This is a genomic window from Pseudoalteromonas sp. JC3, assembly GCF_030291895.1.
Taxonomy (GTDB): domain Bacteria; phylum Pseudomonadota; class Gammaproteobacteria; order Enterobacterales; family Alteromonadaceae; genus Pseudoalteromonas.
Map to the genome: position 1 here is coordinate 1965343 of NZ_CP127855.1, position 57671 is coordinate 2023013.

55 protein-coding genes and 1 pseudogene (2 of these 56 only partly in view) are annotated in these 57671 nt (G+C 42.8%); 42 read left to right on the forward strand and 14 right to left on the reverse strand.

What is annotated here, in order from left to right; all coding sequences use genetic code 11:
* A protein-coding gene (speA, locus tag QSH61_RS08125; protein ID WP_206472761.1) for a biosynthetic arginine decarboxylase crosses the window boundary here: on the reverse strand, nt 1-1438 show its 5' portion. Its footprint begins 476 nt before the window's first position; 1438 of the gene's 1914 nt are visible here — the first part of the coding sequence; it begins with the start codon at nt 1436-1438; its stop codon lies off the left edge, out of view.
* 493 nt (nt 1439-1931) lie between these two features.
* Between speA and QSH61_RS08130 the strand changes: the two genes are divergently transcribed.
* The 7 genes from QSH61_RS08130 to QSH61_RS08160 all read left to right on the forward strand — a co-directional run bounded on the left by QSH61_RS08130 (nt 1932) and on the right by QSH61_RS08160 (nt 8011).
* Nucleotides 1932-2774, forward strand: a complete 843-nt coding sequence (locus tag QSH61_RS08130; RefSeq protein ID WP_174169017.1) for an alpha/beta fold hydrolase — start codon at nt 1932-1934, stop codon at nt 2772-2774.
* Nucleotides 2775-2836: 62 nt separating this feature from the next.
* A complete protein-coding gene (locus QSH61_RS08135; protein WP_206472763.1) occupies nt 2837-3226 on the forward strand; it encodes a hypothetical protein in 390 nt (129 codons plus the stop codon).
* 3 nt (nt 3227-3229) lie between these two features.
* Nucleotides 3230-3874, forward strand: coding sequence for a DUF6058 family natural product biosynthesis protein (locus QSH61_RS08140; protein ID WP_174169015.1), 645 nt, complete (start codon nt 3230-3232; stop codon nt 3872-3874).
* A gap of 117 nt (nt 3875-3991) precedes the next feature.
* Nucleotides 3992-5122 (forward strand): type 1 glutamine amidotransferase domain-containing protein, encoded by a 1131-nt coding sequence (locus QSH61_RS08145; RefSeq protein WP_206472765.1) that lies wholly within the window; start codon nt 3992-3994, stop codon nt 5120-5122.
* Nucleotides 5123-5141: 19 nt separating this feature from the next.
* Nucleotides 5142-6026: a dienelactone hydrolase family protein gene (locus QSH61_RS08150; RefSeq protein ID WP_248298720.1), complete on the forward strand. Its 885-nt coding sequence runs from the start codon at nt 5142-5144 to the stop codon at nt 6024-6026.
* Nucleotides 6026-6727, forward strand: coding sequence for a response regulator transcription factor (locus tag QSH61_RS08155; protein WP_206472769.1), 702 nt, complete (start codon nt 6026-6028; stop codon nt 6725-6727). The genes QSH61_RS08150 and QSH61_RS08155 overlap by 1 nt, the downstream gene beginning before the upstream one ends.
* A gap of 21 nt (nt 6728-6748) precedes the next feature.
* A complete protein-coding gene (locus QSH61_RS08160; RefSeq protein WP_206472771.1) occupies nt 6749-8011 on the forward strand; it encodes a sensor histidine kinase in 1263 nt (420 codons plus the stop codon).
* An 81-nt stretch (nt 8012-8092) separates the two neighbouring features.
* Here the strand turns inward: QSH61_RS08160 and QSH61_RS08165 are convergent, their stop codons facing one another.
* On the reverse strand, nt 8093-8788 hold the full coding sequence (locus tag QSH61_RS08165) for a hypothetical protein (RefSeq protein WP_206472773.1): 696 nt from the start codon (nt 8786-8788) through the stop codon (nt 8093-8095).
* Between the two features lie 241 nt (nt 8789-9029).
* Between QSH61_RS08165 and QSH61_RS08170 the strand changes: the two genes are divergently transcribed.
* Nucleotides 9030-9881: a GNAT family N-acetyltransferase gene (locus tag QSH61_RS08170; RefSeq protein WP_206472775.1), complete on the forward strand. Its 852-nt coding sequence runs from the start codon at nt 9030-9032 to the stop codon at nt 9879-9881.
* Between the two features lie 6 nt (nt 9882-9887).
* Here QSH61_RS08170 and QSH61_RS08175 read toward each other — a convergent pair whose 3' ends face one another.
* Nucleotides 9888-10784, reverse strand: coding sequence for a LysR family transcriptional regulator (locus QSH61_RS08175; RefSeq protein WP_010604549.1), 897 nt, complete (start codon nt 10782-10784; stop codon nt 9888-9890).
* A 109-nt stretch (nt 10785-10893) separates the two neighbouring features.
* Here QSH61_RS08175 and QSH61_RS08180 point away from each other — a divergent pair, with 109 nt between their 5' ends.
* Nucleotides 10894-11649: an SDR family oxidoreductase gene (locus QSH61_RS08180; RefSeq protein WP_010604550.1), complete on the forward strand. Its 756-nt coding sequence runs from the start codon at nt 10894-10896 to the stop codon at nt 11647-11649.
* A gap of 24 nt (nt 11650-11673) precedes the next feature.
* Here QSH61_RS08180 and QSH61_RS08185 read toward each other — a convergent pair whose 3' ends face one another.
* Entirely contained in the window at nt 11674-13233 is a 1560-nt protein-coding gene (locus QSH61_RS08185) for a sensor histidine kinase (RefSeq protein WP_206472776.1), read from the reverse strand.
* Between the two features lie 158 nt (nt 13234-13391).
* Here QSH61_RS08185 and QSH61_RS08190 point away from each other — a divergent pair, with 158 nt between their 5' ends.
* The 9 genes from QSH61_RS08190 (at nt 13392) to QSH61_RS08230 (ending at nt 22138) form a co-directional block, all read left to right on the forward strand.
* Nucleotides 13392-13772, forward strand: coding sequence for a BlaI/MecI/CopY family transcriptional regulator (locus QSH61_RS08190; RefSeq protein WP_010604552.1), 381 nt, complete (start codon nt 13392-13394; stop codon nt 13770-13772).
* Between the two features lie 3 nt (nt 13773-13775).
* Nucleotides 13776-15104 (forward strand): M23/M56 family metallopeptidase, encoded by a 1329-nt coding sequence (locus QSH61_RS08195; protein ID WP_206472777.1) that lies wholly within the window; start codon nt 13776-13778, stop codon nt 15102-15104.
* A gap of 1 nt (nt 15105) precedes the next feature.
* The gene (locus QSH61_RS08200) at nt 15106-16449 is read left to right on the forward strand and encodes a M23 family metallopeptidase (RefSeq protein WP_206472778.1); all 1344 of its coding nucleotides are present in this window, start codon (nt 15106-15108) and stop codon (nt 16447-16449) included.
* Nucleotides 16442-17665 carry a DUF418 domain-containing protein gene (locus QSH61_RS08205; RefSeq protein ID WP_206472779.1) on the forward strand — a complete coding sequence of 408 codons (1224 nt, stop codon included), beginning with the start codon at nt 16442-16444 and terminating at the stop codon, nt 17663-17665. The genes QSH61_RS08200 and QSH61_RS08205 overlap by 8 nt, the downstream gene beginning before the upstream one ends.
* An 88-nt stretch (nt 17666-17753) precedes the next feature.
* Nucleotides 17754-18338: a GNAT family N-acetyltransferase gene (locus QSH61_RS08210; protein WP_010604556.1), complete on the forward strand. Its 585-nt coding sequence runs from the start codon at nt 17754-17756 to the stop codon at nt 18336-18338.
* A 116-nt stretch (nt 18339-18454) separates the two neighbouring features.
* A complete protein-coding gene (locus QSH61_RS08215) occupies nt 18455-19387 on the forward strand; it encodes a class I SAM-dependent methyltransferase (RefSeq protein ID WP_206472780.1) in 933 nt (310 codons plus the stop codon).
* A 151-nt stretch (nt 19388-19538) separates the two neighbouring features.
* A complete protein-coding gene (locus QSH61_RS08220) occupies nt 19539-20561 on the forward strand; it encodes a sensor histidine kinase (protein WP_174169003.1) in 1023 nt (340 codons plus the stop codon).
* A complete protein-coding gene (locus QSH61_RS08225; protein WP_010604559.1) occupies nt 20555-21265 on the forward strand; it encodes a LytR/AlgR family response regulator transcription factor in 711 nt (236 codons plus the stop codon). The genes QSH61_RS08220 and QSH61_RS08225 overlap by 7 nt, the downstream gene beginning before the upstream one ends.
* An 18-nt stretch (nt 21266-21283) precedes the next feature.
* Entirely contained in the window at nt 21284-22138 is an 855-nt protein-coding gene (locus tag QSH61_RS08230; protein ID WP_095727840.1) for an acyl-CoA thioester hydrolase/BAAT C-terminal domain-containing protein, read from the forward strand.
* A 43-nt stretch (nt 22139-22181) separates the two neighbouring features.
* Here QSH61_RS08230 and QSH61_RS08235 read toward each other — a convergent pair whose 3' ends face one another.
* On the reverse strand, nt 22182-22949 hold the full coding sequence (locus QSH61_RS08235) for an AraC family transcriptional regulator (RefSeq protein WP_174169002.1): 768 nt from the start codon (nt 22947-22949) through the stop codon (nt 22182-22184).
* Nucleotides 22927-23388, reverse strand: a complete 462-nt coding sequence (locus QSH61_RS08240) for a carboxymuconolactone decarboxylase family protein (protein ID WP_010604562.1) — start codon at nt 23386-23388, stop codon at nt 22927-22929. The genes QSH61_RS08235 and QSH61_RS08240 overlap by 23 nt, the downstream gene beginning before the upstream one ends.
* 133 nt (nt 23389-23521) lie before the next feature.
* On the opposite strand from QSH61_RS08240, the gene QSH61_RS08245 reads away from it, so the two are divergent.
* From QSH61_RS08245 to QSH61_RS08255, 3 genes are all read left to right on the forward strand, one after another.
* A complete protein-coding gene (locus QSH61_RS08245) occupies nt 23522-24529 on the forward strand; it encodes a phytanoyl-CoA dioxygenase family protein (RefSeq protein ID WP_206472781.1) in 1008 nt (335 codons plus the stop codon).
* A 115-nt stretch (nt 24530-24644) separates the two neighbouring features.
* Nucleotides 24645-25115: a DUF3291 domain-containing protein gene (locus tag QSH61_RS08250; RefSeq protein WP_206472782.1), complete on the forward strand. Its 471-nt coding sequence runs from the start codon at nt 24645-24647 to the stop codon at nt 25113-25115.
* A gap of 118 nt (nt 25116-25233) precedes the next feature.
* Nucleotides 25234-25452 carry a DUF6500 family protein gene (locus QSH61_RS08255; protein ID WP_010371761.1) on the forward strand — a complete coding sequence of 73 codons (219 nt, stop codon included), beginning with the start codon at nt 25234-25236 and terminating at the stop codon, nt 25450-25452.
* A gap of 51 nt (nt 25453-25503) precedes the next feature.
* Here QSH61_RS08255 and QSH61_RS08260 read toward each other — a convergent pair whose 3' ends face one another.
* Nucleotides 25504-25689, reverse strand: a complete 186-nt coding sequence (locus QSH61_RS08260; protein WP_010604566.1) for a hypothetical protein — start codon at nt 25687-25689, stop codon at nt 25504-25506.
* Nucleotides 25690-25835: 146 nt separating this feature from the next.
* On the opposite strand from QSH61_RS08260, the gene QSH61_RS08265 reads away from it, so the two are divergent.
* From QSH61_RS08265 to QSH61_RS08300, 8 genes are all read left to right on the forward strand, one after another.
* Nucleotides 25836-26633, forward strand: coding sequence for a PhzF family phenazine biosynthesis protein (locus QSH61_RS08265; protein WP_010604567.1), 798 nt, complete (start codon nt 25836-25838; stop codon nt 26631-26633).
* Entirely contained in the window at nt 26620-27060 is a 441-nt protein-coding gene (locus QSH61_RS08270; protein ID WP_206472784.1) for a GNAT family N-acetyltransferase, read from the forward strand. The genes QSH61_RS08265 and QSH61_RS08270 overlap by 14 nt, the downstream gene beginning before the upstream one ends.
* Before the next feature lie 41 nt (nt 27061-27101).
* Complete coding sequence (locus QSH61_RS08275; RefSeq protein WP_010371749.1) at nt 27102-27560, forward strand: YaiI/YqxD family protein; 459 nt, start codon at nt 27102-27104, stop codon at nt 27558-27560.
* 2 nt (nt 27561-27562) lie between these two features.
* Nucleotides 27563-28000: a GFA family protein gene (locus QSH61_RS08280; protein ID WP_174168998.1), complete on the forward strand. Its 438-nt coding sequence runs from the start codon at nt 27563-27565 to the stop codon at nt 27998-28000.
* Complete coding sequence (locus tag QSH61_RS08285) at nt 27997-28392, forward strand: ACT domain-containing protein (protein WP_010604570.1); 396 nt, start codon at nt 27997-27999, stop codon at nt 28390-28392. The genes QSH61_RS08280 and QSH61_RS08285 overlap by 4 nt, the downstream gene beginning before the upstream one ends.
* 31 nt (nt 28393-28423) lie before the next feature.
* Entirely contained in the window at nt 28424-28972 is a 549-nt protein-coding gene (locus tag QSH61_RS08290) for an HPP family protein (protein WP_010371740.1), read from the forward strand.
* Nucleotides 28973-29003: 31 nt separating this feature from the next.
* Nucleotides 29004-29537: a GrpB family protein gene (locus QSH61_RS08295; RefSeq protein ID WP_174168996.1), complete on the forward strand. Its 534-nt coding sequence runs from the start codon at nt 29004-29006 to the stop codon at nt 29535-29537.
* Nucleotides 29538-29903: 366 nt separating this feature from the next.
* A complete protein-coding gene (locus QSH61_RS08300; protein ID WP_174168995.1) occupies nt 29904-30878 on the forward strand; it encodes a transposase in 975 nt (324 codons plus the stop codon).
* Between the two features lie 166 nt (nt 30879-31044).
* Here QSH61_RS08300 and QSH61_RS08305 read toward each other — a convergent pair whose 3' ends face one another.
* Entirely contained in the window at nt 31045-33459 is a 2415-nt protein-coding gene (locus QSH61_RS08305) for a hypothetical protein (RefSeq protein WP_206472786.1), read from the reverse strand.
* A 74-nt stretch (nt 33460-33533) separates the two neighbouring features.
* Here QSH61_RS08305 and QSH61_RS08310 point away from each other — a divergent pair, with 74 nt between their 5' ends.
* Together QSH61_RS08310 and QSH61_RS08315 are read left to right on the forward strand one after the other, a co-directional pair.
* Nucleotides 33534-35279 (forward strand): MFS transporter, encoded by a 1746-nt coding sequence (locus tag QSH61_RS08310; RefSeq protein WP_206472985.1) that lies wholly within the window; start codon nt 33534-33536, stop codon nt 35277-35279.
* 90 nt (nt 35280-35369) lie between these two features.
* Nucleotides 35370-36635 carry a Xaa-Pro dipeptidase gene (locus QSH61_RS08315; protein WP_174168992.1) on the forward strand — a complete coding sequence of 422 codons (1266 nt, stop codon included), beginning with the start codon at nt 35370-35372 and terminating at the stop codon, nt 36633-36635.
* 189 nt (nt 36636-36824) lie between these two features.
* On the opposite strand, the gene QSH61_RS08320 is transcribed toward QSH61_RS08315, so the two are convergent.
* Nucleotides 36825-37088, reverse strand: a complete 264-nt coding sequence (locus tag QSH61_RS08320) for a RebB family R body protein (protein ID WP_010604577.1) — start codon at nt 37086-37088, stop codon at nt 36825-36827.
* 402 nt (nt 37089-37490) lie between these two features.
* Here QSH61_RS08320 and QSH61_RS08325 point away from each other — a divergent pair, with 402 nt between their 5' ends.
* Nucleotides 37491-38795 (forward strand): NAD(P)/FAD-dependent oxidoreductase, encoded by a 1305-nt coding sequence (locus QSH61_RS08325; RefSeq protein WP_206472986.1) that lies wholly within the window; start codon nt 37491-37493, stop codon nt 38793-38795.
* A 335-nt stretch (nt 38796-39130) separates the two neighbouring features.
* A pseudogene (locus QSH61_RS24415) lies at nt 39131-39347 on the forward strand (IS982 family transposase); the annotation flags it as partial.
* Between the two features lie 101 nt (nt 39348-39448).
* Here QSH61_RS24415 and QSH61_RS08330 read toward each other — a convergent pair.
* Nucleotides 39449-40753, reverse strand: a complete 1305-nt coding sequence (locus QSH61_RS08330; protein ID WP_206472788.1) for a hypothetical protein — start codon at nt 40751-40753, stop codon at nt 39449-39451.
* A 420-nt stretch (nt 40754-41173) separates the two neighbouring features.
* Here QSH61_RS08330 and QSH61_RS08335 point away from each other — a divergent pair, with 420 nt between their 5' ends.
* The 4 genes from QSH61_RS08335 to QSH61_RS08350 are packed head-to-tail and all read left to right on the forward strand — an operon-like array spanning nt 41174 to nt 44820.
* Nucleotides 41174-41821: a TetR/AcrR family transcriptional regulator gene (locus QSH61_RS08335; RefSeq protein ID WP_045988222.1), complete on the forward strand. Its 648-nt coding sequence runs from the start codon at nt 41174-41176 to the stop codon at nt 41819-41821.
* A complete protein-coding gene (locus QSH61_RS08340) occupies nt 41818-42759 on the forward strand; it encodes an HlyD family secretion protein (RefSeq protein ID WP_206472790.1) in 942 nt (313 codons plus the stop codon). Before QSH61_RS08335 ends, QSH61_RS08340 begins: the two co-directional genes overlap by 4 nt.
* 2 nt (nt 42760-42761) lie before the next feature.
* A complete protein-coding gene (locus QSH61_RS08345) occupies nt 42762-43694 on the forward strand; it encodes an ABC transporter ATP-binding protein (RefSeq protein ID WP_206472793.1) in 933 nt (310 codons plus the stop codon).
* Complete coding sequence (locus tag QSH61_RS08350) at nt 43678-44820, forward strand: ABC transporter permease (protein ID WP_206472795.1); 1143 nt, start codon at nt 43678-43680, stop codon at nt 44818-44820. Before QSH61_RS08345 ends, QSH61_RS08350 begins: the two co-directional genes overlap by 17 nt.
* Before the next feature lie 248 nt (nt 44821-45068).
* Here QSH61_RS08350 and metG read toward each other — a convergent pair whose 3' ends face one another.
* Nucleotides 45069-47105 carry a methionine--tRNA ligase gene (metG, locus tag QSH61_RS08355; RefSeq protein WP_206472804.1) on the reverse strand — a complete coding sequence of 679 codons (2037 nt, stop codon included), beginning with the start codon at nt 47103-47105 and terminating at the stop codon, nt 45069-45071.
* Between the two features lie 202 nt (nt 47106-47307).
* Here metG and apbC point away from each other — a divergent pair, with 202 nt between their 5' ends.
* From apbC to QSH61_RS08370, 3 genes are all read left to right on the forward strand, one after another.
* The gene (apbC, locus tag QSH61_RS08360; protein ID WP_174168984.1) at nt 47308-48411 is read left to right on the forward strand and encodes an iron-sulfur cluster carrier protein ApbC; all 1104 of its coding nucleotides are present in this window, start codon (nt 47308-47310) and stop codon (nt 48409-48411) included.
* Between the two features lie 2 nt (nt 48412-48413).
* Nucleotides 48414-48998 carry a dCTP deaminase gene (dcd, locus tag QSH61_RS08365; RefSeq protein ID WP_010371648.1) on the forward strand — a complete coding sequence of 195 codons (585 nt, stop codon included), beginning with the start codon at nt 48414-48416 and terminating at the stop codon, nt 48996-48998.
* A 460-nt stretch (nt 48999-49458) separates the two neighbouring features.
* Nucleotides 49459-51924 (forward strand): bifunctional diguanylate cyclase/phosphodiesterase, encoded by a 2466-nt coding sequence (locus tag QSH61_RS08370; protein WP_174168983.1) that lies wholly within the window; start codon nt 49459-49461, stop codon nt 51922-51924.
* Here QSH61_RS08370 and QSH61_RS08375 read toward each other — a convergent pair.
* Both QSH61_RS08375 and QSH61_RS08380 read right to left on the reverse strand, forming a co-directional pair.
* Nucleotides 51884-52672 (reverse strand): CLCA_X family protein, encoded by a 789-nt coding sequence (locus QSH61_RS08375; protein WP_206472806.1) that lies wholly within the window; start codon nt 52670-52672, stop codon nt 51884-51886. The genes QSH61_RS08370 and QSH61_RS08375 overlap by 41 nt on opposite strands.
* A 9-nt stretch (nt 52673-52681) precedes the next feature.
* On the reverse strand, nt 52682-53272 hold the full coding sequence (locus QSH61_RS08380; RefSeq protein ID WP_174168981.1) for a tRNA-uridine aminocarboxypropyltransferase: 591 nt from the start codon (nt 53270-53272) through the stop codon (nt 52682-52684).
* A 119-nt stretch (nt 53273-53391) separates the two neighbouring features.
* Between QSH61_RS08380 and QSH61_RS08385 the strand changes: the two genes are divergently transcribed.
* Together QSH61_RS08385 and QSH61_RS08390 are read left to right on the forward strand one after the other, a co-directional pair.
* A complete protein-coding gene (locus QSH61_RS08385) occupies nt 53392-53736 on the forward strand; it encodes an Hpt domain-containing protein (RefSeq protein ID WP_206472808.1) in 345 nt (114 codons plus the stop codon).
* Between the two features lie 188 nt (nt 53737-53924).
* Entirely contained in the window at nt 53925-55139 is a 1215-nt protein-coding gene (locus QSH61_RS08390) for a pyridoxal phosphate-dependent aminotransferase (RefSeq protein WP_039495683.1), read from the forward strand.
* A gap of 67 nt (nt 55140-55206) precedes the next feature.
* Here QSH61_RS08390 and QSH61_RS08395 read toward each other — a convergent pair whose 3' ends face one another.
* Nucleotides 55207-57671: the 3' portion of an efflux RND transporter permease subunit gene (locus tag QSH61_RS08395; protein ID WP_206472810.1), read on the reverse strand. 706 nt of this gene lie beyond the right edge of the window; 2465 of the gene's 3171 nt are visible here — the last part of the coding sequence; its start codon lies off the right edge, out of view; the stop codon is at nt 55207-55209.

The window sequence follows — 57671 nt, forward strand, 5'->3', positions numbered from 1 at the left end:
CCCAAGCGTCTGGCAAAGATTGAAATAGCGAGAAATTCACAAAGAATTTATCCGCAAGCTTAGCACTGAGTTCGTCAATAATTGGGCGATGGAAACGGTTTTTGTTATCCATACGCTTGTTTAGCTCATAACATACGCGCAGGTTTACTTGCTCCGCCCAAGCTCTTTGCTCAAGGCTTAATAGGCCCATCGCAAATTGGCTGTGTACTTCTGCCAAGTCGCCCTGCGTATCATGAAAAATTTCAATCAACGCGCGGTCGTCGCTCTGCTCGTTGAGCGCCTGCCAAGACGTCCACATATTGTGTAGCAGTCTTGGGGCGTCACTTACCGGTGCAGTTATCTCTTCTACTTGATAGCTTTCGGTGCCAATCACATCGGTGATTAATACCGCGTGATGCGCCGTTAACGCACGACCCGACTCAGAGATGATCTTTGGCATTGGCTGATTGTATTGCTTACAGGTATCGCCTACGGTGTAAACGATGTTGTTTGCATATTCAGCTAAGCTGTAGTTCATCGAGTTGGACGACTGGCTACGCGTTCCATCGTAATCCACTGCAAGTCCGCCACCTACGTCTAAATTCAACAGGTTTGCACCTAAACGGCGTAATTCGCAGTAGAATCTAGCGGCTTCACCCACACCAACGCGCACGTCACGAATATTGGCCATTTGCGAGCCTAAGTGAAAGTGCACCAGTTGCAGCGCGTCTAGCATGTCAGCTTGCTTTAATTGGTTAACAACCGTAAGGACTTGCGATGCAGACAGACCAAATTTGGACTTTTCACCGCCGCTTGCTTGCCATTTTCCTTTACCTTGTGATGCCAAACGTACGCGTAAGCCTAAACGTGGTTTAACGTTGAGTGCTTTGGCTTCTGCCATCACGATGTCGAGCTCAGAACGCTTTTCTAAAACGATATAAACCTGATGGCCTAATTTTTCACCGATAAGCGCAAGACGGACGTATTCTCTGTCTTTGTAGCCATTGCACACGATCACTGCGCTGGTTTTTTCACTGAGCGCCAATACGGTAAGTAACTCAGCTTTACTGCCAGCTTCTAAACCAAGCTGTTTTTTATCGCTGGCCGCTTGGCTTGCGATAAGCCCCTCAATGACTTCTTTTTGTTGGTTTACTTTAATTGGGTAAACCAATAAATAATCTTCTGGGTAGCTGTAATCAGTAATCGCCTGATTAAACGCACCAACAATATTATGTACGCGCTGTTCAAGGATTTGTGGAAAACGCACTAGCGCAGGTAGGGTATAACCCTCAGATTTAATTTGTTGTGCAATGTTTGTCAGAGTTACGGCGTGCTGTGGCTGCTGTTGGTTCGGCATCGCAGTAACCTCTCCCTGATCATTAATACCAAAGAAGCCTTGGCTCCAGTGGCGCACGTTGTAGCATTCACGTGCTTGCTCAGAAGAGGTAAATTTGGTCATTCAAGTTCCTTAACGTAAGTTAGAGTTCAGCCTGCAGTGCGCCATCAATGGCGGCTACTCACTGAGTGATAGGTCTCATTAATTTTCGCGCATTAGACACAAATAGAAAGTCTCAGTCTAATGAGTTATTTTGCTCGTCAAGAGTGACAAATCTTTCCCTTAGTTTAGTTGCGCTATAACGTGAATTAAGTGAGTGTAAACAAGGAGTAGTAAATTCTACTCTCGTGGTTTTTTAAGCTAACATTCCATCAAAGCGCAAGATTTGCATCGTTGGCAATCAAGATTATTTATATCGCTTTGCTCGGTGTGCCTTTGCTTATTTTTGACGTGAAGCTTATTCGTCGAGAAGTTGATATCTTGTTTATGGGTTATGTAGCTTATTTCAGTTATACGTTGAGTCAATAAAGTTTCAGAAGTTTCTGAAACTTCGTTGCGTTTATCGAGTAAACTAATTTAGTATGTTATTGGGAAAACTTAAAAATGAGAAAGGACAATGAAAACAATAACATCAGCAGTACTCGGACTCGTCGCTTACAGTTCAGTGGCCAGCGCCAACCAATCAGTTCATGAACACGATTATCAATATGTGGAAATAAACGGCAACAAACTTGCCTATGCTTGCAAAGGAGAGGGCGAGACTACCGCACTTTTACTAGCTGGTATGGGCCTTGATGCTCATGAAACCTACAAAAACACCATTCATAACATAAATCCAAAAGGCTATCGCTTATGTTTTTATGATAGAGCTGGCACCGGAAAAAGCACTTTTGCCAAGCCTCGAGTACGGACTATGTTGGAGCTTACACAAGAGCTTGAGGCATTCACTCAAGCCACTAAAATGGATAATTTGGTACTTGTACCTCACTCTTTTGGTGGGTTTGTTGCAAGGGCTTATGCCAACCGAAACCCTGAAAAAGTGAAAGGGATGGTACTTATTGATATCGCTCATGAGTCTTGGTATCACGATATGAAAAGTAAGATGTCTAAAGAAGCATGGAAGATAATGGAATGGATCATCAACTGGGAGCGAGATACTCATTCATTAGAAGATTTTGAAGAAGCTTCTGCCCATACAGAGATGTATAGAATCAACCGGAAAATGCCAGTTACCATACTGTCGCGAGGGATCCCTTATGTGACTATCCGCTCTACTGGTATGAGTTATGCTGATGTTGATGTTTATACTCAAACTTCAAAAGGCTCCCAAATAAAGCTGCAAGAAATTGGTGATAATGTTACGCCCATTACCATGAAATATGCATCTCACCTGTTTGATGAAACAGATCCATTTATTGCCATCAAATATATTGAAGAAATGGTGAAAAAGGTACGATAATATTTTTTACGCAAAGGGTTAGCGGTTATACTGCTGCTAACCCAACTAATAATAATAAAGCAATGTTCTCTCATCACATAATCAGTTCAAAAATCACGACTTTCTTAGTAGCTGCAGCCGGCTTTGCAGGGGTGGTATTGTCAGTACTGGGTGTATTTAACCATCCGGAATTGACGTTAATCCTCGACTTTACAGCAAGCTTTTTATGCTTGATGGTCGCGTATAAGTTATATCAAAAGCAACTCAGGGCCTTAAATTGGGCAGCGGTGCTCGGCGCGCTTATGTCCATTGGTGTCGTCGTTGATGATACGCTAATCCAATTTTCATCAGGACTACTATTAACGGTTCAGTTGAACCTAGAAACCATAGCCGTAAACATCAACTTGCTTGGCTTGATTATCATCGCGACTGCGCTCACGGCAAAAATAAAGCTAACTAATTCAAAGGAATAATCAATGGAGCTACTTACCTATCTGCAGACGCATTTTATTACCAAAGAGACTTTGCTACGCGAGTCGCAGTTATCCCATCTTGAATTGGCTATGTTAATTGAAAAGCGTTTGATGCCAAAAGCCGCCTATAAGTTAGCATTAAAGCTTGAATGTGATTCTTTCTTTGGCGAGCACAGTGATGAAAGCTGCCTAGAATTTTATCCGCAAGGCGCTTTAGTGTGGCTTGGTGCGGTATCACAAGTAACGGATGAAGCACAAGCCTTTACACTCTTTAGTAAACGTTATAAAAACCAACTGCATAGATTAAAAGCGCAAGGCTTTAATCCGAGAGGTGCAAAGCTGGATCAAGACATCGACGCGCACTTAGAAAGTGAGTGGCAACACTTCCTTGACGGTATTTACGGACTTTGTACTAAAACGGGTTTACCTGAAGATATTGCAAATAAAGAAGCCGCCATCGTTATCATCAATGAGTATTTGGCAAGAGATGAACACTTGAGTTCAGATGAACTAACCAACCTTCACCAAGTGGTCGATTTATTGGATGAGGCCAGTGCATTATTTGCGCCTCATGAGCGTGAACGTAGCTCACGCAAGCGCTTAATAGATGACGTGAGAGCAAAATTTCCAAAGCCTTTAACATCATAATTAACTGTTTTTCGCTTTTTAAATCATGTGAATTGACTTCACATCCATTTCACACCTGTCCGCATAAAGTGTCTGTAACAAAACAACACAAGGGTCAACAGGCCCGAGGACAGGATGATGAACAAATCACTATTAACCTTATCTCTCGTTGCTGCCTTATCAGCAACTTCAATCAATGTGGTTGCGCAAGATAAAAATACACCTCATGTGCTCATGGTGCTCAGTAGTTATGGCGAAATGGGGGCTGATGGCTCTTTAAGCAAACCTGGATTTGAATTTGACGAGCTCAGTAAAGCGTATGCCGTGTTCAAACAAAATGGCGTAAAAGTCACGTTAGCCTCGCCGAAGGGCGGTGAACCGTTGGCAGATAAGTTCGATAAGAACAAATCCTATAATCAAGCATACAGTAATGATACGACTGCGATGGCGCAGCTTAACAACACTAAAAGACTGAGTGAGCTAGAGCCCGCGCAATACGATGCTGTGTTTGTGGTTGGGGGCAAAGGCCCAATGTTCGACTTGCATGATTCCAAGCCGTTACAGGCAATTATTCGCGAGATCTACGTTAACAACGGCGTAATTGGTGCAGTTTGTCATGGTCCTGCTGCATTGGTGGATGTAAAGCTTGAAAATGGAGAGTACTTAATCGCTGGCAAGCGAGTAAATGGCTTTACCAACGAAGAAGAAGCAGCGTTTGGTAAAAAGTGGACCGAACAGTTTCCATTCCTACTTGAAGATAAACTCATTGAGCGTGGAGCATCGTTTGTGCAAGACGGGTTGATGTTGAATCAGGTCAGTATTGACGGTCAATTGATCACAGGGCAAAACCCTTTTTCTACGGTAGACACTGCTAAAGCGATGGTTGCGGCGCTAGGTCTGACGGTAAGCGAGTTACCGCGATTCAAAGACGATGAAAGTATTTTGTTGGTAGAAGAGTTCTTTTCAGATAGCAGCAAAGCGAAGGCGCGTTACTTAGCGGATAAGTCATCGTTTGATCCCATGTTGCTCGGGATCTCTGGTTTATATCAAGCGCAGCATGCGCAAACTGCTCATCAACTTGCCGTGGCCGTTGAGTTGATGCAATTAACCCTTGCAGATATCGATCACCCCATGCTGTACGAGGCACTAATAAATGCACAGCTCAAACTAAATGATATGTCTGGTGCAAAGTCCACATTAGAAGCAGCGCTTAAAAAGCATGGTACGGCAGAGAATCTGATTGCACTAAAAGAGAAAGTTTATGGTTAAGCAAAACTGGAGAAAAACAATGTTAGTAGTTACTGGAATTATTGCAGGCGTTGCCGCTGTTTGGTATGCAGTGTTTGGATTAAAGCCATACAGCGTTACGCCGGAGGAATTAACGCAAATATATAGCTATGAGCAAAAGGCGGTGGAGGTAAATCTTTCGCCATTAAAAACCAATCACTTTGCGCTTGAGTACACGACGTTTGATGGCGATAAAGTCAATGGTCATATTCTCTACCCAAGTAATTACGACGCGACTAAACCAATGCCCGTTATGGTGGGTGTCCACGGTATGGGCCGAAGTGATGTACGCTGGATACAAGAGAGCTTTAAGGGGCGTGATACGTTTGAGCAAACGGATGAGCTTACCAAAATGGCACTAGCAAATGGGTACGCAGTGGTTGCTATTGATTCGAGGAATCATGGTAAGCGTAAAAATCTTGAGCATAATATTATTGAAGTTATGCATGATTTAGATTGGTGGGGCAAGCGCGAGCCGTACGAAAAGTTAATTATTGATTCGGTAAAAGATCACAGGGTACTGCTTGATTGGGTAGCAACTCAACCGCAATTTGATCAAGACCAAATTAGTGTTGCGGGATATAGCATGGGAGGTCAAATCAGTTTAATTCTAGCGGCGCTGGATAAACGAGTAGATAATGTATTATCAATTGTGCCGCCTTACCTGACTAACGCTGTGGCACGAGTGGCGATTAAAAACTTTGCGACGGCAGTTGATTCTCCCAAGGTGTGGTTGGTCTCGGCTGATGACGATGAATACACAAGCGAGCGTGAAAATGAAGCACTATTTGAAGCCATTGCGAGTGTGCAAAAACATCATGTCGTCATTGAAGGGGGACATCTCTTGCCTGAAGGCTACTACAAAAAACTACAAGGCTGGTATTAATGAAAGCAAGCTCACAACTAAATCTTTTAGTGATTGAAGACAACCCCGCGATTGCAAGTAATATAGCCGATTACTTCGATATGCAGGGAAATAATCTGGACTTTGCTTATACGGGAGAGCAGGGTTGTGAGCTTGCATTAACGCAATATTTTGACTGTATTATTTTGGATATTATGCTGCCAGATATTGAAGGGCTAGAGGTCTGTCAGCGATTAAGGCTTCAAGCTGACAGGCATATTCCCATCATCATGTTAACTGCTCGAGATACCTTGGATGATAAATTAGCAGGATTTGCGCAGGGTGCGGATGATTACCTCACCAAACCTTTTTCGCTAGAGGAGCTAGCCGCGCGAGTCAGCGCATTAACTTGCCGATTAAATCCCACATCTGCTGCAAGAACACTCAGTGTAGGGGATGCAGATAAACAGGTTACGCTCAATTACCAAAGCCAAACAGTAACGCGGGGTGAGACTGCACTCGTGTTACCGCCAATATTGTTCAATATTCTTAAAATTTTGATGGAAAGTTACCCTCGAGCGGTATCAAAGAGTGAGCTTGTTGAGCGTATTTGGGGCGAGGAGGGAACTGACTCGGATTCTTTACGGTCACACATCTACCAATTACGTAAAGCGGTAGATAAGCCATTTCCAACTGCCATTATTAAAACCATTCACAGCGTTGGCTTAGTGCTGGATTTATAGCTGAAATTGCAACTGAGAAAAATGAAAACAAAACAACTAAGAAACCGCATCATCACCTACTTTGTCTCTATTGTAGTACTGCTCAGTATATTATTTTCACTGATCACTTTGCTTTTCAGCTACATCATAGAAGACAGCTTTTTTTATCAAATTTTAGAGGATGAAAGAAAGCAGATAGCGCTTCAAATCGTCAATAACGAGACACCAAAAGCACATTTTGACTTCGTCACATTTCATCCTACAACCGACACTTTACCCGTGGTGGTAAGAACGCTACTCGCTGAGGAACCAAACCGCAAAGAGTTTAGTGCTGAGGCGGGTAAACATTATCATATCGCCTTTCTAAACAAGGATGACCGTGGACAAGGCATATTGCTTGCTGAAGTAAGCGGCCATCTTGTGGTGCGCGAACTGCGAGGCTTGATGCTTGGTTTTTCACTGACCTTATTGGTGATTGGATTAGTAATAGCGCTATTGCTAGCGCTCGGTACGGTAAAGCTGGCAAAGAAACTACTTAAACCTTTGGATGAGCTTATGGTAATTGTAGAGGCGAGTCCCGTTGAAAACCTCCCGACCAATTTTGCATCTCAGTTTTCGCAAAATGAAATTGGTAAATTTGCACAAACGCTAGAATCAGCCCTTGCTCGTATTCGAGCATTCGTTGAGCGTGAACGCCAATTTACCAGAGATATTTCCCATGAATTGAGAACACCTGTCACCATTTCCCAAGGGGCGGTTAGTTTACTCAACCACACCGAGTTAAACAGTAAACAGCAAGAGCTGGTGGCAAGGATAGCGGAGTCTGACCAGCAGATGCAGCTAACACTAGAGGCGCTATTTGCCCTTGCCCGGGAAAAAGCCGATACACCGGAGCAGACTAATTTACAATCCGTGATTGAAGCTTGCATTATTAATAACCAAGTGCTGTTTGAGCATAAAGTCCTAAGTATTGACTTACCCGGCAATGTATTTGTTCCTATGGCCGCGCAGGAGCTAAGATTGGTAGTGCAAAACCTGTTACAGAACGCTGTACATCATAGCCAAGGCGAGCAAATTCATATTCGTTACAGAGATAATACACTAACGATTGCGGATGATGGCCAAGGGTTACCAGAGATCTTTACGGTAAACGAGCAAGCCTTTGAGTCTGGCATGCGGGGTCCTAATAGTTTAGGTACAGGCATTGGCTTATCGCTAGTAAAGCGTCTTTGTGAGAAGTTTTCTGTAGAGGTGATGATTGAAAGTGGCGAAACGGGTGTATCGGTTCACTTAAAGTTTGCTTAGGGTCGTTGTTGACCTGACCCAACACACAATGAAAAGGCACGGTGACTTCCGTTATCGTGCCTTGAGAGAATTTAATTGAACTTAAGAAAACTCGGCGATAACCAATACTCTCTTGTGTTTAGCACTATAAAAAACAATCCCTTCGCCACCGCCCTCAAAATAAGTGGAGAAGCAGAAAGTACCAAGGTAGGCAAAATCTACGTCATGCTCTTCATCAAAAAAGCCAATTTCACGAGTGGAGTAGTGGCTGTAGTTCTCGCCACTTTGCTCATCCATAGCGTCAAAATAGCGCGTTTCATCATCGCCTTCTTCATCCCACAAATAGGCGTCCCAATTGCAACCGAGTATGGGTTGCCCACCGAATTCAAATAGCGGAACGCTTTCATCGTTTTCGTCAAGGGAGTAGTTAAGTCGTTGATGTTTGGCGTAGAAGCTGGCTGCTTGCTGATAGTATTCGCTATAGTCTTCAAAATCCTCCTTCTCTTCACTTAGATTGTCAACATTGTGAGCGTCAACTTGCCACCCATTGTCTGTTAGTGAGTAGGAGATATAAGGGAGGTCGCCATCAAAAATCTCCATAGAAATCGGTAATGCGATAAGTACATTATCATCGCTGTTTACGTCTAACTTTGAATAGGCAAGTAGTCCTATTGGTAATAGCTGATTGTCATTAAACGCGACATCTTGGCTACTCGGGAATGGCTTGTAAAAATCAGTCGCTTGCAACACTTTTGTTGCAGGGCATGCGAGCGCCGAATCTTTAATGTAGAGGGCCATAAAACAACTCCTTTTTATGGTTTATTTTTTGGTAATTAATACGTTAGACTCGTATTTGGTGCACACCATATAGCGAGGCGTGTGGAAAATCAATCAGTGATAATAATTGTTCGGGCGTTAGTGTGCCTGTCCTTTATATTTGCTCCAAATTTGAGACTTATTATGCCTATGATAGGGCCATTGCAGTGCAGGATTGTCCGCTATAATACAAACTACATCAGGTGAGAAAAGTAGATACGCCATGGAAAATAGAACATTTAAAATAAAAGTAATGGATTTAACTGAATTAGAAATTGCAGCAAAGTGGGCTCTGCAAGAAGGGTGGAACCCTGGGCTTAGCGATGCTAAGTGCTACTATCAAGCCGATCCAAATGGCTTTTTAATTGGCTATCTAGGCGATGAACCTATCGCTTCGATTTCGGTGGTTAAGTACGATGATTCATTTGGTTTTTTAGGCTTTTATATTGTTAAACCAGAATATCGAGGTCAGGGTTATGGGATGCAGATTTGGCAGGCTGGACTTCAATATTTAGCTGGTTGTAACGTCGCACTGGATGGAGTGGTCGCGCAGCAAGAGAATTACAAAAAATCGGGTTTTAAGCTCGCTTATCGTAATATTCGCTACGAAGGAGTGGGTGGCGGCGAAACGCCTGATTGCACAAACTTAGTGGCACTTGAAAGATTACCGATAGAAGAGGTCATTGCTTACGACAGTGCGTTTTTCCCAGCAAAAAGAGTAGCCTTTGTTGACGCTTGGATTAACCAGCCAAACTGCCACGCTTTAGGCATTAAACAGGATGACACACTTGTAGCCATAGGTGTGATCCGTCCTTGTCACGTCGGCTATAAAATAGGCCCTCTTTACGCTGATAACGTAGAACTTGCAGAAACACTCTTCTTAGCGCTTAGGTCCAAGGTATCAGCAACTGAGGCCATTTACTTGGATGTGCCAGAAGTAAATGCCGCTGCTGTTACGCTTGCACAAAAGTACAAGATGTCGCTTTCTTTTGAAACCGCAAGAATGTACACCGCTGAACGCCCCGATTTGCCATTAACGCGAGTGTTCGGGGTAACTTCGTTTGAAATAGGTTAGTTTGATTCAATCGAAGCGGTATTGCTGATAGGTTGAAGTCAATAGCTCAACAAACTCCCGTACCTTTGCGGGAGTATATTGCTTCGACAAGTACAGCGCGTGAATAGGATAGCTTTCATCGTGTAGTTCAGGTAGTAGCTGTACACAACTGCCTATAGCTAATTCATCTTTAAATGCCCATAGCGGCCCGTAATGCACACCAAGGCCAGCATTTACCCAATTTTTTAGCACTGCAACACTGTTGGCGATGAGTTTACCACTTACCGCGACGGCTTCACGGTGCAGGCCTTTACCGAGAATGAGCTGATTATCAAGTTTAGGTTTATTGTAAAAGATAAAGTCCAGTTTGCTTAAATCGCTAAAGCGTTGTGGTTGCCCCATGCGTTCAATATACGATTTAGAGGCCACCAAGACCCGTGGTACATGACCTAGTTGTCGGCAGATCAAGGAGGAGTCATCCAGTTTGCCAATCCTAATTGCAATATCGATTTGTTTAGCCTTGAGATCTTCAAAATGACTGCCGAGCAGTAACTCGATATTGAGCTCTGGATAGGTGGTTATCATGGTTTGTACCACAGGTGCAATGAAGCGCTCGGCGAAGTCGTGTGGGGCTGCAACCCTCAATGTTCCAGAAGGCAGTGCTGAGGTGCCTGAAATCGACTCTTCTAATTCCCTTTTTTCATCAAGTAATTGCTTTACGCCTTTATAGTACTCAAGCCCAACCTCAGTTGCGGCTGTTTGTTTAGTGGAGCGCTGTAAAAGTTTTACTCCTAATCGACTTTCTAAGTTTGCGAGCTTTCGGCTTACCGAGGACGGATCGGTACCTATTACCTCAGCCGCAGATTTGAGGCTGCCAGATTCAACGGTAAGAACAAATAAATCTTCTTCAGTAATCGATTTCATAGCGGATGTAAAAAATGCAATTAGTAAATGACTAAAATCACTATACCTGTATCCCTTTCACCTAGCTACACTAAAAGTCGATTGAATATTTCAAGTAGGAGAAATAGGTATGTCTAAGCAATTAACAGGTAAGGTTGCGTTTATCACTGGGTCAGCCAAAAATATGGGGAAGGATTTTGCTATTGCGCTGGCAAAGCAAGGCGCTGATCTTGTTATTCACTATCATAGTGCCCATTCTAAACTACAAGCATTTGAAACCCAGAAGGAAGTTGAAGCGCTGGGTGTTAGGACGACGCTAGTACACGGAGATGTCAGCAATAAAGCGCAAGTAATGAATATATTTGAGCATATTATTAGTGAGTTTGGCGGCGTAGATATCGTTATCAATAATGCCGGCACTATCAGCAAAAAACCGTTTGTTGAATATAGCGAGGAAGATTTTGACAGGCTGTTTGGGATCAACTGTAAAGGGGCATTTTTTGTGATGCAAGAAGCCGCTAAACATATTCGTGATAACGGTCGGATCATTAATATGGGCACTTCGCTGCTGGCAGCATTTACTGGAAATTATGCGCTCTATGCTGGCTCAAAAGCACCACTTGAGCATTTCACTCGTGCGCTGGCAAAGGAAATCGGACATCGAGGAGTGACCGTCAATACTATTGCACCAGGTCCAATTGACACAGACTTTTTCCGTGGCGAAGAAAACGAGCAAACCGTTAATTATTTGCAGTCTGCAAGTGTAATGAACCGGCTAGGGCAAGTAGACGATATTACTCCTGCGGTGCTTTATCTTGCGTCGGAGCAATCACGCTGGACGACTGGGCAAACTTTGTTTGTTAACGGAGGTTTTGTCACTCGTTAAGTATGCTATTAGGGCACAAGTTGGTTAGGCGGTTTGTGCCAACGTTTTGTTCGCCAACAAGATGGTAAAAGTGGTGCCATTTCCGGCTTTGGAATTGACTTTTAAGTCACCTTCTAAATGTTTTTTGACGAGATTATAGGTGACGGAAAGTCCAAGCCCGGCATGACCATGTTGGCGAGCTGTGGTGTAAAAGGGCTCGAAGATCCGGTTTAGGACCTCATTACTCATACCGATGCCTTCGTCTTTGACTCGAATAAATATTTTATTGTCAGTGATCTCTAAACGAACAGCAGCAAAGGGCTGGGTATTAATATCATCGCTATAACCGTGAATTCGGGCATTCTCAAGCAGTTGTAATAAGGTTTGCTGTAGCGCATTAACGTTGATTTTGACCAGTTGTTCCAGTTTTCCTGTTGCGCTAAATTCAACGCGCATCTTTAACTGGAAACGTGCCGTTTGTTCGCAATAATCGCGAATAACGGCTTCTAGGTCGACAAGTTGCTCGACGTCAGTTTCTTGCTCTGCAGAGATATTCTTGAACTCTTGTACTAGCTTTGCCGTTTTGCCGAGATTTCGCTCTGCGATAGACAACCCAGAATCCAATGCTGCCATAATTTCTAAAAACTCAGCGTGCGATAAACGCTGCGCTTTCATGCCTGTTTCCATCACATCCACTTGTTCTTGGCAGGACGACACCGCGGTAATTGAGACACCAAGTGGGGTATTTACCTCGTGAGCCAATCCTGAAACTAAACTACCTAGGCTCGATAATTTTTCCGCCTCTACCAGTTGCTGGTGGATCACATGGATGTGGCTAAGGAGCTGGTTGATGGCAAGGCTAACATCAGTCAATTCATTGTGATTATCAATGTCGATACGTTTTTCGAGACTCGAGCTCTCAATAATGTGGTTAATTTGCGAGCGAATATGATCGATTGGATGTTGAATAGAGCGGTATAAGGCGAAGCCAACGGCAATTAAGCTCACCAATACAATCACAGAAAAAGTAATGAGCAACAACTTTAGTTGGCTAAATTGTTGCTCGGTTTGCTCCACAATACCGAGTGCGACATCATTTTGTACCTTGGTGAGTGCTTGTAATGATGCAGTTAACGGATCGAACTTTTCATAGAGTGCGGTAATAAACTGATTTTGCGGAATAGCTAAAAATCTCCCTTGATCTATCGCGCTTTGGATTGTGGCAATATGCGTAAATACGGCCTGCATTTGGAACTCAATGAGTTCGACCTTGACTTGCTCCGCCGTCACCAAATAAGTGTTTAGATAGCTTTGCCACACGTTGTTCATGACCCGAGTAGCATCTGCTATTTGCATTAGCACCTCGTCTTTGGAGACCAGTCCTGCACGATACTTATGAAGTATGTCGACAATTTGAATTGCACCGTGATCTGATACTTTTTTTATTTGAATAAGCGGCACAACACGATCGGCGTATAGAGATTCTACTTCTGACTCAAGGTGAGCGTAACGGTTAAAAGCATATCCAAGCAGTAAGGCAAGCGCGATGACGGGAAATACAATTAGCAGCCATAGTTTATGGCGAATATTAATTAGCTCTAGCACTACAGATAACTCATTTTTTGCATATCAACTTGAAGTATAAGTGCTGTTGATAATGTCGCCATTTTTCGTGGTGAAAATTAAAAAAGCACAATATGCGACTTGTGTCGCACTTTTTTGTTTGTTAATGTGTGACATGTGTCGCAGTTGTGAGAAAAACAATGAAACCAAACTCAACCGAACTAATCGTTTTAAAGATCCTTTGGCGTGAACAGCCAAGAACGGGCAAAGAAATTCATACAGAAATAGGATCAAAGCTCAGCTGGAGCTACTCATCAACTCGAAAAACCCTTGAGAGAATGTGTGAAAAGGGTTATCTCACCGAGCAAATGCAAGGCAACAAAAAAATATACTCAGCTGTGCTTGCTAAGGTACCGACTCTCGCACTTTATGCTCAAGAGTTTGCAAAGCAAATCATGGAGTTGGATGAACCACTTCCAGTCGCTATGTTTTCAGATAGTAAGTTAATTGCAGCGGATGAATTAGATGAATTGGAAGCCATGTTAGATGAGTTAGCTAAGACGCAAGGTGATAAAGAGTAAGGTATGGAACTAATATTACTTTCGGTCTTGCTGTGGGTGGCGCTTAGTGGCTTAACGTACGCGCTTGGAGTGAAATTTTCCGCTCGGTATGTACAGAATAAAGGACTTTGGTGGGGCGTGCTGGCAGTGACTTTTGTGCCTTGGATCCCACTTGAACACATGGGGCAACACAACGCGATTCCAGCCATATTGTTTAATGCCAATTTACAACAATTTGCAGAGCCGCTGCTGGCGATGACGAAGCGTACTCAAGTTGCGTCTGACTGGCTAAACCTGACGCTTATGGCTGTATTTCTGGTCTATTGCGTTGGGCTAATCGCTCATCTTTTGGTACTTGGGCGACAGTATTGGCGAGTAAAACGCCTCTGTAGCACCGCCTCAAAAATAAAGCTCGGTGCACGGAGTTGCTATCAATTGCCAATTACTTGCTCTCCTTTTGTGTTCGGACTGTGGCAACCTAAAGTGTATTTGCCGGTGGAATTTGACACGCTACCAGAGGCAGAACAGCAAGCACTTATTCTGCATGAGTTAACCCACATAGATAAAGGCGATCACATTGCCGTCGTAATTTGGCGAATACTCGCGACGCTTGCTTGGTTTAATCCGTTTATTGCAAAAATGGAACAGGGCTTTATTCGAGCGATGGAATATCGCTGTGATGAGGTGACGATAGCGAAGCACGGCCTTGAGCCTTTGGCTTATAGCAAAGCATTAATGAACTCTTTAAAACGGGCTGCTGCTCCGCCGAAAACGATGAATATGACAGCAAATTTTGCATCTAACTCTTTGACTTTAGATGATTATAAAAAGCGTTTTAGCGTTATTCTTAAATCTAAAAAGAAGCCAAGTAACCTTGTGTTGATAGGGTTTTTTGTGTTGCTTAGTTCAGGTTTAGCCTATGGCAATATTCAATGGACAATGGGAACGGCGATGGTCAGTAAAACATGGACATACCCAGTCGTCACACCTGAAATAACATCAAGGTTTGGGCATATATCGAACTTTCGTCACAATAAAGCACATCAAGGACTGGATTTAGCTGGCGGCGTTGGTGAACCTGCGATGGCGGTTGCCAGCGGTACGGTCACGATTGCTGATGATAAAACCTTGCCTGAGAATTACGGTAAAGTGGTGTTGATCCATCATGACAATGGTTATCAAAGTCTCTACGCACACCTTGATAGCATTGATGTTGAAGTGGGTGAGCAAGTATCGCAAGGAGAAGTGATCGGTACCATAGGTGAAACCGGTCGAGTCACTGGTCCACATCTACATCTAGAAGCTCTGCATAACAACACGCGCATTGATCCGCTGACCTTATTGGAAAATTAACATGATTAAAAAGCTTTCTATCGCCATTGCAATGATGGCAACTTTTGGCTGCTCGAAACAACCCGAGCAGATACATTCGGTTAATAAAGCGCAAGAGAACACCCTAGTGTCGGCGCAAGCAGAACAAGGCCAAGCTGTTATACATAATGGATCCGCTGAAGACTCAGTCGCGGCCCAAATCACCCAAGAGCTAAAGCCAGTTCAAGATGTTCGTTTACTTGAACTTAAATCGGGTGAGAGTTTAGCGAATCTTTTAAGTGAGTTTGCGTTCAGTGACCGCGATAGTTGGCTGGTGGAACAAGCCGTGAGTACGTGGACATCACTGACTAAACTCAAGGCTGGACAGTTAATAGAAGCAGAGCTTGTAGACGGACAAGTACAGCAGATCCGCTTTGAATATGCATTTGCACAGGTTATTGAGATTAAAAGAGTAGATGAACACTGGCATGCATCGCTAAGTGAGCTTGAAACCGTCACGCAAACAAAGCGTTTATCGACAAGCATAGATTCTAGTTTTTTTGTGGACGCCAGCAAAACCGGGGTACCCAATGACATTATCAATCAAAGTATCGTGGCCTTATCTCACCTTGTCGATTTTCAAAGAGAAGTATATGCCGGCGATCAAATCGATTTCGTATTTCAAGAACAGCAGCTTGTGGCAGCCGAAGAGTTACTCAAGCAAATCTCCAAACCTTTAGAATTACAACATGTTGCGCTACTTTCAGGAAAAGAAAAATACCGCTTATACCGGTTTACTGATAATGGCGGAACGACCGCTTTTTACCACTCAGATGGTACCCTCGCGCAAAGCTTTTTAATGAAAACGCCGCTTAACGGTGCTCGATTATCGTCAAACTTCGGTAAACGTCATCACCCAGTATTGGGCTATACCCGAATGCACAAAGGGATCGATTTTGGTGCGCCTGTTGGTACGCCTATTATGGCTGCGGGTTCTGGAAAAGTACTCAAAGCTGGGTGGGGCGGCAGCTTTGGTAATCGCGTAGTGTTAGATCACGGCAAAGGCTATCAAACACTTTATGCTCACTTAAATGGCTTTGCGAACGGCCTCAAAGATGGGACGAGAGTAAAGCAAGGCGATGTGATTGGCTACCTTGGTAATACCGGCCTGTCGCAGGCGCGTCACTTACATTATGAAGTGCATAAAGACGGAAAAGCCATCAATCCACTCACCCTAAAACAACCAAAAAACACTAAGCTAAGTGACACGCAATTTGATGAATTTAGCGTGCAGGTTGCACAAATTACCACACTGCTCGATAGCGAAAACACAAAGCTTGCTCACCATGATGGACAGTCGGGCCGCATAGGTAATGCCGATGACTAGTCCTGAAAGAAATCGCATTAACAGCCTCGACTTTATTCGCGGGATAGCAATCCTATGTATTTTGCTTATCAACATCGAAAGCTTTGCCTATCCCAATCCATGGGGCAGTTACCAATATGGCTTTATGACGGATATAGACAGTGAGGTAAGGTACTGGGTTTATGTATTTGCTCAGGGCAAGTTTTACGGACTGTTGGCGATGTTATTTGGCGCAGGTCTCACCATTATTCTTCAAAAACAGCCATTTGAATTTGCTATTAAATTAAGTGCGGCTAGGCTAGTGGCTTTATTTATACTCGGCCTTGTTCATGCTTATTGTATTTGGAGTGGCGACATTCTTTATCACTATGCCGTGATAGGAATGATTGCCACCACCGTCATATTACTTGGCACCCAGGCCATCAAAGTCAGCATAGTAATTTGTTTGGCGTTTATGTTAGTTGCAGGTTTTGGCAGAGCAGAGCGCACCATCGCCCAATACGATGCTTACCAAGCAGCACTCAATGTGGACGAAGCGTCTCGCACACGAGACCAGCAAAAAGCGATTAATCGGTGGCAGAATAAAACCGAACCAAGGACACCCACCCATCTTACTTTGGAAGAAACGCCAAGCTTAACTGAGTATTGGCAGGAAAACTTTGACAGCCCGCAAGTCCACAAAGGTAAGCTGTGTTATTCAAGTATTTTTTGGTCCACGCTAATGATGATGCTGATAGGCTCGCAGCTGTTTCAATGGGGATTGTTCTCAAAGACTAAACTTAGCCCATTTGCGGTAGTGGCACTGCTTTGCTTGATTGCAGTGTCGTGTTATGCCACTCAAGATCGCTATTTTCATTGGCTACAAAGTTCACATATCCCAGTGTTGTCTTACGCTAAACAAATGGTCATCGTACTTAACCGGGAGCTGCAAGCGATTGTTTACTTGGTTTTGTTATCTTTGCTATATAACCGTTGGTTGCATCGGTTCAAACCCCTTGAGGCGATAAATCAAGTGGGTCGATTTGCACTGAGCAATTACATTGGACAGTCACTGTTATTGGTGGTGATATTTTATGGCTTTGGATTACATAATACGCTAAGTCGCAGTGAGCTCTTGTTCTTATGGCTTGTTATTATGGCAGGGCAGCTGCTATTGAATGTGATTTACGGGCGATTCTTTAAGGTGGGACCCGTTGAACGTGTATGGCGCAAACTAACGATTACGTTACATGCATAATCGACTCGAATTTTTTACAAATTCGAACTTCATACCTAAGCTAATTTTGACCTAATATTGAAGTCGATACGTTAGCTTGAGGTAAAGTATGGAAATAGAAATAACACAAGGATGGGACATTGAGTATGCACAAGCGGCTGCTGAGCTTTATGTTGACGCGTTTGGTAGCAAATTCAAAGCTGCAGTGCCGGATCGCAATAAGCTGATCACTATTATCGCGAAGAGCTTCATCTCAGAATACTCTTTTGCTGCCTTTGCAGACGGCAAGTTAGTGGGGGTTGCGGGCTTTCAATATGGCAAAGGCGGTTTTACATCGAATATGGGCTTTACTGGACTCATTGATGAATTAGGCTTGCTAGGCGGGGTTAAAGCCGCAGCGGTGTTTACCCTATTTGAGCGAAAGCCTGCGCCCAATGAAGTAGTGATGGACGGCATCGCTGTTGCAAAATCGGTCAGAGGACAAGGTGTTGGCACTGCGCTTCTAGTGGCACTGCAGCGCTACACCAAACAAAGCGGGTTTCACGCTTTACGACTTGATGTAATTGATTCTAACCCCCAAGCAAAAAAGCTTTATATGAGAATGGGCTTTGTTGCCTCCCATCACGAAGATTTTTCTTATCTCAATTGGTTAATCGGTTTTAGCGGGGCAACAACGATGTTGTGGCGTCCATAAGACTGGTTTCCTTTGTTGCTAAAAATAAACGTGAAAGATAAGCAGGCCTTAACCATTTGCTTTTGTTGCGAAATAACAAGTAAAATGCCGAACTTTACGCATAACCAGACATCGACATGACAGCAATAAACCCTGTATCGACCCTCCTTAATCATCTGCAAACCCAAGCAGTACCAAACGAGCTTAGGCGTCTATTTCATGGACGTGGTCGTTGCTATGAAGGGCTTGAACAAATCACAGTAGATTGGTTACAAGGTCAGCTCTTAGTCTCTTTATTCAAGGAGCACGACGTTGACCTTATTGCGTCGTTAAAGCAGGCACTATTATCACTTGTGGAGACTGAAGCGTTTAACGGAAAACTCTCTGCTATTTTACTACAGCATCGTTATTTGCCTGACTCAGATCTCGAGGTTTTGTATGGTGAATTAACCGCTATGCCTATCGTTGAAGAAAATGGACTTAAATATGGCTTAAAGCTTGGCGTAAAGCAGAATATGGGACTGTTTTTAGATATGCGTTTGGGTCGTGAGTTTGTTAAAGCTCAGTCTACGGGGGCTCGGGTACTTAATCTGTTCTCTTATACTTGCGGGTTTTCCGTCGCGGCGATTGCGGGCGGTGCTGCCCATGTTGTGAATCTAGATATGGCAAAAGCGGCGCTCAAGCAAGGCCGAGTCAACCATCAACTCAATGAACACGACCTCAGTAAGGTGTCTTTCTTAGGCCATGATTTATTTAAATCTTGGGGAAAAGTACGTAAATATGGGCCGTACGACCTAATCGTAATTGATCCGCCAAGCTTTCAAAAAGGCAGCTTTGCACTGACCAAAGACTATCAACGTATTTTAAGAAAGCTTCCTGAGTTACTTACGCCAAATGCCCAAGTGTTGGCGTGTGTGAATTCTCCCGATGTTTCAAGTCAATTTCTGATTGATGAAATGACCAGAGAGGCACCAGCGCTTACGTTTGTTGAACGTTTGCAAAACCCACCTGAATTTAAAGACATTGATGAGCAAAGCAGCCTCAAGTGTTTACGGTTTAAAGCAAGTTAATCTATTTTTTAGCACTTTAACTTGGATGTAAAAGTGTGGACTAATACAGATAACCATTTAGCATTGAAAAGCGACCATTCAGCAATATTCAGAGTGCTTTTCGACGCTAAGTGCGTACCATGAACGTATTCAGTCACTATTTGTATTGATTATGGTCAATCTCACATTGCAGCGAAATGAACAATTCGCAATTTTAGCCATCGTTGCCGCAATAAGTTTTGCTATCAGTCTTACCGATTGGGTGCAGCGGGGCATGTTTTTGTCGGCAAATATCGCGCTTTCTTCTCTTTTGGCGGTTGTGTTCCTCTACTGGTTACCTATGGTGATAAGTTACGTACTCATCATCCGTTTCAAGATAGGCAATTGGCCGCTGCAATATATCGGCTTTTACGGACTGATGGTAATGGGCTGTTTATGTTGGGGTGTACTCAGAAGTGGAATGTTAAATACCCATGCATTTTCACTGTTTGAGGCGTTAACCATCGCACTGCCTTGGTCTAGCGGTATTTTTGTGGTGATTAAGTTCTACCTTTCCCAAAAGTTGTTAAAACAAGAAAAACAGCTTCGCCAACTAGCTGAAATTAAGTTATTACACAGTCAGTTAAACCCGCACTTTATGTTCAATAGCCTCAACACAATTGCAGCCTTTGTACCAAATCAACCAGAAGCAGCACGGTCTTTGGTTCATAATCTCGCTGCGGTATTAAGATATTCATTAACGCATTCTGTGACAAGCGGAAAAATACCGAGCAAAGTATCCGTTGCCGATGAGCTAATTGCACTAAATCAATGGTGCGAGATAGAGCAAAGCCGGTTTGGGGATGCGCTTATCATCGACTTTGATATCGACGATGCATTATTGAGCGAAGTAATACCGCCAATGATTTTACAGCCACTTTTGGAAAATGCAGTAAAACATGGCAACAGTAGGCCGCTTCACATTGATGTATTAATCAAAAAGTTAGCGAACCAGTTAGTGTTTAAAATCAGTGACAACGGGGTGGGCTTTAAGGAGCAGGACATATTGAGTTCGTCAGATGCGGGACTCGGTCTTTCGATCACGCGCTCACGGTTAAAGTTAGAAGAAAATGCTGAACTTAGGCTTGGTAACGACATGCACACAGGTGGTGCTGTTGTCAGCTTTTCACTCACACGAGGAGCAAAGGAATGTTGAACATTGCCATTGTGGAAGATGAGCAACCAGCCATTGATAAATTAACTGAACAACTTAGCCAGATCACCAAGCACAACTTGGTACTGACTTGTAACACGCCATTAGTATTTCTTGATACATATCGAGAACTTGCGATAGATATTGTCTTTGTCGATATTAATTTGCCAGAATGCAATGGTGTTACTTTGGTCGAGAAACTTCAAGGAACGGGGTTTGCAGGTGCGATAATTTTTACTACGGCCTACAGTGAGTTTGCGGTTGAGGCCTTTACGCTCGGCGCGGTTGATTATTTGCTCAAACCGTATAGTACTGAACGCTTAGCGTTGGCGCTATCAAGAGTCAATCGTGTTATCGCGACAGGATTCGCCGCTACTTTAACGAGTAAGGTGGCGGGGAAAACCTCACTAATTGATGTCAGCAGTATCGAACTTATCAAGCTAGAATACGGTCAAGCCATTGCGTTTAGTAATGGACAGCAATATCCCATTGATGGCTCCCTTGAGGAGATCCAACAGCAATTGCCAACACATTTCTTAAGAGTTCACCGTAATGCCATTGTAAACCAAAGCGCGATAACGGCGTTTGAACGCTGGGTTACAGGGGGTTACCTTGTCAAGTTGCGAGATAGCAATTTACAAGTTGTGACCAGCCGGGGCGGTGCAAAACTACTCAAACAACAACTGAGCAACATAGGGCTCAGCTAACTCAAAAAAGGTAATAAAATGATGAAAACTATAATGCCATTTTCTTTGGTAGGGCTTCTTGCGGCCTGCTCAAACACGACTATACCAGATGTTAAACGTCAGTTTATCGATGATGGTCAGACTCATCCATTGGTTGTGGTGTTAGGTGGCAGCGAAGGGGGGAATACACTCGCTAATCCTCAGTGGAAACCATTTTTAGATGGATTTAATGATATTGGTGTCTCAGTAGCTGCACTTGGTTATTATGGCACTGAAAATACATCGAGCAGTGCAGCTGAATTATCTTTGGATGATATAGCCAAACGGATAAAAGCATTGAGTGCAGACCCAAAGATAAACCCAAATTGCGTGGCGGTGTATGGTTTTTCTAAAGGAGCGGAGCTTGCGTTATTACTCGGTGCGCACTTTGATGAGATAAACCATGTAGTGTCCGTCATGCCTAGTCACGTAAGCTGGAATGCTGTTAAGACCTTGTCTTCTCGCTCGAGTTGGATGCTTAGCGGCAATGCTCTGGACTACATTGATGCACCCCTGTTGTCATGGAAAATGCAAAAGGGGAACGTAACGGGAGAGTTTACACCTGCCTTTGAGGCTGCATTGGCAGAGGCAACGCCTGAAGCAATTGCAGCCGCTCGCATCCCGGTTGAAAACACCAATGGGCCAGTGCTACTGGTCTCTGCCAAACACGATGAAATTTGGCCATCGTACAAAATGGCCGGATATATTGAAGCTGATTTACGCGAAGCTAGTTTTTCTCATCCATTTAAACATATCGCACTTAACTCGGGTCACTATAGCTTTAACAAAAAAGTGCAAACCGAGGTAAATCAATTTTTAAGCGAAACCTTGGTAGCACGTTGCGCGAATAAGTAGCAATGAATTCACCTTGCTTTTATATTCTTGGTCGTTGAAAAATTTACCGAGCTGTAGGTAACGTTGTGTCTGCAGCTTTTAGTCGCTTTGTGTATTTTGCCGGTGTGATCTGAAAGATAGTTTTAAATTCGCGAATAAGATGAGATTGATCAGCGTAGCCGCAATCTAGCGCGAGTTGAGCGATGTTAATGTCAGGTGTTTCTCTCAGTTTTTGTTTAGCCAATCGAACTCTATAAATGCGAGCTAAATGTTTAGGGGTAATCCCACAATGTATTTTAACTTGTCTCTCTAATTGCCGTTTTCCGATCGGAGTTTGAGCATATGCTTGCTCTAAAGGAGTCATTGAAACAATATGCTCAAGGAGTGTTTGGGTATGTAGGATAGAATTGTGTCGAGGAATTGGCATATTCAATATTGGTTCTAGGAGTTTAAGTAATGCTGTCAGGTTGGCACTACTTTTTTGTAGCGTGTTCAACAAGGGCAATATATTTTTGGGATTTGCTATAGGATGTTGCAGCGTTTTCAGAAATGCCAGTCCCGCGGGTTTAAAGCGGATCCCGAAAAAACATGCCTGTTCAGAATAGCTGACTTTGCTAGACTGAATGGCAATTGGTTGCAGATAAAAGGGGGCTGTGAGCTGATTGTCGTTGAAACTAACGAGCCCACGAAGAGGGAAGATAAATCCAGTTGCCCCGTCGCTTGGAAGCCAAGTTTCTCCGCACTTGTGTGATTGTGCAAACCAGATAGCTTGCACATAGTTAGCGATTTCACCTGTTGGGTTTATTAATTCAAGCGTTAGATCTGTGCTCATTGAACTCTACATTCGGCTTAAACATTTTCACGATCCGATTCCAGCTGTTGATGGCATTAATAGCGATAGTTAACGTAGTCAATTCTTTATCATCAAATTCTACATTGAGTGTTTGATAAAAAGCGTCGTCAATCATTTGTGCGTTTGTCAGCTTTTCACAAAGCGCTAATGCCAGTTTTTCTTTATTGGTGTATAACGGCATGTCTTGCCATGCACTTAATCCAATAATTCGATTAGTGGTTTCACCATACTCTAGTGCCTGTTTAGTGTGCATTGCAATACAAAAAGCGCATTGATTGATTTGTGATGCTCTAAGTTTAACGAGCTCCCAGATTGTGACTCCAAAAGTTGTATGTGCCTGCTGTTTTAATAATTCCTCTTGTCCCAATAAGTGCTGAATAAGCTCAGGTGCCTGATTGAAGTAGTCTGCTCTTTTCATTTCTGAATCCTCATGTTTAGTGATACGTATAGTGTAATGAGGTGTAAGCGGTAAAAATTGAAAAAAAACGTCTTTGTAATAAAATTTTAAGGAAGGAACACACGACTCTAATTTAAAGGATGGTTGTAAAATAATGTGCGATGTAAACCTTGCTCTAGCGCTTTATCATTTATCCACACTCAAAAAAATCTGGCTTCAGGCCAACGGTACTTTTACAAATAAACAGCAGCAGGTAGAGCCAGTTAGTTTCGAATTATATAAAGCGACTTTTGACATACTGGGCTTAAGTTTATCTCAAGCACATCAGTTACAGTTTCAATATGCTCATGATTACGATAGCTTTATTGATGCAATTGTAACAATTGCTCAGCCGAGTAGTGAAAAAATAGCATTGCTAAAACATGTCACCTGCCACTTACCTTGCCCCGACAGTTATCAAGAAAAAATTGCTGCTGTTCAGAATATGCCGGATGTACTCACTGAGGACGACCTGAAATGCTGGCAGGACAACGGCTATGTCATCGTTAAAAATGCAGTGAGTGCCGAAGGCTGTGCCAATGCGAGAAACGCCATCCAAGACTATTTGGAGATTGAATTAGCAGAACCAAAGACTTGGTATAAGGTTAACCACGAAAAATTGAGTCGCAGTATGGTGCATTTGGTACAACATAAAGCACTGGAAGACAATCGGAATTCAATGAGAATTCATAAGGCCTTTAGCCAGTTATGGCAACGCGAACAACTGATAGTTTCAGCCGATCAGTGTGGTTTCAACCCGCCTGAAACTGCGCAATGTAGCTTTCAAGGTCCTGATCTACATTGGGATTTAGATTTCTCTAAGCAACTCAAGTTTGGCACGCAAGGAATTTTGTATCTATCAGACACTGAAGAAAAACAGGGTGCAACAACGGTTGTGCCAGGATTTCATACAAAGCTAGAGTCATGGCTTGCAACGGCTCCATGGGATCCATGTATTCCAAACACAGAATACTTACATCAACTGGGCTCCAAAGCAATTGCAGCCAATGCCGGAGATATGGTGATTTGGCACCAGTTTTTACCTCATGGTGGGAGCGCGAATACAGCAAACGCACCTCGTATAGTGCAATACATCAATATGCATCCATTCCCCGAAATGTAGAAGGTGAAAAAATCTCTATTTGGTTAAATTTTGTCTTAACTTGGCGGCGAGTAAACAGTAGTATGATTGTTAAGTTTGGGAGAATGTAGCAACTCACCACAAGGAAAAGCCGTCGATGCAATTAGCACAACTCAATATAGCCACCGCTAAATACCAAATGGATGCGCCAGAAATCCAATACTTTGTAGAAAGTTTAGACCACATTAATTTACTCGCAGAGCAAAGCCCTGGCTTTATTTGGCGCTTGAAAGATGAAACCGGTAATGCAACAGAGATTAAGGCGTTTGATGATCCAAATATTATCGTGAATATGTCTGTATGGCAGTCGGAGCAAGCGCTCAAAGATTTTATGTTTAAAACCGCGCATAAGGAATTTTTGGCGCGTAAAAAAGAATGGTTTCACCGCGCTGAACAGGAAACTTACGTGTTATGGTGGGTTGAAGAGGGCCATGTCCCGACACTAGATGAGGCCAAAGAAAGACTCGATTACCTGCGTCGTTTTGGAGATTCGGCTTATGCCTTTACGTTTAGAAATAGTTTCACCGAACTAGACGTAAGGGAGAGGGAAGCTTGTGAAGAAGATTAATCTTGTGCACCGATGAAATGATAATCAACCCTAAGGGGGAGAGCCGCGTGGAGTGGTGAATAGCGATGATGTTGGTGGTACACTTATCGTAGATCATGATGTATGGATTTAACCAAAAATGCGCGCGGCACTAAGAAGCAAGATAATAGAAGTATGTGATAAAAAAATCGCACAAAAAGGAGATAACGTTGGCGTATCATTTTACGCTTTTTTTGCCAATAAAAACACGGACCCTGCATTACTTATGGAAGCGGCGACTTGGTGGATACAAACTCACGAACTAGACCACTTCGAAAAGGCGTTAAAGATAAAAGCAATGGTTGAAAGTGGAAAATAGGTCTTAAAGGATATTGTCATGGGCCATCAATCGAGATGACCCAACTGGCAGTTACAGCGTGTAAAACGAGACAAAAAATACTGCAACAGATGCAAGTGCAAACATAGTGTACTCGGTGATAGTTTGTTTGCGTTTCTCATCATCAGTTTTAGGGGCTGTCGCTATCATTAGCAGGCTAGTGACAAACATTGCTAATGAATATAAACATAGGATTGATAAAGTAGCATCTGTAAACATATAAGCCTCGACTTGGTTCTACTCATTTTAACTACGTGCATCATGGTCATACAGATCAACCTCTATACACGTTTATTTAAGTTGTATTCGCTTTTAATTACAGTAAATTATACTGTGTTTTTAGGTGTTTCTGAAAGGAGTAAAAGATGCAAGTTGAATATTTTGTGGTTGACGCATTTACGCGTAAACGTTTTGGTGGTAACAACGCTGCAATCGTTGAGGTTGAAAACTGGCTTAGCGACGGCCTAATGCAGCAGATAGCCATCGAAAATAACCTTTCCGAAACCGCCTTTTTGAAGCCAGTTGATAACAATCATTATGAGATCCGGTGGTTTTCTCCAATTACTGAAATTGACTTTTGTGGTCATGCCACGCTTGGTGCTGCGTATGTGCTTTTTAATCACAAGGGAAAATCAGGTGAGATAAAATTTCAAACTCAAGAAGTCGGAACACTCACTGTGAAGCAAGTGGCTGATGGTCGCATTGTGATGGAATTTCCGAACTTAGCCCCTGAGTTAACTGAAGCCCCCGACGCACTGCTGGAAGGGCTGAACGTAACACCGACGCGGGTACTTAAAAATCGCCAAGCGTACTTTGTGATTGTTGAGACTGAGCAACAAGTACGTAGCTGTGAGTACGACAGCGATAAATTGAAAACCCTTGCGCCTTTTGATGTTGTGGTAACAGCAAAAGGCAATGACGTTGATTTTGTGTCGCGTTACTTTTGGCCTGCAAATGGGGGCGATGAAGATCCGGTTACCGGTTCAATTCATGCCGGGTTAGCGCCATATTGGGCAAAGGCGCTAAACAAACAGAAACTTCATGCACATCAGGCTTCAAAACGTGGCGGTGAGCTATTTTGTGAAGTGACGGATACGAATGTCATCGTATCTGGGTTTGGTGTACTTTACGCAAAAGGAATATTCGAAATTGAGGACGAATAAGATTCAATTCATACAGGCAAAAGAAAGTGACTTTGACTACCTAGTGGCGCTGCGTAAAGCGACCATGGTGCCGCACTTAGAAAATGCCAGACTGTGTTTGACTGACGCTGAACATAAAGCCAGAGTATTATACGAATACCCAAGCTCACATTTGATTTATATAAATGAAAAGTGTGTTGGCTTGGCTAAGTTTAAGCAACGTGAACATGACTATTACCTCTTTCAGCTGCAAATAGAGCCCCAGCAACAAGGAAAGGGGCTCGGTGCACAAGTCATTAAAAGCTTGATAGAAAACCACTCAACATTGCCTTGGGTATTGACGGTGCTTAAAGCGAATCCCGCGAAGCGTTTATACGAAAAGTTGGGATTTGTGCAGTTTGCTGACGATGAATATGAGTTTCATTTTAGGCGTGAACCTAATCCCTAAATTTAGTATTCTCTAGCCAATTTAAATTTAAAAGAGTTGTTATGGCAAAACAAATATGGGTAGATGCCGATGCCTGTCCCGTGGTGATAAAAGAAATGTTGTTTCGCGCTGCAGTGCGTACTTCTACCACGGTTACATTGGTTGCAAATCAATATCTAAAAACGCCTCCGTCTCCTTTTATTCAAAAGCTTCAGGTTCCAAAGGGATTTGATATTGCGGATAACGAAATCGTGAAGCGCGTGAATGAAGGTGATTTGGTTATTACTGGCGACATTCCACTTGCAGATGAAGTCATTGAGAAAAAGTGCACCGCACTTAACACGCGCGGTGAATTGCTGACGAAAGAAAACATAAAATCTCGCTTAAATATTCGTGACTTTATGGACACGATGCGTGCCAGCGGCGTACAAACTCAAGGGCCACCACCTTTGTCTCAAGCTGATAAGCAAAATTTCGCCAATCAATTGGATACTTGGATCACCAGAAACACAAAGGGGTAGGTATGGCTTACAAGGCGAGTTGTTTGTGTAAAGCGGTTCAAGTTGAGATCCGTGGACCAATCAGCGATATCATCCACTGTCATTGCTCTTTATGTCGCAAGTCTACAGGCACAGCTTATGCCACTAATGGCTTTGTGCTGTGGAGTGATTTTGTGATTCTAAGTGGCGAAGAGGCACTAAACATCTTCGAGTTTAAACCTGGAAGAAAGCGCCATTTTTGCAAACATTGTGCAAGTCCAATTTTTAGTTCGAATGAAAGCGATCCAAAGCGGGTGAGGTTAAGACTTGGCATTTTGGACTCGGATATCAAAGAGCGGCCAATATCACATAATTTTGTCTCTTCAAAAGCCAATTGGGAGGACTTGGACGCGCCGCTTCCTCGTTATGATGCATTTGAACCTAGCCGCGATTTATCAACAACATCGGGAGGTAACTTGTGACGGGTATTAGCGATTTATCTCAATTATTAAAAGACATTTCCCCGACGCTTGATGAAACACCTTTTGTATTTTGTACAGCGCAAAAAAGCCTCGCTGAGTGCGTGATTTTCAATCCAATTGCGACCTTTATGGAGCGCGAGGGGTTAACGCTGGTAGTCACCAAGCAAATGGCAGACGAGCATGGATTGGATTACAGCTGTGTGATGAATAAAATTACCTTGCAAGTGCATTCGAGCCTAGAAGCTGTGGGATTAACGGCTGCATTTTCCAATGCGCTAAAAGATGTTGATATTAGCGCGAATGTAATTGCGGGCTTCTATCATGATCATATTTTCGTACCCGTAAATGATGCTAAGCGGGCGGTACTCGCGATACAAACGTTGGCAAAATGACATTGATAAATCTCGAAGGTTATTAGGTAGCATGAAAGTTTACTTTAAAAGAATGGCCTCCAAAGGTGTGTGTCCTCCGAGAAAACCGCTTAAGAAAATCCTTTGGTCATGGGTTGGTGCAATGGTGGGGATCTTGTTGATTACGGTGATTTCTAACCTCGCTTTACCATATGGTGTTGGCAGCGCATTGCTCATTGGCTCTTTTGGTGCAACTGCCGTTTTACTCTATGGCGCTCCTATGGCAGAGTTCTCTCAACCGAGGAATTTACTGGGCGGGCATTTCTTTTCGGCTTTACTCGGCGTCAGTATCTTTATTTTGCTTGGAGAAGAGAGTCTGTTTGCAGCACCGCTTGCGGTATCGCTTTCAATTGTTGTGATGCACTTTACTCGAACCTTGCATCCTCCCGGTGGGGCGACCGCGCTAATCGCCATTATTGGTGGTGAGTCTGTTCATAACTTGGGATATATGTATGCATTTTATCCCGTGTTGGTGGGGGCTCTGCTGATGTTGTTGGTCGCGCTGTCTGTGAACAATATGTCGCGCAACCCCAAGCGGCATTACCCAGTTTATTGGTTCTAACTATTTTATATAAAAATTTAAAAGGACAGGCATGTCAAAAATTGAATTCGTCCCTTACCAATTAGTCCCAGCTAGCTTTAATCCATGGCGTGAAATATTTGTTGAAGTGGCAGAAGAAGTGATGGTGGCATTAGCACACCCTGAACTTGAATTTCTACACTTTGGTTCTAGCTCTTTTAAGGTTGCTGGCAAAGGGATCATCGATATCTCTGTGTTATACAAACCCGAGCAATTAACGCAAGCAGTTGAACATCTTAAAAATTTAGGCTTTAAAGATCAGCACAGCGATAATCCATTTCCTGATACTCGTCCTAGAAAAGACATCGCGGTGATGTATCAAGGTGAGTTGTTTCAAGTGCATGCGCATGCTATTGAAAAAGGAAGTGAAGAACATATAAAGCAAGAAAAATTTAAAGCTTATATGCTTAGCAACCCTAACGCGCGTGCGGAGTATGAAACTCAGAAACAATTAGTAATAGCGCAAGGTATAGCTTCCCAAGATGCGTATGGAAAAGCTAAAGCACCATTTGTAAAGCGTACTTTGAAGGACATCCAATTTAATTAACTAAAGTTCGAATAACTAATATTTTGCTTGAAGTTAGTGATAAAATTAACTGCTGGTATCCAATCCCAATCGCTCATGGTGATCGCATAAATTATTCATAGTGGAGCACGGTTTGATGTTGCTCCTAAAACTTGCTAACTAGGCAAGGGGGAAAAGTAAAGATTTGCGTTAAGACAGGAACCTCGCTCATTCTCCGAACCAGCATAAGGAGGTTAGCGTTTGCTGTATTTAAGTATCAAGGAGTAGGTGATAACTGGTAGCATGCAACTAAGGACAGGCATGAACAGATGCAAATGTTTACAAATTTGCGACATGGTCTAAGCTTTAATTTCTTCGATTAGCATTGATACGTTCAAGGAGAGAACAATGGGCTTAGCTAGGAAGTATCAAATCAACTTGTCAAATACGCGTTACTATCATTGTGTGTCACGTTGCGTCCGCCGTGCTTTTTTGTGTGGTGAAGATATGTTGACAGGAAAGTCTTATGAGCATCGGAGGGGTTGGGTTGAAACGCGTTTACTCTCTCTAGCCAAAATATTTTGCTTGGATGTTTGTGCTTACGCGGTAATGCCTAATCACACCCATGTGGTGTTGTATATCGATGATAAAAAAGCACAAAGGCTCAATGATAAAGCTATTTTACTACGCTGGAGCAAGCTTTATAAAGTATCTTCACACGCTCAGCAATTTTTACAAGGTGAATGCTTAAACGAAGGGCAAAAAAGTGAATTAAGCAAAGAAATCAATGAATATAGAAGCCGCTTAGCGAGTATTAGCTGGTTTATGAGAGGGCTCAATGAGCACATCGCTCGACGTGCTAATCAAGAGGATGAATGTACCGGACACTTTTGGGAAGGGAGATTTAAATCTCAGGCCTTGCTTGATGCTTCAGCCTTGTTAGCATGCATGGCTTACGTAGACTTAAACCCCATTCGTGCAAAATTGGCTAGTAACCTAGAAGATTCAGAACACACCAGTATAAAACTTAGGTGTGAGTTTGCAAAAAGATGCAAACAGCCGAATTATCTAGCGCGGTTTTTAGGAAATACCAAAAGACATGTACACAAAGGAATTCCTTTTGAATTACGGTCATACCTAGACTTAGTTGATTCAACAGGGAGGTGTATTCGTGCTGGTAAACCCGGGTTTATCGAACCGCGTCAAAAATCTATTTTGGAACAATTAGGTCTAGAAGCATGTAATTGGTTTCAACTTACTACCCAGCTTGAGCAAACTTTTCACGGTGCGATTGGTAGAGCAGATTCGATAGAGGCTTATTGTGAGCAACGCAATTTAAGGCGACGAAGTAATATTTCGCAAAGCCAGCGACTTTTTACGTAATATGAACTAACGTAAATGGCCAATTTAATCCGGTTGTAAGTGTTTAACTGCTCGCTCAGGTTGAGGGAGCAGTTAGTCGTGCACGTTGTATGAAACACTCAATCTTATTTGCACAAAACCATCGGTCTTACTTTATTTGGCTTTTCAGACTTCCAATTAATTGTTTCTACAAATTGATTATTTTAACCAGCCTAATCGGTTCACCATCAACGTCAAACTCACCCGTGATCTCAAGTAATCCATTTTTCAATCCTTGTAACTTATATACTTCAATTACTTGTGTTTGATAAGGTAAGAAAGTAACAGGCTGCTGCCAAAGTGAACCTTCATTTTGAAATGATTGAAATGGAGTAAAATCGACGCGTAATATACCACTCGATGCACCTGAATAGGGACCGGTTAGCGTGATGGTAATATTGTCACGAACAGTGACTTCCATTTTTACCCCATCAAAAGGTTTCTCTGACGTTAGAAGAGGCTTTTGTTGTGTTAATCCGTTCCAACTAATCACTAAGTTCTGAAAAGTATGTTTTGGCAATAGAACACGGTGTTCACCTGAAGCTAGCATTTTTTTGTAGTTACCGTAAGTTAGCGCAACAGCATGCTTACCGGGGTTGTTGACGTAAAGATAGTGCATTCCATCAGAAAAATAGCTTTGGGTGTTGATACCACTTAGCGTAAAGAGCGCATCGTCGCCAAGTGTTGATTGCCAACTTTGCATCAAGTGATTGAGGGTTTTATTCTCAGTTTCAGTGACTGTCCTTGATTTCTGTTTGCTAAATATTTCGCGAAGTGGGGTCATACAGTCACTTAACTGAGCACTATATTCCACACAGGTGTTAAAGGCTCTGCGCAGTAGCGATGCACCTTTAAAGTGCCAGGGATTAGTGGTTTGTTCATTCGTGATCAAGTAATCATGCGCGGCAAAGTAGGGCGCTATTCTATGATTATTATTTCGGCCAAGAAGACTGATTTTTTGCAAGCTAAGCGCTGAAATGTCGATTTGGCTCAATTGTAACCTAGCCAGTTGCTCATGATGTTGTGTTTTCATTTTAATAACTAGCGCATCGTCCTGCTTTGAAAGCGTGAGCGCAAGTTGATGATATTGCTTGATATCCATGCGTAATTGCGGCAGCAGTGCGATAGACTTCGAGGAAAACAATGCTTGATTGCTTGAGACCGTTAACTTTACTCCTTCTTGAAGGGTAAATTGCAGTAAGTTGTCTTTACTAAAATCAACTTCTTCAACTTTAGAGCGTCCAAGACGCGCATCTAAGCTTTGGTTTGTTAAATCAGCGATTAACGCAACGCCAATTTCCCCACGTCTAATCTGCTCCGGCTCGAAGTCGATTTGTGCTGCAACACTATTCTCATCAAGTGAGTTGATTAGAGGTGTTTTATCTGATGCGGGAAAATCCATCACGACATGTGTAGAAGAAAAGTTTGGATGAATGTCAAGACGATTAAGTGTTTTGTTTTCGGTATTTCTGAGCCAATATGTGGCACCGTTTTGCTCCCAAGGCCCATCGACAATATAAAAACTTGGTGTGGCAGAGCGCACAAATGCTGCAAACTGCTGTTCAAGCTGGGGCCAATTGGGGAAGGTCTGTTTTAAGAGTGCATTGGCAGTTGGCAAGGTATTTTCAGAGTGGGGGTTTGCTTCCATTAATTTGCTGATAAAGCGTTTAAAATATTGATATCGCTCAGGATCGCTCAATAAAAAATGTACGATAAAAAAGTTGAGCCCGCGTTTGAGTGATGGATCATCATTGATTGCTTCAAAAGATGGCTGTCCATTTTGGTGATACTGCTGTAAACCTAAGTGCAGATAGTTCATTGGAGCACGGTCGAAAACCATTACAGTTAACTGTTTTTTATTTGGATCATATACGTGGCTTGCAATGGCATCTGCCATCCCCTCAGTGATCCAGTTGGGTGCCCAAGTTGAGTGACCGTTCAGGGCCATATGAAACGCATGCATGGTTTCATGGATCACGATGTAGCGCTGGTGATGCTGGCGATGACTCGGAAAGTTGTACCCTGCGCGGTTATAAAACATGGTTTCGCCACCAGCCGTTTTATGTACGCCTCGCAAAAAACCGTCGTCCAGCATGGCTTCTTTTGTACGTTGGCGTGAACTGCCATAAACGACAGCAATTCTCTTTTTATCAATCGCTGCAGGCGCCATACCAAACAATTCAACATAGTGAGGGTAAGACATTTCTAATAATTCTAAATAGAGTTTTACTTTGTCCTCAGGAAAGTCACTTTTTAGCGCAAAATGTTTACTCACCCACCAGTCATATCCCCGCGAGTTAGCTATTTTTCCATCGCTATAAGTCAGCGGAATTTGTTTACCAACATGTTGGATATCAATGTGTCTCAACGTGCTGACTCGACCATTAACGCTTATTTCAGAGCGCATATCAGCGGGGCTTGGAATAGCAGCAATATCGCTTCGCGTAGTTTTACATCCGCAGAGTAAAGCAAGCATTGCAATTAGAGGAGCAAATCCTAGCCGCGGCTTTTGCATAGAGGGTATTCGCCAATAAAAGGTATGGAATAGATAAAATAAAGACATGATACTTTTCTCTCGTTATTATTTGTGTATATTGTATGCAATATAAAATAACAAAGATAACAGGTATTGTCATTATGCAAAATCAGCAGCAGTGGTGTGAACCCGATCTCAATGGAGCAAATCGGTCAAAGTCGTCTTCTGGGTTTGGTCGAACTTTTTACATTGCGAATATCATGGAAATATTTGAACGACTCGCTTGGTATGGTTTTTTCGCCGTGTCATCAATTTATATGACAACACCAAAGTCGCAAGGCGGTATTGGCTTTACTGATATAGAGCGTGGCGCCGTACAGGGGATTATTCCCTTCTTTTTATATCTTTTGCCTGTTGTAACTGGTGCATTGGGAGATCGCGTCGGGTATAAAAAGATGTTCTTTTTTGCATTTTTGGTGATGACACCAAGTTATTATTTACTGGGACAGGCACAGAGTTTTTGGCCGTTTTTTGCTGCGCTGAGCTTTGTTGCGCTGGGGGCTGCCTGCTTTAAACCTGTGGTCGTTGGCACCGTAAGTCACAGTACAAACGATGGTAATCGTGGTCTTGGATTTGGGATCTTTTATACCATGGTGAATGTTGGTGGATTTTTAGGTCCATTGGTTGCGGGATATATGCGCGCCATTAGTTGGGATGCAGTATTTATGATGTCGGCAGTTTGGATTGCCATAAACTTTATTCCCTTGATGTTATTTTACAAAGACCCCCAAACATTACCTAAAACCAAGCAATCTCTTACTCAAGTATTAAAAACCGCACAGTCGGTGCTGGGTAATACACGTTTAGCACTTACGCTGTTTGTCGCACTGGCGCTATTGATGTCAGCTGGCGTTGGGTTTTCTAACTACAGTCAAGCGTTTACTTGGATTGCAATATGGTTAGTAGCTAACTGGGTGTGGGACAGAGTGCTTATAAATCGAGCGCCGACTAAAGCATGGTGGCAACAACCGATGAAGGTGAGTAACCTGCCGTTTGCGTTATATTTGCTGATCCTTGCTGGTTTTTGGACTGTGTATAATCAGCTTTTTTATACTCTACCTGTGTATATCCGTGATTATGCAGATACCCGAGATATATTGGCGTGGTTTGGCGATTCTGGCGTCGCGTTTTTAGCACATGTTGATATTGATAAGTTAACAGCTGCCATTTTTACGCTGTTCAACGAGCTTAAGGAAAGCGGCGCGGTATCCATTGAAACCATTAGGCTTGAATGGGTTCACCTCAAAGTGAATGTCCCGCATGAGCAAATACAGTTGATACTACGAACGCTAAATGCGCTTCACGATAATGGACAGGCACTTTCACAGCACCAAGCGCAAGCCCTTGCTGAACAACTCGTACAATATCGTCAAATCAACCCTGAGTATCTCATTAATTTAGACTTTGCAGCGATCGTAGTCGCACAAATTTTGGTGAGCTTTCTCTGTCAGCGATTTAGACCATTTTATGTGTTAGTTACGGGCTTACTGGTGATGACGGTTGCGTTTATCGCATTACTTAGCGATAGCGACTGGTTAAGCGGTCAGCTCATTGTCACTGTCATATTGCTTATCGCGCTTGGTGAAATGCTTGCCTCTCCTAAAAGCCAAGAGTATGTCGCGAGTATCGCGCCTCAATCTCAAGCTGCGTTGTATATGGGATACTACTTTGTTTCTATGGCGCTGGGCTTCTTATTTGCTGGATTTTTATCTGGTTGGAGCTATAAAGTGTTAGTACAAGAAATGGCGGCACCTGAGTTAATGTGGGGGCTATTTGCCGCTATCGCGCTTATAACTGCCATTGCATTATTCTGGTTCAACAAAGTGATAATAGACAGAAAAACATAGCACTGTTGAAATGGGAACAGTTATTGGTCGCGATCGATTTGTTTGCAAGGCATATTCTTTCTACACTCAAGCAAAAAATGAGGAAGTAACATGAATAAAAAAATATGGATGAGCGCGGCTCTCTTTGTTTCAAGTAGTGTACATGCGCAAACGTATGTTTTAAATGCCGACTCTGCGATTGATGTGGTGTCAGGCAAGCTTATCTCACCTGTCACTGTGGTCGTTGAAGACAATAAAATTATTTCAGTCGGAAAATCAAATCGTAAAGCCTATCCAAAAGGCGCAGAGGTGATAGACCTAAGCGGTCACACATTATTACCCGGTCTATTTGATATGCATGTCCACTTAACTTCAGATGCTCATGTTCATGGCTACAAACGGTTGCAACGCACCGCACCTCGTGCGGCAATTACTGGCGTTAGAAACGCCAAGCGTACACTGGATGCGGGCTTTACGTCTGTTCGTAATCTCGGTGCTGCTGGCTATGCTGACATCGCGCTGCGAGATGCCATTATTGATGGTGATGTATCAGGCCCACGTGTAAACGCAGCAGGCCCTTCACTTGGGATCACTGGCGGCCATTGTGACAACAACCTCCTAACCCATGAGCATAAAGTATTTTCAGAAGGGGTGGCTGATGGACCTTGGGCAGTAAGGCAAAAGGTACGTGAAAATATTAAATATGGCGCTAACTTAATCAAGTTCTGTGCAACGGGTGGCGTACTATCTAAAGGCACTAAAGTGGGGGCTCAGCAATATTCCCAAGAGGAAATGACGGCGATTGTGACCGAAGCACACTTACGCGGTTTAACGGTTGCTGCCCACGCGCACGGCACGGATGGTATCAAGTCTGCAATTAAAGCAGGTGTGAACTCAGTAGAGCATGTAAGTTTTGTTGATGATGAAGCCATTCAGCTTGCCAAAGACAAAGGCACGTACTTCTCTATGGATATCTACAATACGGAATATATCCTTGGCGAGGGCGAAAAAGCAGGAATTTTACCAGAGAGTTTAGATAAAGAGCGTAAAGTGGGTGCTACTCAGCGTGCCAGTTTCACAAAAGCGGTAAAAGCAGGCGTGAATATGGTGTTTGGCTCTGACGCTGGCGTTTATCCTCACGGTGACAATGGTAAGCAGTTTAGCCGCATGGTGAAATTTGGCATGACTGAACTACAAGCCTTACAGGCTGCCACTATTAACTCGGCGACGTTACTCAAGCAAAATACACAATTAGGCTCGCTTGAGGCGGGGAAACTTGCTGATATTATTGCGGTTAAAGGCAACCCACTAAAAGACATTAGTGTAATGGAAAACGTCACCTTTGTGATGAAAGACGGCCAAATAGAAAAGCAATAATCTAGCGACTAGCGCAGAGCTTGTTCTAAGTTCTGCGCAGACGCTATGAAACTGTTGGAATTCTTTTTTAGCCTCACTCTCGCTTGCTAGGCTGCCTTAGAGGTTATAAGGAGGCTTTCCTGCACTGCCCATAGTTTTACCTTACTTTGTATGTTATTTACATTGACTCGGGGAATAGGGTATTTCTTACTATCTGTAAATTTTTATAACAACCATTGATGCTGCGGTATCCACATTCATTAGGGTATTCACTCCCTGCGTCAAAGCCGCTTGAGCAGTGACATTGTTATTTTGTTGCCCATTGATAGCGTTATGTGCGGCGTTTGACAATGCTTGGCTCACGGCAAGCATGAGCTTACTTGTTGCTAATGCTGGTGAGTCTCCAAGCACTTTAGCGTTTGTTTGAGACACTGAATCGGTAACTTGACTATTTACTGCAGTTGGAAATGCCATGTATATCTCCTTTAAATAGCTAATACAAAAAGACACATAACCCGTGAAGTGCAGAGATACTATTCTCGGCTCAGAGTATGCTTACATTCAGTCTAGTCTCTATATTAGAAAGTGCATTCAACCTTGAAGGTTAGTACAACAATTACCTAGAACTGAATGTAAAATTGAGCGGCAGAGGGATGGTCATCTTCGCCGTTATGCGAGCCGCATTTGTTGGCTCTGAGCGTCCTTGGACTTGGGAAAACTGTTGAATAATTTTGACGTTATCCGCTGACAAATGAGCTAAAAAGGCGCACAATAGTAGGCGTTGCCAGACAAGGTATTTCATGATGGATTTGAAATACCTAAGTGCTTTTCCAAGACCCTAGAGTACTTAAGTATTATACTTTTAAGGGCAACATGATGAATACGCAACTTCCTAAAATCGTGATAGTCGGTGGTGGTGCTGGTGGCTTAGAGCTGGCAACACAATTAGGGCATAAACTCGGAAAAAAACGCCAAGCGGAAATCTTATTAATTGATAAAAATCGCAGTCATATTTGGAAACCATTGCTTCATGAAGTCGCGACAGGGTCTATAGACGCTGACTTAGATGGAGTGGTTTATTCTGCTCATGCAGCAAAGCATTATTATCAGTTTCAGCTCGGCAGTTTTAGCCACGTAGACTCAACCAATAACACCATCACGCTGAGCGAGCTAAAAGACGAACTCGGTCATCGTATCCTCCCAGAGCGACAAGTCAGCTATGACTATTTAGTGCTTGCCATTGGTAGTATTAGCAATGATTTTAATACGCCGGGGGTCAAGGAGCATTGCTTCTTTCTCGATTCAAATCAGCAAGCTGAGCGATTTCAGCATGCACTCCTCGATAACTTTACACGCTTACACCAAGACGATGACCCGAAGCACTCGTTAACCATTGGCATTGTTGGTGGTGGCGCTACTGGCGTTGAGCTTTCTGCTGAGCTGTATCATGTATCAGACATGTTGAAAATGTACGGGCTGAGTAAAATGACAGCCAAACGCCTTCGTATTGATTTAATAGAAGCTGGTCCTCGAATATTACCTGCATTACCAGAGCGTATTGCTAATTCAGCTAAACGGGAGCTTGTGAAGCTAGGTGTCACGGTGCGAGAAGGCACCCAGATAAAGCAGGCAACTGAAGACAGCTTTATTACTAAAGAAGATGAACAGCTAAAGGCAGACATCAAGGTGTGGGCTGCGGGGGTAAAAGCACCTGACTTTATTAAAGAGATTGAGCTGTTCGAGCTTACTCGCAATAATCAAATTAAGGTAAATCAATACTTACAAAGCAGTGTAGATGAGCATATTTATGTCATCGGTGATTGCTGCGCGTTTACCCAAGCGGATGGCACTCAAGTGCCGCCGCGTGCTCAGTCGGCCCATCAAATGGCGCAATGTGTAGAGAAAAATCTAATCGCGACACTAAAAAATCAACCTTTACACGAGTTTACCTATAGTGACCACGGCTCTTTAGTGAATTTATCTCGTTATAGCACCGTTGGTAGTTTAATGGGAAACCTAACCAGCAATAGCTTTTTTATTGAAGGTAAGATAGCGCGATTCATGTACATCTCGTTGTATAGAATGCATCAGCGCGCAATCCATGGTATCGCAAAAACCTTTGCGCTATGGATAAGCGAAAAGGTGCTTAGAGTGGTGCGGCCAAAAATGAAACTGCACTAAGTTAATCTGAACTTAAGATAATTAATGCCTTTCTAGCAGCTAGTTTTAGCGCTAACCGTAACCTTGCCTACAAAGGGTCTTTGTGGGAGTGGGACGCGAGAGCGTTGCTATCCGTAAAGCCTTTTCTCTAGACAAGGGGGAACATTAATGTAATTTTAAAACAATGTGTTAGCTCACTCTTTTTCCAACCCCGATTGAGTAGCATTTGGTGTATCTAAAACCAAAGACAATTGATTTTTTGCTTTGCTGTTCATATTTCAATTTTCAAAAACTTTTACGTGGCTGTCCACGATATCTATCAATAGTTAAAGTGCCTGTCCATGATAACGGTCTTTCTGTTTCGTATGTCACATCAGCGTGATTTTGAAATTTTTATAAAGGCTACCTTACTCGATTTCACAAAAAGACCTCCCACCATTACTCAGCTATACAAAGCTTCTAGAGGTCATGTCTCGTGTGGTTACTTTGCTTTCAAGTTGTTTTAAAACCCTAAAACCTACGGATCGCGACAGTTGCTTCATCGACTTAATGAGCAGCAATGTTTGCCATAATTAGAGGGTACTAAGGACCAAAATGTAATTGTCCCCCTTTGGTTATCCTTATCATATGATTCAAAAAAGTAAAATTGTCTTCAGTATGAATGAATTAACTAACTAACCTGAACTCTTTGTGGATAATAAACTTTTGAAGTTTTCATGAGACTCAATTTTTGAAGATAATATCTTGTCTAATTTAACTCCTAACGAAGCAGTGCTATCATTTTGTTTTAATAGCTTGTATAAAGAGTTAAATGAATAACCACCTGCAGAGTGCGTGAAAAGCTCTTTGAGAAGTTTATATTTATCATCTTTGTCGAACTTAACGCTGAGGACATCAAAAATCACATGACCACAAGCGTAAGCAGCAAAGACTGAAGGGGTGTTATCAATACTTCCTAAAGCTTCTGTCTCAAGCACGCTAGAACACTTTTCTATGTCACTTTTATAAAAATAATCATGATAATCTTTAGATATCATGCCTAAGGACAGTAACAGTTGGTAGGATAAATATTCAGCACTACCTTCATATAGCCATGTAGGTGAATCTCCCTTATTTGGAAAAAGATAACCATTCCAAAGATGAACAGCTTCGTGCGCGATTATTAGTAAAATTTCACGTTCATATCTCAAAGGGTTTAAAATAAGATCATCTCCACTTAGAGTTAACACAATTTGACCTGGTAAAGCACCACCTTCAAAGCCTAGATAGTCTCTACTTTTATCATAATAAATTAAAACTTCAATGCTGCCAGGGTGGTTGTGATCTAAAGCCTTTCCTAATAGGTTTATAATTTTTATTGTATTCTCAATAACTGAATTAGTTAGTCTAATATCTATCTCTGAGCTGGTTTTGAAATTTACACCCTTAAATTCTTGTGTTTCAATAGGTGCTAAAAAGTAATAACTTTTAAAATCACCACCTCTAATTTTAAGGTGGTTTCCACTGGTTGTCTGATTGTTATCTTTCTCTTTACTTATAATTTCGAATTCTATTTCTTCATTTTTTTCCTTGCCCATCTTTGTGTAATTTATTTCATTAGGTAAGAAATAGTCTAGAAAAATACCAGTCCCACTTTTGAAAAATAGATATGGAGAATAAGCTCGAATTTCAGATGTGTCGAACCCCTTATCTATTTTTATAGATAAACTTTTTTTGGGGGTGGAAAACTCTATTTTTCCATTGGGTGATATAGTGGGTGGGTGGTTATCTTTAAACCTCCAATAATTCATTATGAAGTTTTCAGGTGCGTTTTTTATCGTTATTGATCTTACGCTTTCTCTAAAAACATACTCTATCTCAAAGTTTTTCTTACTTGTTTCTTTTGTTATTTTTATTTCCACATTGCTTGCAGTGCTTAAAAAGGTGGAAAAAAGAATGCTTAAAAAAAATATTGCCTTGTAAATTTTTATTTCTTTCATTGTAAATTTACCGAGTTAATTACTTCCTGACTTTGTATGATAAGAGAGTCACCTAAAAAATCTAAGTTTCTTTCAATTTCAACCACACTAAAGCCACTTGCTATTAAATAGTTCACGATACAAGGCGTCAACAAGATTGTTACGTGATGATGCTAATTGTAACGACCTAAAAATTACGATGCGTAATCAGATCATAAAAACCCAATACTCGTCAATTTAAACTTCGATCCCGCTCTGTTTCAACTCAGACATCGCTATAAGGGCAAAGTAAGGTGCCTGTCCACAAAAAGGCCAGATAACCAATGAAAGTTTGATGTAGATTAGTGATTAATCATTTCCTCTTTTTTGATTAACGAAAGCTGTCGTGAAGCTTGCACATTTGTCCTAGTATATTAATCAAGTGATTAATGGAGTTGAAACATGACAAATAAGCTAACGGAAGCCGCTGTTACCCCGAGAGAAAAGCTCATCACCGCTGGTAAATGTTTGTTTATTAACCGCGGATATAATCGAGTCACGACTAGAGCAATTGCGGACCTTGCTGAGGTAAACATTGCTTTGATTAAGTACTACTTCGGCGATAAAGCGGGACTGTTTGAAGCGGTATTTCGCGAAGTTGCAGCACCTCTACTGAGCTTGCTTGAAGGGATTAAAAAATCACAGTTACGCGAACTCTCACCGCTCATTTTAACTCAGTTTATAGAGCGCTACTTTCAGGTGATGAGCCAATACCCAACGCTACCTAAGATCATTTTTATGGCACTACATGATACGCACTCTAAAGAGCATGAAATCATAAAAAAGATTTTCTTTGAGCATGTAGAGAACGGTGTCAGTACTTTAAATTCGACCTTTCAAACGCTTTCGCCTGCAGAGCCCATTCGAGCTGAATGGTTACTTTTAACCTGTCTTGGCTTGTCGGCATTTCCTTTTTTGGTGCCACCGGTGATGCAGCCGCTACTTGGTATCGAAAACTCGGATACTGAGCAGTGGCGCTCGCTTGGCAAACATCAGCAAGCTATTTTTAACGTGTTTCTATCCCAGCATATTGAACGGAAAACATCATGAAAACACCGTTTTACATCATTAATTTTGTGTTACTGACACTTTTGGTTGGTTGCTCTAAACCCGAGCGTAAAATCTTCGGCATTATCGAACGACCGCAGGTGCAGATCAGCAGCCCAACCGGAGAGTTATTAGTTGAGTTGCTGGTCGAGCGCGGCGATAAAGTAGTAAAAGGACAGCCACTGGCGAAAATCGATGACGTAGTGCAGCAACAACAGGTTAATGCTATTGAACAGCAAATCGCGCGCTTGCAAGCGCAATATAGATTGTTACTCTCTGGCACCCGAGTTGAACAAGTCAAACAAGCCAAAGCAAGGGTGCATGCAGCACAGGCCGCTTGGGAAGAAGCTCAGCGGCAACTTGTTCGACAGAGGCAGTTAATCAAAGACAAGTTGACCTCTCAAGATAGGGTCGATGCCGCCTCTGCCAACGTCGAGTCGACACTTGGTACTTTGCAAGAGGCCCAAGCGCGTTTGAAAGAGCTTGAAAATGGCACGAGAGAGGAGACAATCGAACAAGCAAAAATCGCAATTGCAGAAGCACAAACACAGCTAATTATCGCCAACAAGCAGCTCGCTGATCTTACCCTTAAAGCACCCACTTCCGGCATTGTCGAAGATTTACCTTGGCTTGTTGGTGAGCGTCCCATTAAAGGTGCACCGATTATTTTGCTGGCTGCTGACGACAAAACATTCGCTCGACTTTATCTGCCGCAAACCCAGCTTGCTAAAGTCTCTTTGGGAAGTGTGCTAAATGTGCATTTCGATGGCAGTGATAAAAGTCTACAAGGCACCGTCAGCTACATTAGCCAAAGCGCGAGCTTCACGCCTTATTTTGCACTTTCACAAGAGGAAAGAGCACGTTTGATGTATGTGGTAAAAGTGGTGCTCACTGATAAAGTGACTGTCCCGTCAGGCACGCCGGTTTGGGTGGAGCTGTAATAATGACCAAGGAAATCGTGATCCAAAGTAAAGGTTTGGGTAAGCAGTTTAACGACTATTGGGCGGTTTCAAACCTAGACCTTACCGTAAAACAGGGCGAAATTTACGGCTTTCTAGGGCCAAATGGCTGCGGAAAATCAACCACAATCCGAATGTTGACTGGACTGTTAACACCAACCACAGGTCATATCAGTATTATGGGAAAGGATGTGCAGGCACATGGTGAAAGCTTACGTAATCGATTAGGCTACATGACGCAAAAATTCTCCCTATACGAGTCGCTAAGCGTGCTGGAGAATCTCGAGTTTGTGGCGAAAATTTATGGTTTATCACGCAATGATGTTAAGCGTAGAGTGGCTGAGCTGCTACAGGAATACCAATTAGAAGATAAAAAATCGGTGCAGTCCGGTGCATTGAGTGGTGGACAAAAACAACGCCTCGCGCTTGCTGCCGCTGTTATTCATAAACCAGAGTTGCTCTTTTTAGATGAGCCGACGTCAGCGGTTGACCCGGAAAATCGTCGCGCATTTTGGGAGCAGTTATTTAGTTTAAGCGCGCAGGGCACGACCATTTTAGTGTCTACCCATTATATGGACGAGGCTGAGCGTTGTCACCGCCTTGCTATCTTAGAGCAAGGTGTAAAGCGTGCGGATGATAGTCCCATCGCGCTGATGGAACAGTTAAAGGTTTCGGTGTGCGAAGTTGTGGGTGACGACGTCGCGGCATTAAAAACACGTTTAGCTTCATTACCCAGTGTGATTTCCGTCTCCCAAATAGGTGCTCGCCTTAGGGTGTTGATAAACAAAAAAGAATCACAACCTCTGGCATTATTGCGAGCTGAATCTGGAGGTGGTTACGAAGTGGATTTCACTCGCGCTAACCTCGAGGATGTGTTTGTAACGAGCACAGGGAGGGGCTATGCTGAGCTTGCGTAGGTTAAATGCCATCGTCAGTAAAGAGTTTATGCAGCTGGCACGCGACCGTATTACCTTTGCGATGATTGTGATGTTGCCATTGGCGCAGCTGTTGCTATTTGGTTATGCAATTAATACTGACGTAAGACATGTTTCCGCAGGTATTGTAGATTTTAGTCAGACTTATCAATCCAGACAGTTGATCCAAACCGCAGCCAACACTCAAGTTGTTGACTTTATCGGCTATTACGATTCAATTGCGGCGGCTGAGCAGGCCATTACCAGAGGAAAGGTGAATACCGTGTTGGTTATTCCTGCTGATTTTGTGCGTCGGCAGCTCAATCGTGATTATCAACTAAGTGGCTATAAAGTGGGTAATAGTACGGCGCAACATAGCGTTGCACAGTGGTTGATTGATGGTTCCGATCCGCTATTGAGTGGTGCCGTGGCAGGACTCAGCAAGTTGCCAATTAGCATCAAAAGGTTACCTATGCCTGCACTGCCAGACTCAGCTTTTGCGCTGCAAAATTACTTTAACCCAGAGAAACGTTCGTCGGTTAATATTATTCCCGGTTTGATTGCTATTATATTAACGATGACGATGATCCTATTCACCTCCTCAGCGCTGGTTAGAGAGCGTGAGCAGGGTAATATGGAATTTCTTATCACCACACCGGTTCGGCCAACTGAACTAATGTTAGGTAAAATTCTACCTTACATTCTTGTTGGCTTTATTCAAATGGCGATAATACTATTTTTAGGACATTGGCTATTTGATGTACCGCTCAATTTTGATATGCCAAGTTTACTTATCGTGACGTTGTTGTTTATCACCGCGAGCCTTACCTTAGGACTGTTGATCTCCACCAAAGCCAAGAACCAATTACAAGCAATGCAAATGACGGTTTTTGTGTTACTGCCTGCGATATTGCTATCAGGGTTTATGTTCCCATTTGCCGCGATGCCAAGAGCGGCGCAATACCTTGCAGAGATCTTACCTGCCACACATTACGTACGGTCGATCCGAGCTGTGGTACTTCGAGGCGCGCATTTCAGCGATTTGTATTTTGATTTACTCTGTTTAGTCGCCTTTAGTGTGATTGGCTTTATGATTGCGACGATGCGCTTTAAAAAGCGATTAGATTAGTTGTGTAAATATTGAACAGCAAAGGATGGGCATTAGTCTTTATTATGTTTACGCTTTTTAGTGAGCAAGTAAATGATACCTTCGGTGCGCTGGGCAATTTAATTCTGGTGTTATGGCTTGCGATACTCAATATTTCGGTGCATTTGGTGTAGATTAAAGCTGGCAACTTGTTGGCGCGAAGGTTTGATATAGGCAAAAATAAAGGCTTCTAAATGGAAGCCTTTATTTGTATACAAGTAATAGGGTGATTACATCACTCGCATGCCAGGCTGTGAACCTTCGTCTGGGTTCAAGATGTAAATTTCTTTACCACCAGGACCTGCAGCCAACACCATGCCTTCTGACATACCAAAACGCATCTTGCGAGGTTTTAGGTTTGCAACCATTACTGTTAACTTGCCGATAAGATCTTCAGGTGAATGAGCAGACTTAATGCCAGCAAACACCTGGCGCGTTTCACCACCTAAATCAAGCGTAAGTTTAAGCAGTTTATCTGCACCTTCAACATGCTCTGCGTTGGCAATTTTTGCGACACGCAGATCAACTTTGGCAAAATCATCGAATTCGATTTCCGCAGCGATTGGCTCTTTGGCAAGCGGGCTATTCGGATCTGCTGCTAAAGATTGACCACCCACTTTCTTTTCAAGACTTTCTTTCGAAGACTCGATCATCGCATTCACTTTATCAAGTTCAACACGCTGCATTAGTGCCTTAAACTTATTGATTTCATGATTAACAAGGGCGTTGTCAACGCTTTCCCAACTTAGCTCAGTGTTTAAGAAAGCTTCTACATTTTTCGCCATACCTGGAAGGATAGGCTTTAAATAAGTAAGTAGTACGCGGAATAGGTTAAGACCCATAGAGCACACTTGATGTGCACGCTCAAGCGTCTCTTCATTCTTTGCAAGTACCCAAGGCGCTTCGGCATCAATAAACTGGTTTGCTTTGTCAGCAAGGGTCATGATTTCACGCACTGCGCGGCTGTATTCGCGGTTTTCAAAATGTGTCGCGATTGAATCCTTTGCAGCAACAAAGCTAGTTAGTAGCGCTTCGTCCATAATAGAGCCGCTTAGCTTGCCGTCAAATTTCTTAGTAATGAAGCCTGCGCAGCGACTCGCGATGTTTACCACTTTGCCCACTAAGTCTGAGTTTACGCGTGCCGCGAAATCTTCTAAGTTGAGGTCTAAATCCGTAACGCCGCTGTTTAGTTTAGCCGCGTAGTAATAACGTAAATATTCAGGGTCTAAGTGTTCAAGGTAGGTACGAGCCTTTACAAAAGTGCCTTTTGACTTAGACATCTTAGCGCCATTCACGGTGACAAAACCGTGAGCGAATACGTTATTTGGTTTGCGGAAATTAGCGCCATCAAGCATTGCAGGCCAGAATAGGCTGTGGAAGTAGATGATGTCTTTACCGATAAAGTGATAAAGCTCGGCGTCAGAGCCTTCACCCCAAAACTCGTCAAAGTTTAGGCCTTGTTTCTCGCAAAGGTTTTTGAAGCTTGCCATGTAACCGATTGGTGCATCCAACCAAACATAGAAATATTTGCCAGGCGCGCCTGGGATTTCAAAACCAAAATAGGGGGCGTCACGGCTGATATCCCACTGCTGCAAGCCGTCTGCAAACCATTCGTCTAGCTTGTTCGCCATTTCAGATTGCAGACTACCTGAGCGTAGCCATGTTTTTAGCATGTCTTCGAATGCTGGTAAGTCAAAGAAGTAATGCTCTGAATCTTTCAAGATAGGTGTCGCACCAGACATCACAGATTTTGGCTCAATCAACTCTGTTGGGCTGTAGGTTGCACCGCAGGCATCACAGCTATCGCCATTTTGATCTTCAGACTTACAAGTCGGGCAAGTACCAGTAACAAAACGATCTGGTAGGAAAATGCCTTTCTCTGGATCAAATAACTGTGAAATTGTACGCTTTTTGATATAGCCTTTTTCGTCTAAACGAGTGTAGATAAGCTCGCTTAGTTCACGGTTTTCGTCACTATGTGTGCTGTGATAGTTATCAAACTCGATATTGAAGTCTGCAAAGTCACGCTGACGCTCAATACTCACCTGCTTAACCATTTCTTCAGGTGTGATACCTTGCTTCTGTGCATTTAGCATGATTGGCGTGCCGTGCGCATCGTCTGCACATACATAATAGGCTTCATGGCCTTGTAACTTTTGGAAGCGAGCCCAAATATCGGTTTGAATATATTCCAGCAAGTGGCCTAAGTGAGTGGGGCCATTTGCGTATGGTAATGCACTGGTAATGAGAATTTTTCTCTTCGTCATAACGATTCCATGAATTTAGCGCGATCTTTCTAATTGATGGTGTTGAATTGGTTGATTATTCACCGAGTTAACACTTGAATGGACAAGTGTGCTTAGTGACTCACCTTCGTTCAGACCATGAACCGCGAATTGACTGGTTTTAATGAGTTGAATGTTACATAATTCCGTGGCTATTTTCATCATCCAGAGGAGTTTAATTTGTATGTTTGGACTGGAAAAATGGTTTGCCAAGGGAAAAAACACCAAACAGGCAATCATTGAGCTTTTAAATGGCTATCGTAGTGCCGCATTACCAGTGGGAATTGATGCAAATTGGGTGATCAAAACACAAGAATCAAAGGCGCAAATTCAAGTACAAATTAATTTTCCATTTGCTATTCAATGTGATCAAGAAATTGCCAGTTATCTGCAGCAACACTTAGGTAAGCCAATTGAGGTGACATCGAAAGTCGTCGTAGTCGGCAGACCAAAATTTAAAGCCATTAAACATATTATTCTTGTTGCCTCGGGTAAGGGCGGGGTGGGTAAGTCTACCACTGCGATTAATTTGGCGTATGCGCTACGTGCTCAAGGCGCGAAAGTCGGTGTGCTAGATGCTGATATTTATGGCCCTTCGCTACCGAGTTTACTGGCTCTTGAGGATGAAAAACCTCAGGCGAAAGATGATAAAACCTTACTACCAATTGAAAAGTCGGGCATTAAAGCCATGTCTATCGGCTTTTTGGTCCCAGCAGAGGACGCCACTGTTTGGCGAGGACCAATGGCTTCTCAAGCGCTTACTCAATTGTTAAATGAAACGGATTGGGGCGAGCTGGATTATCTGATTGTTGATATGCCACCTGGCACAGGAGATATCCAACTTACCATGACGCAAAAAGTGCCAGCCAGTGGTGCGGTGATTGTCACCACACCGCAGACCTTGGCGCTTGCAGATGCCCAGAAGGGCATCGCGATGTTTGAAAAAGTGCAGCTCCCCATTTTAGGTTTGGTCGAAAATATGAGTTACTTCAATTGTGAGCAATGTGGTAGCCGCAACCATATTTTTGGTCACTCTGGTGGCACCACGTTGGCGAGTCGCTATGGTGTGCCTTTGCTTGCGGAAGTACCGCTTAACGAACAGATCAGAACAGCAACGGAGCAGGGCGAAGATATCATTGCCACAGTCCGTGAGCCTAACTCAGAAAGCAAGACTGACAATTATGGTATAGCAGATCACTATGTTGATTGTGCCCAACTGGTTGCCAGTATGTTATATTACCAATCAGACTCAACATCGGGTGTTGAGATTGTGATGACGGAAGACTAAGAATGAGATTATCGGATACCCATATTCGAGAAGCGATTGAACAACAACGCATAATCATCGAACCTACACCTAAGCCAGATATGATTTCAGGCGTTACCGTGGATTTAAGACTGGGTAACAAGTTTAGAGTGTTTCAGGACCATGCCGCGCCTTACGTTGATCTCAGTGGTCCTAAAGATCAGATCAATGCCGCGATGGAATCCATCATGAGTGACGAAATTGTGTTAGAAGATGGCCAAGCGTTTTTCTTGCACCCTGGTGAGCTTGCGCTGGCAATGACGTATGAAAAGGTAACCCTACCTGCCGACCTTGTTGGTTGGTTAGATGGCCGCTCGTCGCTGGCAAGGCTAGGTTTAATGGTTCATGTTACTGCGCATCGTATTGATCCCGGTTGGTCTGGAAACATCGTATTAGAGTTCTATAACTCAGGTAAGTTGCCTTTGGCACTTAGGCCAAACATGAAAATAGGTGCGATGAGCTTTGAAACGATGACAAGTGCTGCGCAATTCCCTTATAACGAGCGTAAAGACGCCAAATATAAGGATCAAAATAGTGCGGTTGCTTCGCGTATTAGTGACGACAGTTAATTGAATAGGTAGGCGAGAGGATTTGTGTGTAAATAGTTGGCCTATTACAAACAAATCTGACGCTTAGTTTTGGAATAACAGCGGCTGGAGAACAAGTTGTTGTTCCAATCTTATAATTAAATATTTAACCCCCTATAACGGCATGCCATCTTTACATTTTTGATCCCCCATCAAATAACCATAACGATTTAAATTCAATAATATTTTTGCATTTGCTTTGATCCAAACCATACTTATTGTAATGCGTTTTTTATGTTGTCGGCGAAAGCGTCATGCGAATGACTGCAGTAGACAAAGTGAAATAGGTATTAGTGCGCGAATGGCGTTGCCTTCTGATTTGCAAAGAGAAGCTCATAGCCAATGTTTTCAGGTTGGTGTTTTTCTTGAACGTTAACGCTTGGTTCTTTGCATAACGAATAGGCTGATAAATCACCGTCAAAGTGACTCAAGGAGAATGGGTATGTGGCTTAGCGCTGCTAGGTATGCCACACTGATGTTTACGATAATTGTGTGTTGCATCTTTGCGATGTTGGCTACTGCTGAAACGCAGCTGGCCGCAGAAACTATAGAAGCAAGACCTTTAATTTCAGTAGGCTATGGTGACTTTTCCGAGGCCCAGTTTAATGTATCGCAAGAAACGGTAATTATTCCAAAGGGTGTTGCGGTTTGGCTTCGAATCACAAACCTCGTTCGCGATGATCTGTCAGTCCAAGTGCTAACAGTCGCACGTCCATCCATGGGCAGTGTTGAGTTTTTTACCACGGACCCTATTGGAAAATTAACTCAAATCCCTGCAGGTAATAATCATACATCGTTATCCCATTTTTCCCCCCATTTGGTAATTGATGCAAATAGCCATATTGAGCCGATCGTTGTTAAAGTTCAATCACCCTATGTTTCCTTGTCCAGAGTGAGTATTGATCCTTATGAAGTTTATATAGAAGATACCAATGCTCATCTATTTTTAACTGGATTGTTTCTGGGGGTAATGTTTTTATTGAGTATTTTCATGCTCAGTACCGGTATTATTTCGAAACGCGCAAGCCTGCTTTCGGTTGGTGGCTATTTACTGTCATTAGCCTGCCTTTACGTCACCCATAAAGGACTCGCTGATATCTTTTTCAGCTACCAAAATAGCATTCATTTTTTACATTACAGTGGCAGCTTTGTGTGTTTTGCACTCGGCTTCAGCCTTTTGTTTTTTCATCATTTCCTTACTAAAAATAGGCTTGATAGAAAGATAAAGCTAACCATCAAGACGACCGCATATATCTACTTACTAAGTGGTGTCATTGTGGCGTTTGCTAAAGTGGATTTACCGTTTGCACTTCAGTCCATAATGGTTATTGGTGCGATTGTATTAAGTACGATGATTTTGGTAAGTCAAGATAAAGACAGCCGTAAAGAAGTCTATTTTTGCTGCGCAATTTGGTCTCCTATGGTGGCGGTATTAATTGGTTTTGCTGGGAGTCAATTAATACAACCAAGTGAGCAAATATCAATCGTAAACCATGTGTTGATCAGCCTACATTTAATGCTCTTACTACTGTTTGTGGTTTGGCATGATGCGGAAAAGCGGCGTATGTATATTCATTACGCTGAGTTTGATAAAGAGACTGCACTTCCCAATAAATTCGCCCTGTTTGGTTCGCTCGCTAAGCTTGAGGAGCAAAATAAAGCGCATACATTGTTGCTTTTTAAACCACTGATCCTGCCATCAATAAGGCTGAGTTTTGGCTTAACCTTTGCAAATCAGCACATCAATAAGTTATTCAAAGAGGTCTCTGAGCAAATCAATACTTATGGTAGCGCTGCCGTTGCAAATAAACGAAACACACCTATTTACCGCCTAGAAGACCAAGTGTTTGCCATCGTGCTTGATGGTAAAATAGAGGTCAGTCAAGTTGAGCAATATGTATGTATTTTATCAGCTGTATTCGAAGAAGGGGTTGGCTATAAAGACACGCAGATTGTCGATAGTCTAGAGGTTGGGGTAGCGAATTATCCAATGCATGCAAAATCCACTGAGAAGCTTATCCAGCGCGCGCTGCAGGCTCTTAATACTAAGTCACACAATGGTCAACGTTGGCATCTATTTGATGTTGAAAGCTCTATTTCGACTGAGCGACAATTAAAGCTCACCTCGTTTCTTAAAAGTGCGATAGAACATGAACAGTTCAGTTTATTCTTTCAGCCGCAGGTAGACCTCAGGACTGGCAGGGTATTTGGCTCGGAAGTGCTACTGCGCTGGCTTCACCCTGAACTTGGTTACATACCACCTGACGAATTTATTCCGATTGCGGAGTCTTCAGGGCAAATTTATGAGATCACCGAATGGGTGATTGAGCATGCGCTTCATTATCAAGCTGAGATAACCAAGTTATTGCCTGAGCACGTTATTTCAATCAACGTATCTGGTCGTGACTTGAGTAGAAGAGAGTTGTCGGTACAGCTTATTACGCTTATCAATGAATTATCACTCGCACCTTCTCAAATAATGATAGAGATCACGGAATCTGTAACGATAGGAAAAGAAGCAGAGCTTAAAGGGGTGTTAGATGATTATCGTTCAATCGGCGTAAAGGTGGCGATAGACGATTTTGGTACTGGATATTCCTCACTTGCATATTTGAGTAAACTTGGATTTGATGAACTTAAAATTGATAAAAGTTTTGTGATGGATATTGAGACATCTAAGAGCAACCAAACAATTTGTAAAGCGACGTGTGATATGGCGCACAGTTTAGGATCAAGGGTGGTGGCAGAAGGGGTTGAGGATATCAATAGCTACATTCGTTTGCAGGCCTATGGCTGCGACTTTGCACAGGGCTATTTTATTTCACGTCCGTTGCCGTTCACGGAATTTAAGAGTTGGCTAAGTAAAGTCACCTATGCTGGTGATATAAAATCTTTCCTAGTTCGCTGAAGTAGTGAAAAATGGGCTCAGCGCATCGTTTTCTATGTTCATGCTTTGGGTAAATCCCCAGTTTTTCTTGTTCTGAACCTTTAATTCCCGCGGCCAAAAATGAATTTGATATATCGCTGTGATAGGCAATAATGGCCTCGAACATCCGAGCTGTTAGCTCCTCGGGCAGGGCGTAATATATTTGTTTGTTTGCGCTATCAGCAATCTTGGCGGTATGAAAATACCGATTTGGTTTTTGATGTTGTTCATCTAAAAAGGTATGCGCAAAAAACGTTGCTAAAGCATTGTTCAGAGGGTGTAATACGGTTTCAGTAGAAAGTAACCAAGCTGACGATGCAAAAGGCTTTTTTGGCTGTGTTATTAAATGCTGGCAAATATAGTGATCAAATGCATGCCACCATTCGTGGGCAAGTGCGCCACCGCCGGCATTTTTTGCTAACGCGAGTGTTCTCGTATTTGCCGCGTAATGCGCTTGAATACCTTGTTGACCGCCTGTACCAAAAGCAAAATTAAGTGTTCCCCGAAGGCCAATGACTTCTGGTGGTACCTGTAATATTTGGGCTAGATCTGCGAGGGCATCATAAATGAAGTTGGCGGATAAACGGGTTTCTTCGGGCGTAACCCAATGACCAATGGTCATGGTTTTAAAGCCAAAGGTCTGTTTAATTTCACTGAAATCAACTTGATCGCCGAATCGATAATTGGGTCCTCGGCGAGTGTATCCGCGCAGTAGTCTCGAGCTTGGCATTTTCTTCCTTTAATACCGAGCCTTAACATCATCAGGCATTCGCGTCATCTGTTCTTTCACCATGCCTGCTTGAAGTTTATAGAGATCCGCAGTTTCGCATTGATCTACAATCTCGAGAAATTGAGCTGCCGCTTCAAGTGTTGATAAACTGTATTCATGTTTAGATTTACGAATAGTATATTCACTCGCATTTACCGAATCGAACTGAAAACTGGGTAACTGGCTTAGCCACGGATTGAGCTTATAAAGCTTAGTGGCTTTCTTCCAAGTACCATCCAATAAGATGATGGCATCAAGATTTTGAGCGCGATTATGTTCTGTAGTTAAGGTCTTAGCGTGGCTGTTTGGGTAAAGTAGTGCAACATGGTTTCCGTTGCAGAAGTTAATCAACTCTTCAAAGTCAGTGGTATTTTCTCCAACATACAGCGCAAAACTGTCTAACTGCAAGGCGAGGAGCTTTGCGGTATTCTTGGCGACTTTTACTTCGCTTGGGTGCTGCATGATAATAACTTGAGTCGCATTTGGTATCACGTTACCAATATAGGAGCATACGCAAGTTTTTGTGGGAAACTGACAGACTGGACAGGTATTACGTTTCATGTTTGATGAGGTGTTTCTTAATATAAGTCATATTTTATCATATCTTGCCCGCATTTACTTTGCACAAGAAACCAGATTTGGCTAGCATAAGTAATAGAATATTAAATTTAAGGAAAATTATGAGCATCGTAATAGATGAAGGTGCCCTAGAAAACATGCAAATGTTGCTGGGCGAGCAATTCGAAGATACGGTTCATTTTTGTTGTTCTGAATTCGAGCGGTTAGAATCGGAGTTGATGCTGAATTTGAATCAGGATCAAGAAGCTGCCATTCGTCATGCTCACAGTTTGAAATCTAACGCTGCTCAGTTTGGGGCCGCTAGTTTGAGCGATTTAGCAAAGACGATAGAACATGCCCTTATTCAAGGGGAGCAGGATATTGTTGATGACTCTATTGAGAAGCTTGCAGCACAAGTTGCAGGTTCAAAAGCGCAACTGCAGCAGTGGGTGAGTGCACAGTCTTAAATCCAGCACAGGCCAAAGAGCGGAAATAAGGTCGTTTATACGGCCTTTTTTATTTAATATTGCTCTTATTTATTCCACCCTAATCACTTCATTTTATAAGTTGCTTTTTTGAAGCATAAAAAGTTATCACAAGCATAGAATTTAGACGGCATTGTGATATATGCTTGAGCAAAATGAGGGGGTTATAGATGCTACAAATAACAAAAAGTAATAAGCTCAATGGTGTGAGTTACGATATTCGTGGTCCAGTATTGGATCAAGCAAGAAAAATGGAAGACGAGGGCATGAAAGTCCTCAAATTAAATATTGGTAATCCGGCGGCATTTGGCTTTGATATGCCAGAAGATATGCACCGAGACATCATAAAAAATTTATATTCTGCACAGGGCTATTGCGACTCAAAAGGATTATATTCTGCCCGAGTTGCCGTGTATCAATATTATCAACAAAAAAGCTTTCCCAATATTAGTGTTGATAACATCTTCATTGGCAATGGCGTCAGTGAATTGATCCAAATGACCGCACAAGCCCTACTCAATGATGGTGACGAAGTGTTGATCCCCGCACCGGATTATCCGTTATGGACTGCCGCTGTTAAATTATCAGGCGGTAACCCAGTGCATTATCTTTGTGATGAAGAGCAAGACTGGTTTCCAGATATCGAAGATATCAAGCGTAAAATCACGAGTCGTACAAAGGCATTGGTGCTGATCAACCCAAATAATCCGACCGGTGCTGTATATGATAAAGCATTGCTTGAGGCATTAATTGACGTTGCCAGAGAACACAAACTATTAATACTGAGTGATGAGATCTACGAAAAGATTTTATATGATGATGCAGAGCATTTTTCAATTGCGAGTCTTTGTGATGATATCCCAGTTATCACTTTCAACGGCTTAGCAAAAACCTATCGTGCGGCCGGGATCCGCATGGGCTGGATGGTGATCAGTGGTAAGCATTCAGTGATGCGGGACTTGATCACAGGCTTAGAAATGCTCGCGTCTATGCGATTATGCGCCAATGTTCCTGCACAGTTTGCCATTCAACAAGCGCTCGGAGGCATACAATCCATCGACCAACTCATTGAACCGGGTGGGCGTTTGTATGAGCAGCGTGATATTGCGTTTAAAGGCTTAAATGATATCGAAGGGATAAGCTGTGTAAAGCCAAAGGGCGCGCTTTATGCGTTTCCAAAAGTCGACGTGAAGCGGTTTAATATTAAGAATGATGAGCGTATGGTGCTGGACTTGCTCAAAGAAGAAAAAATTCTACTTGTCCACGGACGCGCTTTTAACTGGCCTAGTGCGGATCATTTTAGATTAGTGTTTTTACCACATAAAGATGATTTACAGCCTGCAATGGATAGAGTAAAGCGCTTTTTTGCGCATTACAGTCAGTAACATCTGTATTAAAAAATAAAAAAGCTCGGAAATTTCCGAGCTTTTTTGTGGGCTAGTAATTTGTTACTTAGGGAGTATTAGAATTTAGCTCCGGTGTCGTTTGTTGGCTATCAGCCGAGCTTTTACCTTTAAACCATTTGCGGCCAACGCGTTTAACATCTTCAAGTGCCACATATTGACAAGGGATAAGTACTAGGGTGATCACCGTGGCAAACAACACACCAAACGCAAGCGAAACCGCCATTGGAATAACAATTTTAGCTTGTAGGCTCGTTTCCATAATGATTGGTACAAGTCCGATAAAGGTGGTCAACGAAGTGAGCAAGATTGCTCTAAAGCGTTTACATCCGGCCTCGACGGCTGCGGCTTTTAAATCGATACCTTCTTCGCGTGCTTTATTGACAAAATCAACCATAACCAAAGAGTCGTTCACCACAACCCCTGCTACGGCAATAATACCAAAGAAAGACAAGCTACTCATTGTCATTCCCAATACCATATGACCGAATACCGCGCCGACCACACCAAATGGGATCACAGACATGATGATGACAGGCTGAGAATAAGAACGTAGTGGAATTGCCAGTAGTGCGAAAATAATCATTAATGATAGGGCAAAGTCACGAATTTGCTCAGCAACACTCTCCATTTCTTCTTGTACGCGACCTGCCACTGCACTTTGAACGCTAGGATAATTCTTTAATAGACTAGGAAGATATTCGTCACGAACTTGCTTTGCTATCTCAAAAGGTTGTGCGATTTCTGTATCAACTGATGCCCAAACATTAATAGTGCGTTTGGCGTTTTCTCGGCGAATTCGGTTAACACCGTCTACCAATTTCACGTCAGCCACTTCTACCAACGGCACTTCTGCACCTTGAGGCGTTAAGATACGCACGTCCTGAATGTCACTAATGGCATCACGGTGTTCTTTAGGATAACGGATCATTACTTTGATCTCTTCACCATCACGTAAAATACGCTGTGCTTCAAGGCCGTAATAACTGAAGTTTACTTGGGATGCAACATCCGCCAACGTGAGTCCAAGGCTGTACGCTAATGGTTTAAGCTCAAGCTGCACTTCATCGGTTGCTGATTGCATAGAGTCATTGATATCACCAACACCTTCAATAGTTGCTAGCTTGTCTTTTAGTTTCTGTGCGACTTCACGAAGCTCTTCTTTGTGTTTACCTTCTAACCTAAAGCTAATGTCTCCGTCATCACGGCCACCATTCATAATGCTATCTTGAATGTTTAGCGATTTAACACCAGGCAGTGCAGGCATTGCATCACGCCAGCGGGCGCTGAGTGCAAAGGTATCGATTGGACGTGCATCTGGTTCAACCAAGATCACCATAATATTTGCGCTTGTGCGGCCGTTCATATTCACCATGTAATCACGGATCATTTTCTTGCCAAACTCAGCCTCAATTTCTTTGTCGACATTCAGTACCATTTGCTCAATTTTTTGAATTGACTCAAGCGTCGCGTTTTCTGACGAAGATAAGTTCATATCAATCGAGATACGTGGAAAATCATGTGGGATTTTTGGATTAGCAACAAACTTCACTAAGCCACCAGCAAACATCCCGGCGCTAACAATTAAAATGGTTAAAAAGCCAACAATAACGGTATAGCGGTAGTGAATACAGCGGACAATGAATGGGCGGTACGTGTTTTCAATGAAAGATTGAAGGCCGCTATCCATTTTTTCTCTGAGGCGGTGGAACGGATTTTTAGGGTTGCTTGGTTTGTCTTTCATCGCTGCTAAATGCGCAGGTAAAACCAGCTTAGATTCAACCAAAGAGAATAGTAAGCAAAGAATTATTACGCCACCAATTGCTTTAGAAAATGCTGCAGTTGGGCCAGTTGCTAATGTTTGCGGCAAGAAAGCAGCAACAGTAGTAAGCACACCAAAAGTGGCTGGGATAGCAACACGTTTTACACCACGGACGACATTATCGAGGCTATGACCATGTTTTTCTATTTCAGCATGGGCGGATTCACCGACGACTATCGCGTCATCAACGACAATCCCCAACACCAAAATAAAGGCAAAGAGTGAGGCTAAGTTAATCGTTACGTCTAAATAACCCATTGGCATCATTAAAAATGCACCTAAGAAGCTAACTGGCAACCCCATCATTACCCAAAATGCTAAACGCACACGTAAAAATAGAGCAAGCATTAGCATAACTAATACCCCACCTAACGCCATATTTTCTAGCATCATGTTAAGGCGGCCATTGAGGTAATAGGTCAAGTCAATAAAGGGTTCAAGTTCTACGCCTTGTGGCAGTGAGCCTTTCTTTGCCTCAAGATAGTTCTTAATGATATCTGCAACTTTGGTGATGTCTTGGTCTTTTGACGCGCTAACTTCATACACCAGTGAGTTCTTACCATTGTATTTAGAGTATTGCAGTCCTTCTTCAAAGCCATCGTTAATGGTGGCGACATCGCCTAGGCTAACCTGTGCGCCGTCTGGTAGTGTTAGTAAGGGGAGTTTTCTAAACTCGTCACCGCGATAGGCTT

Coding starts and splice junctions, on each gene's coding strand:
- QSH61_RS08290 (WP_010371740.1), top strand. CDS start 28,424: ATGAAAGTTTACTTTAAAAGAATGGCCTCCAAAGGTGTGTGTCCTCCG.
- QSH61_RS08165 (WP_206472773.1), bottom strand. CDS start 8,788: ATGGCCCTCTACATTAAAGATTCGGCGCTCGCATGCCCTGCAACAAAA.
- QSH61_RS08280 (WP_174168998.1), top strand. CDS start 27,563: ATGGCTTACAAGGCGAGTTGTTTGTGTAAAGCGGTTCAAGTTGAGATC.
- QSH61_RS08225 (WP_010604559.1), top strand. CDS start 20,555: ATGTTGAACATTGCCATTGTGGAAGATGAGCAACCAGCCATTGATAAA.
- QSH61_RS08275 (WP_010371749.1), top strand. CDS start 27,102: ATGGCAAAACAAATATGGGTAGATGCCGATGCCTGTCCCGTGGTGATA.
- QSH61_RS08300 (WP_174168995.1), top strand. CDS start 29,904: ATGGGCTTAGCTAGGAAGTATCAAATCAACTTGTCAAATACGCGTTAC.
- QSH61_RS08200 (WP_206472778.1), top strand. CDS start 15,106: ATGATTAAAAAGCTTTCTATCGCCATTGCAATGATGGCAACTTTTGGC.
- QSH61_RS08180 (WP_010604550.1), top strand. CDS start 10,894: ATGTCTAAGCAATTAACAGGTAAGGTTGCGTTTATCACTGGGTCAGCC.
- QSH61_RS08140 (WP_174169015.1), top strand. CDS start 3,230: ATGGAGCTACTTACCTATCTGCAGACGCATTTTATTACCAAAGAGACT.
- QSH61_RS08265 (WP_010604567.1), top strand. CDS start 25,836: ATGCAAGTTGAATATTTTGTGGTTGACGCATTTACGCGTAAACGTTTT.
- QSH61_RS08235 (WP_174169002.1), bottom strand. CDS start 22,949: ATGAGCACAGATCTAACGCTTGAATTAATAAACCCAACAGGTGAAATC.
- QSH61_RS08220 (WP_174169003.1), top strand. CDS start 19,539: ATGGTCAATCTCACATTGCAGCGAAATGAACAATTCGCAATTTTAGCC.
- QSH61_RS08325 (WP_206472986.1), top strand. CDS start 37,491: ATGAATACGCAACTTCCTAAAATCGTGATAGTCGGTGGTGGTGCTGGT.
- QSH61_RS08130 (WP_174169017.1), top strand. CDS start 1,932: ATGAAAACAATAACATCAGCAGTACTCGGACTCGTCGCTTACAGTTCA.
- QSH61_RS08320 (WP_010604577.1), bottom strand. CDS start 37,088: ATGGCATTTCCAACTGCAGTAAATAGTCAAGTTACCGATTCAGTGTCT.
- QSH61_RS08390 (WP_039495683.1), top strand. CDS start 53,925: ATGCTACAAATAACAAAAAGTAATAAGCTCAATGGTGTGAGTTACGAT.
- dcd (WP_010371648.1), top strand. CDS start 48,414: ATGAGATTATCGGATACCCATATTCGAGAAGCGATTGAACAACAACGC.
- QSH61_RS08230 (WP_095727840.1), top strand. CDS start 21,284: ATGATGAAAACTATAATGCCATTTTCTTTGGTAGGGCTTCTTGCGGCC.
- QSH61_RS08170 (WP_206472775.1), top strand. CDS start 9,030: ATGGAAAATAGAACATTTAAAATAAAAGTAATGGATTTAACTGAATTA.
- QSH61_RS08330 (WP_206472788.1), bottom strand. CDS start 40,753: ATGAAAGAAATAAAAATTTACAAGGCAATATTTTTTTTAAGCATTCTT.
- QSH61_RS08195 (WP_206472777.1), top strand. CDS start 13,776: ATGGAACTAATATTACTTTCGGTCTTGCTGTGGGTGGCGCTTAGTGGC.
- QSH61_RS08310 (WP_206472985.1), top strand. CDS start 33,534: ATGCAAAATCAGCAGCAGTGGTGTGAACCCGATCTCAATGGAGCAAAT.
- QSH61_RS08210 (WP_010604556.1), top strand. CDS start 17,754: ATGGAAATAGAAATAACACAAGGATGGGACATTGAGTATGCACAAGCG.
- QSH61_RS08160 (WP_206472771.1), top strand. CDS start 6,749: ATGAAAACAAAACAACTAAGAAACCGCATCATCACCTACTTTGTCTCT.
- QSH61_RS08240 (WP_010604562.1), bottom strand. CDS start 23,388: ATGAAAAGAGCAGACTACTTCAATCAGGCACCTGAGCTTATTCAGCAC.
- QSH61_RS08380 (WP_174168981.1), bottom strand. CDS start 53,272: ATGAAACGTAATACCTGTCCAGTCTGTCAGTTTCCCACAAAAACTTGC.
- QSH61_RS08175 (WP_010604549.1), bottom strand. CDS start 10,784: ATGAAATCGATTACTGAAGAAGATTTATTTGTTCTTACCGTTGAATCT.
- QSH61_RS08370 (WP_174168983.1), top strand. CDS start 49,459: ATGTGGCTTAGCGCTGCTAGGTATGCCACACTGATGTTTACGATAATT.
- QSH61_RS08350 (WP_206472795.1), top strand. CDS start 43,678: ATGCTGAGCTTGCGTAGGTTAAATGCCATCGTCAGTAAAGAGTTTATG.
- QSH61_RS08315 (WP_174168992.1), top strand. CDS start 35,370: ATGAATAAAAAAATATGGATGAGCGCGGCTCTCTTTGTTTCAAGTAGT.
- QSH61_RS08205 (WP_206472779.1), top strand. CDS start 16,442: ATGACTAGTCCTGAAAGAAATCGCATTAACAGCCTCGACTTTATTCGC.
- QSH61_RS08145 (WP_206472765.1), top strand. CDS start 3,992: ATGAACAAATCACTATTAACCTTATCTCTCGTTGCTGCCTTATCAGCA.
- QSH61_RS08335 (WP_045988222.1), top strand. CDS start 41,174: ATGACAAATAAGCTAACGGAAGCCGCTGTTACCCCGAGAGAAAAGCTC.
- apbC (WP_174168984.1), top strand. CDS start 47,308: ATGTTTGGACTGGAAAAATGGTTTGCCAAGGGAAAAAACACCAAACAG.
- QSH61_RS08340 (WP_206472790.1), top strand. CDS start 41,818: ATGAAAACACCGTTTTACATCATTAATTTTGTGTTACTGACACTTTTG.
- QSH61_RS08135 (WP_206472763.1), top strand. CDS start 2,837: ATGTTCTCTCATCACATAATCAGTTCAAAAATCACGACTTTCTTAGTA.
- QSH61_RS08295 (WP_174168996.1), top strand. CDS start 29,004: ATGTCAAAAATTGAATTCGTCCCTTACCAATTAGTCCCAGCTAGCTTT.
- QSH61_RS08150 (WP_248298720.1), top strand. CDS start 5,142: ATGTTAGTAGTTACTGGAATTATTGCAGGCGTTGCCGCTGTTTGGTAT.
- QSH61_RS08375 (WP_206472806.1), bottom strand. CDS start 52,672: ATGCCAAGCTCGAGACTACTGCGCGGATACACTCGCCGAGGACCCAAT.
- QSH61_RS08245 (WP_206472781.1), top strand. CDS start 23,522: ATGTGCGATGTAAACCTTGCTCTAGCGCTTTATCATTTATCCACACTC.
- QSH61_RS08260 (WP_010604566.1), bottom strand. CDS start 25,689: ATGTTTACAGATGCTACTTTATCAATCCTATGTTTATATTCATTAGCA.
- QSH61_RS08255 (WP_010371761.1), top strand. CDS start 25,234: ATGCGCGCGGCACTAAGAAGCAAGATAATAGAAGTATGTGATAAAAAA.
- QSH61_RS08305 (WP_206472786.1), bottom strand. CDS start 33,459: ATGTCTTTATTTTATCTATTCCATACCTTTTATTGGCGAATACCCTCT.
- QSH61_RS08385 (WP_206472808.1), top strand. CDS start 53,392: ATGAGCATCGTAATAGATGAAGGTGCCCTAGAAAACATGCAAATGTTG.
- QSH61_RS08215 (WP_206472780.1), top strand. CDS start 18,455: ATGACAGCAATAAACCCTGTATCGACCCTCCTTAATCATCTGCAAACC.
- metG (WP_206472804.1), bottom strand. CDS start 47,105: ATGACGAAGAGAAAAATTCTCATTACCAGTGCATTACCATACGCAAAT.
- QSH61_RS08155 (WP_206472769.1), top strand. CDS start 6,026: ATGAAAGCAAGCTCACAACTAAATCTTTTAGTGATTGAAGACAACCCC.
- QSH61_RS08190 (WP_010604552.1), top strand. CDS start 13,392: ATGAAACCAAACTCAACCGAACTAATCGTTTTAAAGATCCTTTGGCGT.
- QSH61_RS08250 (WP_206472782.1), top strand. CDS start 24,645: ATGCAATTAGCACAACTCAATATAGCCACCGCTAAATACCAAATGGAT.
- QSH61_RS08345 (WP_206472793.1), top strand. CDS start 42,762: ATGACCAAGGAAATCGTGATCCAAAGTAAAGGTTTGGGTAAGCAGTTT.